Here is a 57671-nt window from a genome sequence, read left to right as displayed (position 1 = left end):
ACTACCAGTGTTGTCTAGTCCGAAAGAAGCAGTAAAAGCGGTAATCGGTGCATTAGAAAGCGAAAAAGTAAATAATTGGTAGTGGTAATTAATGATAAGTTATTCAAAAGTTAGAAATAGTCAACTACTATACGAATTTCGATTAAGAGCCTTGAAATAATTTAAAAACAAAAGGAGTGTTTTTCAATGAAAGTAAGTTATATTGGATTAGGCGTAATGGGCATGGGTATGGCATTAAATCTTGCAAACAGTGAAAAAGAAGGTGAGATTGATTATCTAGTATGTGACGCAAATCCAAATGCATTGGAGCAATTCAATGAAAAAGGGATTAAAACCACAACGAATATTACAGATACAGTAGATAGTGATTTTATATTTCTATGTTTACCAGACTTAGAGATTGTAAAAGAAGTTGTATTTGGCGAGAACGGTCTATTAAAGCATATGAAACCAGGTCAGAAGATTGTTGACTTTAGCACAATTAGTTATTTAGGTGCAATCGAAATTGCAGAAAACTGTAGAGCGAATGGAATTGAGTATCTGGATTGTCCAATTTCTGGTCAACATGCAAAAAGTATGGAAGGAACACTTAGTATCATGTGTGGTGGGAATGAAGAAATATTTAATACAATTAAGCCTATGCTCGATAGAATGGGGACACAGGTACTCTACATGGGAGAGAACGGGGCTGGACAGCTTACGAAGATGATTAATAACTGCGCGTTAAATATTTGTTGTGCAAGCTTTAGTGAACTATTGCCAGTTGGTGTTAAACTTGGTTTAGATCCCGAAAAGCTCAGTGACGTATTAATGACAGCTACAGGGTCCAGTTTTGCTTCAAAAACATTGCTTCCTAAGGTTTTAGAAGGGAATTTTGAACATGGATTTTCACTTGAAAGAGCATATAAAGATATGCAAAGTATGTATGAAGTATTAGTGAAATACCAGATTCCGCTACCAACATTAAACGGGACAATGCAAACCTATCAATTAGCATTAAATAATGGTCAAGGTGATTACTACAAACATGCAATGATTTGCTACTATGAAGATTTGTTAGGTGTAAAGGTTCGTAAAAAAACTTTGTAGAAAGGTCAATCGATTAAATAACACTAAAAATTATTACCGCATAAGAATGAATTATAATTTTCGTATATGTAAATTGTTATTATCTTCTTTTTATATTGAAGATGTAAAGTTGACAAGAGTTTCTTAGATTGTCAGAATGCATCATTATAACATAACAGGGGGTGAATCTAGTGCGCTTTGGTTGTATTGCAGATGATTTTACCGGTGGTAGTGATATCGCTTCTTTTTTTGTGAAAGGTGGACTTAGTACTATTTTATACAATGGAGTACCTAAAGTTGATGAGGCTCCACAGGCAGAGGTATGTGTAATTGCCTTAAAAACCCGTACTCAGGATCCAAAAGACGCTGTCAAAGATTCCCTCGAGGCAATAAGGTGGTTAAAAGAGCAAGGTGCACAACAGTTTTACGTAAAATATTGCTCAACATTTGATTCTACACCTAAGGGTAATATTGGACCAATTTGTGATGCTGTAATGGAAGAGCTAGATGTTCCCTATACTATTCTTTGTCCTGCGCTTCCGGTAAATGGGCGTAGTGTTAAGGAAGGATGTTTATATGTAAATGGAGTTCCATTGCATGAGAGCCCAATGAAGGATCATCCGCTTACACCAATGTGGGATTGTGATCTAGTCCGTTTAATGAATGCACAAAGCAAATTCCCCAGTGTGAAAATTTCAGACTCTTTCTACAAGGAAGAAGTAGATGAATTTATTGAAAGAATAACAATAAAAAGTAAGCATTCACAATTTTATATAGTACCTGACTATGAGAAAGATGTAGATGCGGAAAATTTGGTACAGTTATTTGGAGATCTTAAACTTATTACTGGCGGTAGTGGTCTAGCATACCCATTGGCAAAAATGTATAAGAAAAATGATGAAGCAGATAGATTTGAACGTTCTGAGTCACCTGCGTTAATATTATCAGGAAGTTGCAGTGAAGCGACTCGAAACCAGATTTTAGAATATCAAAAATCTGGTGGTAAAATTTATTTTATGGATCCAATGAAATTGATATCAAGCGAAGAATCGGTAGAGAAGATCTGGAATGTGATTTCTCAAAACAAAGAAGAATCTATACTAGTATATAGCAGTGACACACCCAATAATGTAAAACGAATTCAGGAAAAAGGTAAAGAAGAATTTGCTGAAAAATTAGAAAATGCAACTGCAGATTTAGCAGAACTTGCTGTTCAAGCTGGTTTTCAAAGAATAATTGTTGCTGGCGGAGAAACGAGTGGAGCAGTAGCAAAAAGGCTCGGGTACACTGGATACCATATTGGAAAGAGTATTGTACCTGGAGTACCCATTTTGATACCTACAGAAGATAATCGAATTCGAATGGTGTTTAAAAGTGGAAACTTTGGAAAATCCGATTTTTTTCTTCGCGCTTTATCCTTAACATAATAGAGAGAAGTGGTAAGTATGGATAAAACATTAGATAAAAAGCTTGATAATGCTATTTGGGTTGCCCATAGTCTCTTTCAACGTGGTAAAGCTAGTGGAAGCGTTGCTAATTTAAGCTTTGTACATGAAGGTAAAATTTATATTACTGCTACTGGAGCATGCTTTGGAACTCTGAAACCAGGTGAGTTTGCTGTTATGGACATTGATGGAAATCAATATAATGAATTAAAACCAAGTAAAGAATGGCCGTTACATTTATCAGTATTCAAAGCAAAACCAGATACAGGTGCAGTTCTTCATGTACACAGTACTTATAGTGTGCTTTGGAGTTGTGTACCTGGGCTAAATGAATCAGATTGTATGCCGGATCATACTCCATATCTGAAAATGAAATTGGGAACTGTTGGCTTAATTCCTTATGAAAAACCAGGAAGTCAAGAACTGTTTAACGTATTTGAAAAACGAGTAAAGGCTAATAATGGCTGGCTTTTGAGCCATCATGGCCCGGTTGTACCAGGAAAAGATGTCATGGAAGCATTTTTTGCATTAGAAGAATTAGAGGAAAGTGCGCAGATTGCATGGGAGTTACGAAAAAGACTATAGCTCGTATTATGACTTAAGTTTCGCACCCTGAAATACAGTGGGAATCAAGTATAAAATATACTTGATTCCCCTTGTCCCTATTATGTTTTATGTCATTCCACTTTGATTAATTAAGAAACATTATCCCATCCAAATAGCTGATTTCCTAAAAAAGACGCCTCAAATTCTTTTACACTTCAATATGTGACCCATATGGCAAGAGTAGGAATGCTTGGGTACAGTGGCTTTATGTCTTTAGGTGCTCGGTCTTTGAGATTTTCGTGGAGTAAAAGTTGGTTCAGGACCAAGGACTAGTCTTGAATAAACCCACCATCCCACTTCTTTTCTAGTTCTTGAATGCTTAAATAGAGGACTTTAAACAGGGTATTTTCATTTGGAAATGCTCCTTTTTTGTAACCTTCCGATATCTAGAATGGATACTTTATACTTTGTGGTATACATGACTTTACGAATAGCACTTCCATAATCAAATAGTTGTTCCACATGTCTGAAGTTTCGAACCCATACATCCACAGGTCCTGGATAGAAAGATGAATGAAATTGCAACGAACCTTTCTTTCTTTGTTTTTCTATTAAGCAGTTTAAAAACAAAGAAAAAGTATGTTTATAACGTAAGTAAAACCGAAAAACAAGTATTATTTGATAAGATGGTCAATCTTTAAAATCCAATCCGCAAGATAATAACCAATAATTAAAAAAATAGGCAAAACGTAGAGTTTTGTTGTATCCATTAATTTGCCTGACATTACCATAGAGTAAAAAATACAAACAATCGATAAAATGATTGTACTAATGCTTATATTATTTTTATCCCAAGTAGCTTGCAAGTAGTGGGCAGAAAATATAAAAATAAAAATAAAGATAAAAAGTTTTAAATATTTCATTATATAAGCTCCTTTTATTTTAACCTAACCTTTTTTTTGCAACGTAGGAACCATAAGTATAAGCAGATCTGTAACATGGAGCAGATCGGAAATACTTATTACGACCTCCTTGATAAATCCCAACTGAAAATCTACCCAATAAATACCATCCACCGAAACTTTTTCTTAAAGCAGCAACTCCAGCAATCCTAGTCTGCTTTTTTGCTCTTTTCCCTATTACTTTACTAAGAGCTCGAGAGTTTTTAACGACCTTTCTTCTTCGCTTCTGTTGTACGTTGTGATTTTGCCTTTTTTACATCAAAATAATCTTTAATCATACTATATAAAGTTTGTGCAACAAATACTATGTCTTTTACATCTCCAACAACTGCTTTGCAACAACGTATGCTAGGCCAGTCATTAATGCGTAAAATATTCTATTAGGCTTTAATCCATTCGGATCCACATTCATCACTGGATTATTATTCGCATAAGTATATCCATTCTGTGACAACGGTTCATCATCATCCCAAGGATGTGGATCCAACTGTTGATTTGAAATAAAGTTTAATCAAAAAAGCTCCACAAACCCATATTATATGGTAAATAAGAAGACTCCATTTTGAAAAAAGTTTAATCAAAATGGAGTCTTTTGTTAGAAATCTGCATTTAGTTTTTATAAAAAAGATTGATCAAAACTCATGAACATATCTATTTTAACTGTTTACTTATACCTAACCTATTCTTCAAACCAAAACAGAACTTCAATAGGTACTTTTAAAACCTTCGCAATATCATAAGTAAATTTGAAAGAAGGGTTATATTTTCCATAGAGTAAGTGGTTACTAGAACTATTATTTAACGTCAAAAAACCCTTCTGTTCCTAAGGATTTAATGTCATTTTTCATCTCTATTTTATTTTTATTTTTTCAATGCTTAATATTGATTTTTCTTGTAATGGAAAAATCACTTCTTGTTCTGCTCTGATAGTCGGTGAGTTTAATTCAAAATTTTTAATATCAAGTTTCATAGCTTCTATAAATCCTTTAACACTAATTCCTGGATTATCTTTTGTTGCTTCTGCTGTAATTATTGTATGAGCACACGATGAATCGAACCAATATAAATCTTCTAATTTTTCAGCTGATGTCCATGAAACATAATGATTATTATAATTCACTTCATCAAGGTCTAAATGAACTCTTCTTATTTTCCCTGTATACAGTAGATATTTTGCAAACTCATTTTCTTTTTTATCTTCACTGTTCTCCCAATTACGAATATTTTGTAATACCTTTTTCCAACATTCATCTGTATTGTCTAAATTACTTCTACCACTTCCTTCTTTTGGATGATTTACCCACATTTGAAATAATTCTGATAGATTCATTTTTAACTCCTTATTTTTAATACATACCATTATACTCTCTTGAATAATTTGATGTCTTTTTTATTTTCCTAAAAACTAAAAAGACCACCTATAAAATAGTAAGTGGTCTCGCAATCTTTAAAGAGATAGGAAATTCCGGTTCATCTTTTTTGCAAACGGTTAAACTTTTTTCAAAACGGTGCGACTTTTTTATAAACAGTTCAACTTTATTTCAAAGCCACACTGCTAATGATTGCTGGAGATAATTGTGTTACAAAGCTATATGCCATTAGAAAAAGTACACCTATTGAGTTTTCATTGTCTAAGGCAAATTATAGGGAATTCCGAATATTAAAACAATACATAGTTTTGTAATGGTAGCTATTTGCTTGGGTGTAGCATCTGGAACAACTAATGTATATATATATTTTCCAAGTGATGTCGCAATTGCCATCAACGTGATTAGTCAGGGCAAAATCAGAAAGAATTCATCCATCAATTGTTTGGGCTTGCAGTATAAGATACGATTCCGCTAGGAATATATGTGCTTTATTCTCTTTTATTTTATCTTTGCACTAGAACCATATAATGATAATACATTATTTATAGATTATAATAATATAAATGCATATTTATTATTTCAGTAATTGCGGAAGAAGGGATGAAAATTTATGTCTATAGAAGTCAAGGAAAGTTATGTTCTAGTAGCAGGATTTGCTCAATTGCCGAAGGGTACGCCAGTTTTTGAGTTGCAAAAAACAATAGGATGTATCCTTATGGTTGATACGGAGACTGATACGATCATAAAAGCAACATTTACCTTTTTACAAGAATTAACAAATGAGTTTGTAAGTGAATTACTTCGAGGAAAATCCTTATTTAATACGGATGAAATTATTGTAGATATAGAAAAAAGGTTTATTGTTCCGCCACAGAAGGCTGTTATTCAAGCATTGCTTACAGCTAAGAAAAGTTATCAAGAAAGAAAAAATAATTTCGAGATTAAAGAAAACGCTTGCAAATAACTGAAAATTTATAATATAATAACACTAACAACATAAAGCTAGTGTTTAACTGGATTATCTATTGAGCAAGGACAAGGGCCGAACCTCAATACGTAGATAAAGAGCCAGTAGTAATAAGAATTTTAAATGAAGTATCACTTCGTTTAATTTCTATTACTGCTGGTTTTTTGTTTGTTAAAAAAATTATTGGAGGTTTTTTAGATGGAATTTGGTTTATTTACGGTATTTGACAATTATAAAAATTATAAAGCAACATTTGAACGTACACCAGAGCAACTATTGCATGAAGTATTAGAACAAACGGTTGTAGCGGATGGTTTAGGATATAACGCTGCTTGGTTTGCTGAACATCATTTTAGTGAGTATGGAATTTTAACTACACCTCAAACGTTTCTTGCTATAGCAGCAGAACGGACAGAGAACATCCGACTAGGTACCGCCATTGTGACATTACCGTTTAAGAATCCGATTCAAGTAGCAGAAGATTACGCTTTACTAGATGTATTAAGCAACGGTCGACTAAATTTAGGTTTAGGAAGCGGTTATCTTCCACATGAATTTGCCGGATTTAATGTTGAGGGGAAAGATAAAGCATTAAGATTCAATGATTCCCTTGCTGTAATTGAAAAAGCATGGAAAGGTGAGAAATTCTCACATCATGGAGATTATTATCAATTTACAGATATTAAACTTGAAGTTATCCCTAAACAGAAGGAAGTGCCAATTTGGATTGGTACATTAAGTAATAATGGTGCTAATTTTGTTGGGAAAATGGGCTATAACATTAGTGGAGTTCCTTACGTCGCCTGCAATTCAATTGCTGAATTGAAAGATATCATCGATAGTTACAAAGATACGTATCGAAAAGCAGGTCATAATGAGAAGAAAGTGAAAGTTCCGCTCGCTCTTCATACTTATGTAGCAGAAACAACAGAAGAAGCTATCGCAATTGCTAAACCTCATCTAGATTTATATCTTGACACACGTATGTATGGCAAAAGCGCGAAATATCAGGATTTAAGAGATAGAGAGCAAGTACTAATTGGTTCGCCTGAGGATGTTATTGCCATGCTGAAAAGATATCAGGATGCTGGTTGTGATCATATCATGATGCTTATGAATTTTGGCGGATTACCACATGAAAAAGTCTTAAAATCAATGGAATTGATCGCAAAAGAAGTGATGCCGGCATTTAATAAATCCGCGGAAAAAGAATTGTTAGTTGAAGTCGATCAAGGTGTCTAATAAGAAAGAATTTGTAAAACGTTTTGAGTTATTAACCTCAAGAAAGGAAGGCAGGAACTTATGAAACTCCTTGGGATATCAGGGACAATTTTAGGTATAAAAACCTATGTCTTAGTGCAAAGGATACTGGATGAAGTAAAACAAAAACATCCTGAAATAGAAGTGGAAATGTTAGATTTAAGGGATTATGATCTACAATTTTGCGATGGCAGAAAACTAGATGATTATAACGAAGATACAAGAAAAGTAATAGAGAAAGTGACTCAAGCAGATTTTTATTTGATTGGGTCGCCCATTTTCAATAGTTCAATCCCTGCGCCTTTAAAGAATCTAATTGACTTAATTCCCCCGGACGTATTCCGTCACAAAGTAATGGGCTTTGCGGCTAATGGTGGAACAAACCAGCATTACTTAATGGTTGAAAATCAATTAAAACCGATAGCGGGCTATTTGCGTGCTTATATTGCACCAAGTTACGTGTACGCTCATACAAGTCATTATAATGATAAAAATGAGATTCATGATGAGGAAATTGTGATGCGTATCCGGAATTTGGCTGATGAACTGGTTCATATGCAACATGGCTTAGGTCAAATGTTAATTAGAGAATAAGATATATATTTAAATCCGTTCCCAGTAAGTGTTTTCAAATATCACTTACTGGGAACGGATTACATCAACGTTGCCAAGAGAGAAGCAAATTCGAATATTAAGAGATGTGAAAAATTACGTGTTATAAGAAAGGGATAGAAATGAAAAATAATCCTAATCTCCACGTTTTGTTAGAAAATTTAATTGATTATGCAGGATTATTTCCGCCAGCTAATCTACCATTGGATGCTGCGATTGAAAATTATGCGAATTATATCAATAGTGAAGATGCTTGGATGTTAGGGCCGTTCATTATACCTGTCAAGAAGATTAATGAACTTCAAGCTTATACTGATTTATTTTTAAAGAAAAAACCTTTAAATCTCTCAGTTGTCGGTAGAAAAAGCGAGTCTGAGAATGAATGTATCGTTCAGCTTAAAGAAGACTTAGAGCAAATTCACGCTTTTTCTAATAAATATAATGTTTGGTCCAACGTAGAAGCGTTTGAAATGCCTTTGCCATCTATTGTGCCAACTCAGGATCTGTTAGAAGAAGTTTCATCGGGGGCAAAAAAATTAGGAATGAAAGCATTCTGTGAAATGTCCCTGCTTAACGACGACCATTGGAAAAAGCATTTATGCAGCACGTTGGATGCAATAGAAGCATTCAATTCACTACATAAAGATAGATTAGGAGTTAAGTCGCGAACCGGTGGAATAAAAGCTGAGATGTTTCCAAGCCCTGAAAAAGTTGCTTTTGTAATCGCTTCATGTCGTGACCGAGATTTACCTATAAAGTTCACAGCTGGACTACATCACCCGATTCGAATATATCGGGAAGAAGTTAACACAAAGATGCATGGTTTTCTTAACATCTTCCTGGCAGGTATGCTTGCTTATCATCTTAATCTAGATGAAGAAAGGATTGAGAAAATCATTTCCGATGAAAATACAAATCATTTTACGATCGCTGATGATCGTTTGGCTTGGCAAAGTTTAAGTATTACATCTCAAGAGATGAAAGAGCTTCGAAAAAATTCATTATGTTCATTTGGGAGTTGCAGTTTTGATGAACCAAGAGATGAATTATTGGAATTAAGTAATCGACAGGAGGCCAGCAAGTGAAATCATTTATCGAAGTAAATGCAGATTCTCATTTCCCTATTCAAAATCTGCCATATGGAGTATTTAGCACAAATAATCAACCAAACCCTCGAGTTGGGGTTGCTATTGGAGACTATGTATTAGATTTATCGCTTTTGGAAGAGAAAGGTTTTTTTGAGAACATTATCGACGAAGGAAATACGGTTTTTAACAAGTCCTCGCTTAATCATTTTATGGAATTGGGAAGGGGGATTTGGAGTGGAGTACGAAAAAAGCTCCAACTCTTATTGTCAAAGGATGAACCGCAACTAAGAGATAATGATGATTTTCGTAAACAAGTACTTCTTCCTAGAAAAGGTGTGAAACTTCATCTACCTGTCAAAATTGGCGATTACACAGATTTTTATGCTTCCAAAGAGCATGCGACGAATGTTGGCATTATGTTTCGCGGTAAAGAGAATGCTTTAATGCCTAACTGGACTCATTTGCCTGTAGGTTACCATGGAAGAGCTAGTTCTGTTGTCTTGAGTGGGACGAATGTTCGACGTCCTTTAGGTCAAATAAAGTTACCTGATCGTGCCCCGATTTTTGAGCCATGTAGACAACTAGATTTTGAACTGGAAATGGGATGCTTTATCGGTATTGGGAATGAACGTGGAGAACCGATTCCGATTGAAGAGGCAGAAAAGCATGTTTTTGGAATGGTTTTAGTAAATGATTGGAGTGCTCGTGATATCCAGTCATGGGAATATCAACCTTTAGGTCCATTCCTAGCTAAGAATTTCGCAACTTCCATTTCACCGTGGGTAGTTCCATTAGAAGCGCTAGAGCCTTTTCGTGTAAAAGGACCGATCCAGGATCCGAAACCGCTAGAATATCTCGAACAGCCAGAGCCAGGTTTATTTAATATTCAACTTGAAGTGCATTTACGAAGCGAATGGATGAGTACACCAAAACGAATCTGCTCAGGTAATTATCAATCTTTATATTGGAGTATAGCTCAGCAAGTCGCCCATCATACCATTGGAGGATGCGACCTGAACTCAGGCGATTTACTTGCTTCTGGTACGATTAGCGGATCTGAAAAAGACTCCCGCGGTAGTTTGCTAGAGCTGACATGGAGAGGTACAGAACCAATTCGTTTAAACGAAGAGGAACAGAGAGAGTGGCTGGAAGACGGGGATGAGCTGACGATGACAGGCTGGTGCCAAGGTGAAGGCTATCGAATCGGCTTTGGAGAAGTTGTCGGAGTAATCGAGCCGGCGCTTGACCGTGAACAGGTATTGCGAAAGAAAGATCCAACGTATATTGGTAACTGATTTCAATAAGGTAATTTATTTATAAAGGAGGCTTATTAGCATGACGTGGTATCAACAAATGGGGAAAATACCTCCTAAGAGGCACATCATGTTTCGTAAGGAGGATGACTCTTTATTTAGAGAGCAAGTTATGGGAACAAAAGGATTTTCAGGGATTCAGTCGATTTTATACCATCATAACCCTCCTACCCAGTTTTATAAAACAGATTTAATCGGAGATCGTCATGTGGTATACGAAGAGCAAGGTGCGCTTCGTCCCCGTCATTTTTACACCGACAATGTGAATAAAGAACCAAGTGATGCTGTAATGGGAAGGGAATATGTTCTTGGAAATGAAGACTTGTTAATAGGTGTAGTGAATCCCATCAAAAATATGGATTACTTCTATCGTAATGGAGATGGAGATGAGCTGTTATTTGTCCATCATGGTACGGGGAAAATTGAAACCACTTTTGGAACTCTCCAGTATAAGCCAGGTGATTATATTGTTATTCCGGTAGGGACGATTTATCAAGTTGCGCCAGATAAAGGAGAATCCAAGCTTCTTGTTGTCGAAACAAATAGCTGGATCACGACTCCTAAGCGTTATCGAAATGAATTTGGTCAACTTCTTGAACATAGTCCTTTTTGTGAAAGAGATATAAAAGGACCTGAAAAACTGGAGACCTACACTGAAAAAGGGGAATTCGAAGTGCGAACAAAGTCCAGAGGCTACTTGCATTCCCATTATTTTGCGAATCACCCGCTTGATGTTGTTGGCTGGGATGGTTATTTATATCCTTGGATATTTAATATAAGTGATTTTGAGCCAATAACTGGGCGCATTCACCAGCCACCGCCAGTCCATCAAACGTTTGAAGGACATAATTTTGTTATTTGCTCTTTTGTGCCTCGCTTATATGATTACCATCCAGAAGCCATTCCGGCTCCTTACTTCCATAGTAACGTGGACAGTGACGAAGTCTTGTATTATGTGGAAGGGAATTTTATGAGCCGTAAAGGAGTAATGCAAGAATCTATTACACTCCATCCATCGGGCATTCCGCATGGTCCACATCCTGGAAAAGTTGAAGGAAGTATCGGTAAAAAAGAGACACTGGAATTGGCGGTTATGATTGATACATTTCGTCCTTTAAAAGTCGTTAAGAAGGCGCAGCAGATGGAAGATGTCAACTATCAATATAGCTGGGTTGAGAAAAAATAAGTGCGATAGTTTTTTTAGAAAAGCGATAAAGCGTTTTTTAAATAAGAACATAGTGAAAAAAGTTAGGCTGTTAGCCCGCAAGCTCAATACTTTTAAGATTGTGTGGAGAACAGCCTAAACATGAGTCGAGAAAATCCTTACTAAATAAAAAAAATTTCACACTAACTTATCACTTTTTTTCTTAATTAATAAGTATTAGAGGTTCCTTTTAAGGAAATTAGAAGGAGAGCTTAATAGTGATTGACCCATTAAAAAATTTTATGTGCCTAATTTAAGGAGTGAAATGAGAATGAGTCAAGTTGTTAAAGAAACACCTCAAAATATAAATATAGAAACCTCCTCAAAAGCAAAAGGTGGGGTTCCACGTTCTTTAATGTATCTCATATTGAGCATCTGCTTTTTCTGTATATTTGCAGATGGCTATGATTTGGGCATTTATGGAGCGGTTCTGCCTAGTTTATTAGACTACAAACCTTGGGGATTATCACCTGCTCAAGCAGGTACGATAGGAAGCTATGCGCTATTTGGAATGCTAATTGGAGCTATTTTGATTGGTACAATTACTGATTTTTTCGGAAGAAAATGGACATTAGTGATTGCTGTGACTTTATTTTCACTGACAATGATAGCTTGTGCATTGGCTACTTCACCAGAAATGTTTGGTTTGTTTCGTTTTATTGGAGGGATTGGGCTAGGTGGGGTTATTCCAACTGCTTCTGCTCTTGTCATTGAATATTCACCTTCTCATCGTCGATCACTAAATTATTTACTTATGTTTTCGGGGTATTCCTTTGGTACAGTTTTAGGAGCTATTTTAGCCATTTTCCTTTTAGATTCATTTGGTTGGAGATTGATGTTTTGGATCGGATCGATTCCTTTATTAGTGGTACCGATCATGATTAAGTTTTTACCGGAATCAGTAAGTTTCCTGCTTTCTCGGAATCGAAAAGAAGAAGCAGAAATGATTTGTAAGCGTTATCAAATGGATGTTTCCATATTTATGGACCAAGAAGCAAAAATTGAAAAAGGGGCAGAGAAAGAAAAAAAATCAATTAAAGGTCTTTTCTCGAAGCAGTATCTTAGAGCCACATTGTTTATCTGGTTAACGTATATCATGGGCTTCTTTTTAGTCTATGGACTAAACACGTGGTTGCCGCAAATCATGAGAGAATTGGGCTATTCACTTAATTCCAGCTTGTCATTTTTACTAGTCATGAATCTTACAGCTGGAATAGGAGCTATTTTTGCTAGTACAATTGCTGACCGTTGGGGTTCAAAAAGGGTAATCGGAGTTTCCTATTTCTTTGCCGCGTTAAGTGCTTTCTTTTTAACGATTGGTGCACCACCGATTGCAATTACTTATTTATTAGTAGGGATAGCTGGTTTTGGTGCGGTAGGTGGTACACAAATCATGAATGCTTTCGTAACAAAGTATTATCCTGCTCAATCTAGGGCTACTGCATTAGGCTGGGGCCTTGGGATCGGAAGGATAGGGGCCATTTCAGGACCAGTACTTGTTGGATTCTTGTTAAGTATGAATGTGGACTTAATTTGGAGTTTCTATACATTTGTTATTGCAGGATTAGTTGCGGTAATTGGAATAATATTAATACCGAGCAAGAAAGGTGAAATTGTTTAATTAATCATAATGGCTCATATCCTTTCGGGATGTGAAAGGATACGAGCCATTCTCAACAGAGGAATGTTACAAAGCCAAAAATAAGATGGAAAGCCGGAAGGAGCTGGTTATTTTGAAAACCACTTTTCTTAATCAAATTTCGGAATGTTTACTAACCGAATCAAAACCATGTGTCATGGCTCTTGGCTTTTTCGATGGAATTCATTTAGGGCATAGACAACTGATAGAAAAGGCTAAGCGTATCTCAAGACAAAAGAGATTAAAATTGGCTGTTCTGACATTTTTTCCACATCCAAAAGAAGTATTAAATCAAGTGAAGTTTAATTATTTAATATCATTGGAAAGAAAAATAGAAATATTTGAGCATCTGGGTGTCGAGCAACTATATGTGGTCCGTTTTGATAAAGATTTTGCAAGACTAGAACCAGAATTATTTGTCCAAAAATATCTTATTTCCTTACAAGTAAAAGATGTCGTAGCCGGGTTTGACTTTACATATGGCAGTAAAGGATTAGGTAACATGCAAACTCTTGAAACACATGGAAAAGGGGCATTTCGTGTAAATATGGTGCCAAAGGTAGAATTATACGGAAAAAAAATAAGCTCTACTGTGATTAGGAACTTTTTGAACTCCGGACAGGTCAATCAAATTGCTGATTATCTGGGAGATCATTATCAAACGAAAGGATGTATAACTCAAGTATATCCGCTTCTTCGCTTAAACCCTGTGTCTAAAGTAAGAATGGAAGTATCCTCTTTTAATACGCTACCAAGTCATGGTTTTTATGAAGTAGATGTGTTAATGAAGGAACAAAGATTTCAGAGTGTTTGCTCTATTTATGCAAGAAAAGATGGAGAAGTGGCCGTCGAAATAGAGATTCCTAAACTTATTAAAATAGCCCATCGTGAAGAGGTAACGATAAAGTGGCTTAATGAATGGTCTGCAGAAAATTCCAAAATATTGCAAGGGTCAAATGGTTGAAGAATTATCGTTTTGGAAGGGGAGCTAAAATATTTTAAAATTTTTAAAAACAAGGATGAAGAATATTAGTGACCCTCATCTATGGGTTCTGGTGCAAAAAATTGAAGACTAAAGAAATGAATCGTGTACTTTCTATTGAACCATCTATTAAGGAGTCCCGTTCACAAATAGGAAAATGTACACTAGAAGTTTTTTGCATTTATCCCAATAGGGTAAACTTATTGGGACTTGCATTGTTCGAAAAAGGACACTTTTACGAACGGGATTTTTTGTATGAAATGACCTTGTTTTAATGTTCGTTAAAGTATAAAAATATTTTACGAACGTTCTTGTTTTAACATACACTTATACGAACGTTTTTTGGTGGAATAAGAGAAATAAAACAGAAACTGGACGTTCGTAAATTGGGTACATTTGCGTCAGCAGCAAAGAACAAAACGGGGTAGACATTTACAGGCCATGAAAGAAAAAGGGCTTGATGAAAGGGGATATATTTATGGATAAACAAAGTGGAAAAAATTTTGAACGAGTTCAATATCAATTATTAAAAGTAACATCCGGAAAGGGGATGTTCTTTATATTCATTCATTGAATCGTTTTGGCCGGAACAAAGAAGAGATTCTTTAGGAATGGAATGACATCACCAAAAAAATCCAAGCAGATATTGTTATGATGGATATGACTTTGCTGGATACTACACAATTTAAGGATAGCTTCGGGACTTTCATTGCCGGTTTAGTTTTGCAGATACTTTCCTGGATTGCGAAAGAGGACCGGGAACGAATTAGAAAAAGGCAGTGTGAAGGAATTGATGTGGCATTGCAAAATGGCATCGCTTTTGGCCGACCGAAAGCAACCATTACAGAAGAGTTAAACAAGTCTATAATCGATGGAAATCAAGAGAGATAACAGCTGTGAAGGCCATGGGAGGATTAAATGTTAAAAAGACGACTTTTTATAAGTTGGTTAAAGAATATGAAAGGGCTTTTAAAAGTAGCTCAATATAATAGAGGAAACAAGTCAAAAAAGGAGTATCTGCCGCGTAGCAAATGCTCCTTTTTTGTACTTTTATAATTAAAATTTCTTCTATAAACTATTTTACTCCTATGTATTCGAGTTATGCATTTTCTTCCCAACAAACGTATGTTTTGTAATAGAGGTTATTAAGGAAACATTGGTTTTTCTTAATTCCTACAATACGCGGATAAACTGACTAGGAAATAATAATCCAACCTATCAACAATGTACTTGGTTATATATCGTTTTGTCTTTAAACAACAATAATTTTTATTCAAATAGACCAAATGCTACCACAGAAATTTCTACTCCTGTATAGTCGCGTAGTTAAAAATCATTATAGTTAAATAAAATGTAATTTTATATCATCAATTGCTAGCGCTTACTTCCAAAAAAATATAGTTAACATATTTTTACTGTAGATAAATATATTTGAAATTTTTGTTGGATAAAATTGTTATGAATAGTAGAATTGAACTAGGTTGATTTCTTTTAGATTTAAATAAAGTGTATATTTTTTTTATAAATGAGGGGAGCAAATTAAATGGAAATAAGGACCACAGATATATCAAAGAAAAAACTATATAAAAGCCTTGCAAATAAGCTTTATGAACTTTTTGTTATGAATAAAAAATATTTTGCAGAACAATTACAAGATGGCAATTATAATACTAAAAATAATATTATGGATCCACTAAGGATACACGATATGTTAGTAAATAAAAAAAGCTATCTTACATATCAGCAAGTAAAAACTAAATTAAAGTGGATATGTCTAGATTTTGACATAGATAAAGCGGTAATAAAAAGGAATGATTCAAAACATCCTGATAAATATATGGACTTACTAATTGATGAAGTAAAAAAGGTAAGCAGATTTTTAGATTCACTACGCATTAAATATATTACAGAATTTTCAGGTAACAGAGGAATCCACATTTGGATAGTCTTTACTGAGTCTATTGAAAAGTCACATGCTTACCAGTTAATACAGAAAATAGAAGAAGAGTTTAAAGAAAGTAAAAATAGCAACATTAATGTTGATGTATTTCCTAAAAACGGAAATAACAACAATAACAGGGTAGGATTTGGAGTTAAACTTCCTTTATCATTTCATACTAAATCGCAATGTTATTCTTATCTTATTGAAGATATTTATTCGTTTTCTAATTCCGTGGATAATTGGAGAAGTAATCTTGATGAAAGTTTTCTTAATTCACAATTAAGTATATTGTCAAATTACGAATTACAAAAGTTTAATGATGTAGTAACAAAATTAGATATAGAGTTAATTGAAGAAGATAACAAGCAATTAAATCCTTTTATTTCAACAAGAGGAATCTTAAAGGAAACAAGAGAAAATCTAGATAGTATTTTGGATAAGTTAAGCCAATGTAACATAGTTAAGGAATTACTAAAGAATTATCCAAACAACCTTAATGAAAATGAAAGAGTAATTTTTGTAGGATTATTAAATAGATTGAAAACTTCAGAAAATGATAATTATGGAAAGGAACTATTGTGGGAGTTTTTTTCTAAAATAGATAATTTCAGGCCAGATCTTACTAAGAAAAAACTTGAAAATTTAAATCTCTATCCTCCAACCTGTGTATTCTTAAGAACTAAATTTCCACAGTATAATTGTGACTGTGACAATGATGTGGTGGTAAAAAAACAAGGAATTATTAACTTAAAAGAGTACTCTCCTCTTAGGTATCTAAAAGATACGGAGTTGGTACCATATGATGCTTTTGAAGTAAAAGAATCTGAAATTGATAGGATTAGAAAAGTTCAAAAAAAGTATACAAAGCAAAACGATGAAATACCATTTTTATTTACACACTTAGAATTAGACAACATTAATCTTAAAGATTTTAAAGAGAAGGTTACTAACACTCTAAACGGTAAATATAAAATAAACGATTTCTATAAATTTAATCGATATGAAAAAGATGAAAAAATACGGACTCTTTATGCTCTTCCAGCAGAAGAAAAGATAATATCTACATACCTTATTAAAACTTTGAATTCCTTTTATTATACTGAGTTTTCGGATAACTCGTATGGATATAAATTTGAAAATAGTTTTGCTAATTATAATATCTATAAACCTTGGATGCAGACAATGGTTAATTTATAGAAATAGAATTATGGAAAGACTAAATGAAGATTTACTAGAAGACCATTATGTTTTAAAGCTTGACATTAAAAACTTTTATTCCAGTATTAATTTGGGAAGATTAAGAACGAAACTTATTCACGGCCCATCAAAGATAATTGAAGAAAAAATAAGTTTATTAAGTGAAGAACAGTTGAATAAATATAATAATTTAATAGATTATTTAATGAATCTATGTGAAGCAGAAAAACTAGATGATAAAGGAGTACCTCAAGGCCCTGCCTTTGCGAGATATCTAGCAGAAGTTTATCTAATAGAATTAGATGAATATATAGAAAACTTGATTGAGGTAAACTTCAACTTTTATTACAGATATGTTGATGATATTATATTAATTCTGGAAGATGAGGAAATGGCAAAAATAGTATTAGGGAAAATAAAATCCTATTTAGATTCTTTAGACTTAGAAATTAACTGGGATAAATATCTTCTATTACAAGTTAAAAATTCACGAAATGCATTTGAGAATTACTTCAATAATAATAAGTATTTTGTTGATAATGCTTCGAAAACTCAGGAAATAAATTCCGATTTCACCAATAAAAGAGCGACTAAAATTTTAACTAAAATGGTAAAACCAAATATAGATGAAATTAATGAAGACAACTTAAGCTTTTACTTTACACATTTTAATGATAATAAAAGATTATTGGAAGAAAAGAAAAAACTTGAGACATATCTATTTAGTTTAAAGATAGGTAGAGGATCATTGTTTAGAAATTACTTTAGCTTTTATTTTTCAAATAATAATGCATTTGAAAATTTTGTTGAGAACACTAAGTTATTAGAAGGGTTGGCTAGAGGATCATTCTTAAATGCTTTATTTGAAAGAGTATTTTACAATAATTTTGATGATAAGAATAAAATAATAAGTGTTATTAAAGTGTTAGATAAAACAATGCTGGTAGATTATGAACTAGAATTAATAATTTCTTTAATGTTATTAGATAATGAATATATAGAATCTGATTTTTTAAATGAAGTTAACGATAAAACTTTATTAAAAGTTATAGGTTTTAAATTTAATAAGAGAATTCCGGCTGTCTTAGAAGAAAAGATTTTGAATATCTTATGGAAACAAAGAGATATTAAAAGATTCGTCACTAATAGTTATAATTTAGTGTTTTATAATAGCCTATCATCGAGTCTTCTTCTTAGAGTGTCTGAAATGTTTTTTTACAAAATAAATCAAACAATGGGTACTACTGAACCAGTGGATTTTTCTTCTTCTTATTTAGACAATAGAGAAATTATTAATAAGTATTATAATCTCTGCTGTTTATTATCAGTGAGTGAAAAGAATTATCGGAATATAGAGAGAGTATGGACTAACCTGATAACTTATGTCAATAGGAATTATCCAAATATTGAAATTGATTATAATAATTGGTTAAAAAGAACATCTTCCTTGAATTTTGAGGAAATTGACAAAAACAATTTAAATACTATATTAATTATTAAAATTCATGATAATTTCGTAGATGGGAATGGGGACATAGATCATCTAAAATTGTATGATCATTTTCACACTGGGCTTGTTTTGTTTTTAATGGAGATAAAAGGTGATGAAGAAAATATTACCGATTACTTAAATCAAGAAGGAATAGACATAATAAAAGAAATTCAACTTAAATATAATTTGGAGTTTATTTCGTGGATTTTAGACGAAGAAAATGTTCAAATGTATCCAAATAAATTAATTGGACAAAGAAATATTATTGAAAATGATAGAATCGTTTTGCAAAGGGCAAATCAACTACTAGTTAGAGTTTCAAAACAAGAGGTCTTGACATTAAAATTTGATTATCTAAAAGGGCTTCAATTTAAAGAAGAAAAGTGGTTAAAAGGGGAATATGTATCAATAATTTTTAATTATAATAGAAATGATTATGTGTTTTTGAATCAGTTTATGAAAAATGAAGAGGACTTTTATTCTTATATTGGGAAATTTTTAGATGTCTTAAAGGGGTTAAATATTTTTAAAGAGAAATATTTGAAAAATCCAGAAATTTTCCCTAATATTATGGGTGATAACGATTTAATTCATAAAGATATATATTTTCCTTTAATACCATTTTCAAGCTATGATCAGAAATTAATACTGTCAGAAACTGAGATTATTGATAATGATAAGAAAAATTTCTATAAAGCATTCTTTAAGAGAGTTTATAATGACATTGAATTATATAGAGGTAAACCCTATGTAATAAAAACAAAGGATTTAAATACTCACTTTTTCCCAGATAAATTAAAAGTTGATCCAGACTGGAAAATCAGTTATTTAAAACACCTATATAAAATATTAGATAATGATAAAATTACTGATCCATTTTACTTTGAACTGTGTAAATTTGAATCTATCATTTCCTTTGTTGACGAAAAATCTAATATTCTTGGAAATAACAGAGGGTTTTATAGTTACCTAGAGTTTTATCATTCTATTTATAAAGAAAATGAAGATAAATTAAAGCTATTATTTTACCCTATTCGTGCTAATGATTCGACACTCTATGGAATATTTAAAACTATAGGTGATAGTGTGAAATATACTACGCAATCAGTTGGAAATTACAGCGGAGAAGTTGTTTCAAAAAGTATCGAAAAAGAAATGAATTTTATGAGGTATTTTATAAACGAAAGCTTTTCAGAAGTTGATAAGAAAAGAGAATGTGATGAAATTTTAGAATTATTTAAAAAAGGTGATATTCAATTTGATGATAACTTGAATGAAATAAGTCTAAATGATGAGTATACTAATATTCCAGAAGATGAATGGTCAGAGATATTTCTGTATAACGCTAAAGAAAAAGAACCTTTCGCGAAAAATTTGGAGTTAAGTGATATAAATGTATTAGAAAATACGGAACAGGTTTTTATTTATAAATATGGTTCCAAATATTATATTATAATTTTGCCTGATATTATCGGAAGAACTATAGATTGTATAAGGACTAGAGAAAAGCTGTATAAAAGATATGAAAAAGAAATGGACTTTATTAATCTGGATTGTTTTATAAATAACACAGATGTAGAAAGAAATATTATATACGATGGGAATTTTGATAATGCAGTAAAAATAATACAAGAACAATCTTTTTATATTGAAAGAGAATTAATGCATATAAGATCTGATTTAGTATCGTGGATTAGAAGGTTTGACAAAAAATATCATAAAGCTCTTCTTAATGTTATAGCAAGTCATAAATATATTAAGGATGAAGAGATAGCGAGCTACTTCTCTAAAATTAAAGAATTGCTTGAGGGGAATAACTTGTTTTTCCATATTAAATCTGCTGAAGATGATAACGGTTTTCATAGAATGACAAGTCAATTTCAAAGTAAAAGACAGCTTAAGCTTGATGAGTTTGTATCGAGAGTTCTAAAGGAAAATACCTCTGAATATGAGTTGGTTTTATTATCTGAAATTGGGATTTCAGGTAGCCAAATTATTAATGCTTTAAAACGGTATTATTTATCAGGAAAGTTAAGTGAAGAAACAAGATCAAACAGTATAAATATAGAAAAGTATTACCCTATTAAATCAGAAGAACATGAATTTTTTAAGAGTAAAATTAAGTTGTTTAAGAAAATACACTTAGTTTTTATAAGTTATACTGATAAGTCTAAAGAATATCTTAAAAGAGAAATAAGTGCTCTTTTTGATATGCCAACTGAAAATATTAGTTTTTTTCCTGTTGAAAGTAGTATTAGCTTTAATGAGTCTGTATTAATTTCTAATCCTAATATTGATGTGAAAAATCAAAAACTATTTGAAGAATTAATTAGAGATAGTGATTTTATTGCAAAGCTATACAACTTTGATAAGGAAAAGGAACATCAGTATGATAAATATATTCGTGATCTTTATAAAACAAGAGAAAAATATAACTCGGATTACAACTTAATATTAAGAAAGGGATCCACTCCAAAGAAAAGTCATCGACTATTTACTTTGGAATCTGATAATTTACCTGCTCTTTTTGAAAGAACTAAAGAGCACAAAGAAGATTAATGCTGGGATGAGATGAGGATTGGAAGAGATCTTTTCTTAAGGAAACCACTATTTATATATTCAAGAGTATTTAAAAGTGAAAAGTCTCAAGGCTTTTGACTTTTTTTTATTTTATAATAATGACTTTAATGACTCTTGGTAGATCTGTGAAAAAATATAAGATGTTGTTTTAAGAAAGTATTTCATTAGTTTTTGTTTACATAATACTGATTATTAACATTACAGTTAATATCGCTGATTAAAAAATAAGTTATTTTGATATGAATCGTTGCCAGTCGTAGCTTTATCTTATGCAACTAACGGTCGCGTGTGCGGCCGAGCCTAGGTCGTATCATATAGCGGGTGGGGTTCCCGTCGAGTAAGAACTAGCCATTCGCTCGTAGCGAGTCTTGGAGGGCTAAAGGTAACTTTAGTCTTTAAGCGTGACAGTTAGGTGGCGGGCCGAAAGCCAAATGGTTGAAGGGATTGAGCTCCATAATGTTAGTAAATCGAGAGGGCTGATGCCTTACGCACTGCAGAAAGCTACATTTTATCCTTCGTTAAGGGCAAGATGGATAAAACCTCTCTGGAGTCAGAGACCTTGGCACGTTAAAATCGATATGATACGGCAACTCGGGAGACCCTACCGGTCTTTTCTTGTTAGAAGAGTATGGTGTACAAGCGATAAAAAGCAAGGAAACCAAATGCTGTGCAGGGAGTCGGATAGCAGCGTAGTACCAATGAAGTTGGGTAATGCCGATGGAGGAAAGGCTAGCTACCAGTTATCGCCCTTACTAGGGAAACATTTACTACACTCAGAGGTAGGGATAAATGGAAACAAAACTACTAAGGATAGCAGAATTAGCAAAATCTGAATCTAAGAGATTAGCTACATTTTGTGAATGGTAACTAGGAGGAGCCGTGTGCGTGAATAGCGCAAGCACGGTTCTGTGAGGGGGGAGGAACTTAATCTACCGCAAGGTAGAAAGGTTCCCTTCTACTCGACTAGTTCTATAATAGGTATGGAAAATGATCAATATTTGTTTCAAAGCTACACAAAAAAGAAAAAAATATGTCACCAATTTTCAAGAAACATACTTTTTTTCTTCAACAAACTGGGTGTACTAGTTAAGCAAGAAATACCATTTGATTAAGCCTTTTTATAAAAGAATGATTAAATTGAATATATTAAGAGCCCGTTTTGATTAATCTTTTTTTCAAATCAGGCTCTTTCTTTTTGTTCGTTTATCAAGGTTATTAGTATTTATTTGATCAAGCTTCTTTTCAAAGCTACAGTAGTTGACAAAAAATAAAAGTAAGGACACTCTTCCATAGTCTAATTGTTGTAAATTTTGGATATGAATGAATTAAGAAGCTGTGTTTTTTTGGAGTGGTTTAAATGAAGAAAAGTCTAGCAAGTGTATATCCAGAATTGGCCAATGAATGGGACTATGAAATAAACGGAGATATAAAGCCTAGTGATGTTCCTCCAAAAGGTAGACAGCATGTATGGTGGAAATGCAAAGAAGGGCATCCAAGTTATAAGGCTAAATTAGCATCTAGAACTAATGGAACAGGGTGTCCATATTGCAAAGGGTTAGAAGTATGTTTTGAACGCTCATTATTAGGAAAAAGACCAGACCTAGTAGCTATGTGGGACAATGAGAGAAATAATCCATCTACTCCAGAGGGTGTGCTTGCAGGCTCCAATCAAAAATATTATTGGATTTGTGAAAAGGGTCATTCGTTTGAAATGCCAATTAAACAAATGACTAGAAAAAGAAGTAGTAATGGATGTCCATATTGTCGTGGGTTAAGAGTTAATGAAACAAACAGTTTAGCTAAGCTCTATCCGCATATAGCAAATGAATGGGTTGAATGTATCGAGAATATAAATAAGACTGCAGAAGATGTCCCACCTGGTGCATCGGTTAAGGTTCTATGGAGATGTAAGAAGGGCCATGAGTGGAAAACAACTCCAAAGCATCGAACAAGTGGCGGAACAGGGTGTCCAAGGTGTAATAAAACGAAGAAAGTGTCGAAACAATCATACGCACTCTTTTATTATTTAAAAAAACATTTTGATGATGTGGAGATGGAAACACCACTTTTAGGTACACGTATGGTTTTGGATATTTACATTTCGTCGATTAAGTTAGTAATTGAGTATGACGGAGGTCTATATCATAAGGATTGTAAGCGTGATATAAAAAAAGACATTGCGTTACTAGAAAAAATGCCATATACAAAGCTCATTAGAATTCGAGAACCGGAATGCCCTACATATAAATCACCGAATCCAAATACATTTTTTTATGATCTTAAAAATCATTCTATGAAAGCATTTCAAACGTGTCTTGAAAAGATATTTATTGATCATATTCAACAAATTCCTGATATAAATATTGAAAGAGATAATGTGTCAATTTTAGATTTAATGGATCGTATGGAATATGAAAATTCATTAGCCACTATTAGACCCACACTTTTAAATGAATGGGATTACCATAAGAATGGGGATTTAAAACCAGAAAATTTTCAAGTTGCAAGTCATGAAAAAGTAAATTGGGTTTGTATTTATGGGCATCAATGGTCCGCTACAATTGCAAGTAGAACACATGGGGGTAACAATTGTCCTGATTGTGGAAATAGAAGAATAAATAAACTTAATAATTTAGCTGATGTAAATCCTACACTGGCGAATGAATGGCATCCAACTAAAAATGAAAAAGGCCCGCAAGATTACTTTGCAAACTCGCATTTTAAAGTTTGGTGGTTATGTAAAAAGTGCAGTCACGAATGGTGGGCACGAATATACAATAGAAATGGTAATCATAGTGGATGTCCGAATTGTTATGAGAAAAATCTTAAAAATAAGCGATGTTAAATAGTAGAAACTCGTTAAATTAAGGCTTTTGACATTGAATACGAAAGCGCTAATGTCTAACGAAAAATAAAAGAGGCGCACGTCGTGCACCTCTGTTGTCAAACGTTAATTCTAATACCTTTTCAAAGGCTCTCAACCATTTTGGTTGGCGGTCTTTTTATATCAGAAAATTGGTTTTGACCAAAATTCATAGCTCAAATACTTTTGGGATTTCTCCGCTGTCTGCTCCTTTAAGTAGTCTGTTACGTGTGTAAAGATATTTAACAAAAAGTATCCAATTCCAAATGTGATATACGCTCCTTTGGTCAAAATGTTTGTAGCCCTCGACTTTTACATTCTATTTTTATTTTGAATTTAACCAAAAAATACCTTCAAGAAAAAAGGAGAAAATGGATCTTCATTTATTCTTCCGTTAATTCAACTAATAAATTTTCAAAACGATTAATCGTACTTGTTGCTTCCTTCATTATTTGAAAGTTCATTTTTATTATACTTTCTAAACGGAATTCATTTTCATTTATTTCTGGTTCATATGCTACCTTTTCTACAATTGATTTAAGGAATTCTTGCCTTGATATTGATTTTCTTTTTGCCATTTCATCAATTTTTTTCATTGCTACTGGGTCTATATTTCTTAAAAAAATATCCATTGTTTAACTCTCCTTTTTGGTAAAACTCAAAATATGGATTTAAAGGCTATAGAGTGAGAAAGAGCATAAGGAAAAACTGAAATCACCATGGGTGATATCCTAGGCAAAGCCTAGTGTTTAATATGATATCGTTAATTTCTTTCAGGTGGGCTGACGTGGGGCTCCTGATTGATATAGGTGGGCTGACATGGGTCTTACATTATTATTAAAAAAGCTGGTATTTAGTGATATCATTAAATGTTAATCAATGTCCCCTTTACGTCCCCTTATTTTCGACCAATGTCCCCTTCGTGTCTCCCTTTTGTTGGTTGCTTTTTAAAAAAAGAGAAGGAAACCTTCTCTTTAATTTTACTTTTTTATTGGTTTTTCCGACGATACTTAGCGATGTTGTTTCTTACACTTTCTCCTGTATTTTGACCAATTTGATAGGTCCGTTTAACCGTTTTTATTGATTGACTGTTTTGCACATTATCAGCAATTAGGCTTCCAACATGACGAGTTTCTCGGTCAGTTCCTTTTTCTTGTAGTGGTGTTTCATTATTAGGTTCTGCTTCCATTTCAGATGAAATCGAAGGATAATTTGATTGTGAAAAGGAAGGGGATGAAGGACTGAGACTGTCGTAGTCACCTGACATTTTCTCGTTTTTTTTTATATCGCCATTGTTCATTTGGCTTGGCGATTCAGATGAACTGGAGTGTGAACTATTTACAGCTGCATTCCGTTTTCCGTTACTGGAGACACCATTCAGAGCCATTTGACCATGCAACCCTATTACTTTCCCTTTTCCTGTTTGTCCTTCTTCTTGTTGTTGATGTGCCATTTCTTGTTCAATTGAGTAAGCAACTTCTTGCGTTCCAGCATCAATTTCTCTGGAGCCTTCCGAACCTTTTGGACTTTGTTTTTCTTGAATTTGATCTTGTGCCTTTAAATCTGCAGAATGACCACTTTCAGAAACATTCGAAGTCTGTTCTGTGGATTGGTCACGTCCTTTTGCTCTAAGGCCTTGTGCCATTCCTGCAACTCCTGCAATACCACTTAGACCTTTCAATGTGGCCGATTTACCTTCACTTGATAATCCTTTCAAAGTATTTGCAGTACCCTTTGTTGCACCGGTTACGCCTTTTGCAACAGCATAACCACCGGCTACGGCACCCCAGCTAGATTTCAGTCCTGCATCAATACCAAATAACCGTTCAACGATATTAGGACCATCAATTACAGCAAGAGAGAAAGCAAATAATGCAATTAAATAGGCGACACCATCCAATTTATCGGTAATAAACTCTGTACCAATCAGATAGATTTTCATTGAAAGGAAAATCATAATTGTCACAAGAAAAGTATTTAGGATGCTTTGAAGTATTTGCTTTGTCTTTTGCCCTGAATGAATATCAGCAGGGGCTATAATGATTGCTAATACATAGTTGAATGTTAACTCAAAGAACAGTTTTGCTAGTTTTATAGCGATTGTCAGCATTGTAAAAGCCGTTATACCTAAAGTGATTGCAATTGTCCAAAAGTTCCAGTCCCAACGGTAATATTTTTCTTTAAAGGCAGTAAAGAAACCATTATCTAATTTAACTTTCTTGGCATTACCAAGATCGTCATACTCCAAACGATGAGAGTAAACCTCACGCCCTGTATCTGTCATTTTTCCCCCTGTAAGTTCAAAATCTTTATCAATAGATTGTGTGATATTAATTTTTAAAATTCGATCTTTTGGAATTCGGTTAGGATGTTTAAGTTCAGTAGTATTCCAACCCGTTACGTCAAATTGAGCAAGGTCAGTCATATTGTCTTTAATAACTTTTTGACTAATTGAACCTTCTTCAACAACATCAAGAGCATCAATAGCTTTATCTGTGAATTGATTTGCCTTTTCCATACCTTCTTGTATCAAAGCGAAAAAAAACATTATCATAAAAACATTCAATATAATAGCTTCACGATCCAACTTTTTTTGAAAAATGAGCTGATATCCTGTGTAGAGAAGCGAAAACCCCATCAATATCACAGAGAGGGGAATAAGAAATTCTACAAAACTTGTAATTTCAACACTGTCGTAAAACATTTTTAATCCCAGGATTGAATCTGTTATGTTTGATAGGGAATCAACAAGCCATGCAAGCCCTTTTATAATGACCCATCCTATCCAACGAAGCATATAACTGATCGGATTGGTTACTTCGAGAAAATCAGAGAATTTTTCAAGTATCCTTGCTACTTCTTCATCCATGCAATCTCCCCCTAGTTAACCTATTTCAAATATTCCTGCTGCACACTTTGAACAAATGTTGCTACTTCAAAATGAATATCATCATCTGAGAGATCGATAAAATCTAGTTTCTTTTTTACTTCACCATCTTGATAAAAAGCAAATGTTAACGAATTTTGTTTTCGTCCAAGTTTTGAAGTATCTTCTTTAGCATGATAAATATTTAAATCAATGTTTTTTGCATTAGCTACACGTTCAATTTCCTTGATTTTAAAATCTTCTTCTTCTTTTCTACTCTCAAATGGTGACCTTACATATAAAAAGCCTGTTTCAAACTGCTCAGCTTCCTCCAGACTCAATTCAGTTGTTTTACCATTTCCTTTTACACCCTCACTCCCACAAGCTGAAACATTCAATACAAGGAATAAAATAAGACACCCATTAAGAATCTTTTGAAAGTTCATTTATAAAATCTCCTCTCAATGTTTTATAATAATATTGCACCTTTCACAGTTTTGCAGGGAGATTCAAATTTATAGACATAGAAAATCATATCTTCTGTTCCTTCTAAAATGAAAGCCTCAGTTAAAATGCCATCTTTTTCTTCAAACTCATTTATGTGTTTCTTTAATAATGCAGACTTGAATTCGATTTAAGGATTTTTTCATTTTCATGATAATTTTTCTCCTTCCGGTATAATATAGGATTAGGTTTATTTAAAAATATGCTTCCTCTTGTAATAGGGGGTCTTTTTCAGGTTCTTCATATCAGTTAAAATATAATTGAAAATGCTCACCTATTTGCTCACCTGACATTGAAATATCATGACACTAAGTGAAGTTATTTTAGGTGGCTTTTACCAAAAGTGTTGATATTATTAACTTGTTACTTCCTATAAAATTATTAATTGAATGGGCAGCATGATGTAATAAGGGGTTAAAAACCTTGTTATATCAACGTCTAAAATGATAATATGCTATTCTTGTCCTCGGATTTGTCCTCGTTTTTTTAAAAACACGGCAACCTGTGACAAAAAAGCTAACTATATGAGAAGGTCTTTCATCAGTTTGCTAAAATGTTGGGAGGCCTTTTCTTCCATATTGGCGGTCATGTGAGCATAGATATTCATTGTAGTATTAATATCTGTATGTCCCAGTTCCTGTTGAATTTCTTTAATGCCAACTCCAGCTTCAATCAATAATGAAGTGTGCGTATGTCTAAATGAGTGTGGAGTAATGTTCTTTTCTATTTCTGCTTTTTTTAGAAGCCTTTTTAGCCGGGTCTCAATAACTTTTCTTAATTGTGGATGCCCATACTCTCGAGCGAAAATAAATCCGTTCATATAATTTTGGCTGTATTTTTCGTTTTATTCCAGAATTCTTTCTTCATACATTTTCTTAGTAATGCGGCTGATTGGATAAGGACCCCAAACAGAGGTTAAAATGCTTCATTTCCTTTTCTCGGGCTTTTACGCTACTAATCTTGACGCCAAGAGTGGCAAGATAGAGTTAAAAGGCATGAAGAAATGGAAAGCCTTTCTCCCGCTATCGAAGAAGGAGATTTGCAAGCTTGCATTCGCTATTGCCAGCTGTGTGAGGAGAGTGTTGTTGACAGGACATTTTCTTACCGGGATGTTTATATTAAGGTTGCAGCAATGAACCAAGGATATGAACCGAGATATGAGGGTGAAACAGGGATCGATGTTTGATATCACAATCTAAAGGCGACATATAGATATCTGGAAGAAAAGGGGAAGGTTACGAATACGAAGGAGCCTGTTTTGAAAATTTGGAAACTATAGTTTTTCTATATAATTACAGTTGAAAAGTGCGATAATTTGTACTAGGGTTATCGCCTTTAATCCTATTAAGCTATGTGACAACGGGTTTGGAATAGCAGAAGCATTTGCTAGAGGTTTGTTGATTTTATGGCCACCTATTAAAGAGGCTGAAATATAAAAAGAAGGCCCAATATAATAGAAAGTCTATCAGTTCAAAGGTACCAATGAAAAAGGAGTTGACCCCGTAAGGCCAACCCCTTGCAAACCGTTATTTTATTGTAAGCGTTACAGAATTATAGTTTTTCCCATTACCAAGTGGATTGTAGTTTTTCTCAATGTTTCCTGCGGCGTCCACAGTGAAATAATTGATGGTTGTTGTCTTTTCAATTTTTAATGTTTCTGCAAATTCACGGGTGCCGCTTAATTTAATTTTAGCTGATTGGAAGGTAGGGCGGCTGCCGTCAAGCGTATAATAAATGGTGGCTGGCTCACTTGTTTCAATCTTAACATCAACTGGACCTGTGTATTTACCGTTTCCAGGTGTAGCTTTTGAGGAAGGCGGCTGATGGTCTTTTGCACTGTTGTAGGCTACTTTAATTAAGCCAATCAACCCATTGGCAAATTCCATTGCTTCTTCATGACCTTCTACAAAGGCTGGCTGGAATCCAGCTGCCTGCCATCTTTTTGTATCCTTATTCCATAAATCTGCCCCTACTTCGAAGTTCCAGGCATAAATCCCCTTTTCATACCATAGGTAGTCCGCAGAGTTACCTGCAGCAGAGTATAGTACGTCAGGAATTGGACCTGTACGGCTAGGTAGAATGACCGTTCCGCGGTGGTCCTGAATATCATTTAAGATGTTATCAGAAGCTGCCCAGTAAAACGCTTCTTCACCAGCTGATGGGCGTGGCAGTGTTGTACGTTTTGAATCGTAAGCACCAGGGGACCACATGAAGTAGCCGCCATAACTATGAATATTCATTGCAAACTTAATATTTGGGTTTTTGTCAGCAAGCCAGACAAGGTTTCTTCCTTCAGGCTCAGAGTTTTCAGCTGGTCCAGCGTAAGTTTCTCCCGTACAACTTGTACCTCCGCCAATATAGCCATCAAAAACGGAACCAACAGAATGGTTGCGGTTAAGGTCAACTCCCCAATTATTACGGTACCCAGGGTCAGAGGCAGTGGGACCACAGTGATTGGTCATATTCTTACGCTGCATATTGTAATCATTGAAGCTGTAATTGGCACCATCAGGGTTTACTGAAGGTACAAGGAATATATCAAGATTATCGACAAGCTTTCTTGTCTCACTATCTTGACTATAGTTTCGCAGTAGTCTTTCCGCCGTTTCGATTGTTACGAGTGGGGTCACCCATTCACGGGCATGCTCCTGAGCATATCCAAGAACACCTGGTTTAGAACCGTCACGATGCTTGCCGATTCGGATCGCTTTTACTGTAAAAGGATCACTGGAAACGTCTGCCCCTGCTTTCAAGCCGTCAGTTAATATCGCAGCATTTGTAGTTGGTGCGACAACACCAGCACCAGTATTACCGCGGTATGTAGTCGCAGTGACAAGTTGGCTAGCATTCTCATTCAGTGCTTTAACCACTTGTGCGGCAGTACTTGTTGCCTTTCCTGACGAATCAGTAGCTAAATCTACTAAAATCTTGGTACCATCCACAGTCACTTTTAGTGGTGCATTATTGGTTCCCGGATTCTTGAATTCTACCGAGACATCATTCCCGCCTTCATGCCCCCATGCTTTTGAGGAAACAACAACTGCGAGATTGGTCGTGCCGCCGATAGTTGCTTGGGCAAGACGTCTGTAACCATTTGTTTTATTTGGCATATCAATGATTTCTACCAAGTTCGGGAATTCTTTTGCAAGTTTTTCGGCACGTTCATATAATTCATTTGGTGCCATATAGTGGTCAACAAAATCCGTAACATAATCTGTTTTTGGATGTTTCGGCTCTTTCCCTAACCATTCAGTAATGGTGCTCGTAGCTGTTCCTCCAAGATTACTTTCAATTTTAACAGATGAAGGAATGGCGCTAACTGGTAGAAGCAAATAGTGATATAAATATTCACCGTAATCTACCAATCTAGAAAGTGTAGCAGATTTTTCCTCACCGTTCTCGGTCCAAGTTGCTTTAAGTGCTGTGCTAGCAGTCGCACCGGCGCTTGATTTCACTTCGAGATATAGGAAGGTTCCTGATTGATTGGTAAAATGGTTTGCCCTAAGGACTTTAAGTGTATCCTCGGAAGCTGCCAGACTGGCTTGCAGCTGGACAGTAGATTGCCGCTCTGCCACGCGTGTGTTCCATTGATTTTCGGTGATCAGGGTCTCTTTTACATTGATGCCAAAGGTCTTTAACATGGCAATTTCTGTTGGTGTGACAACGGCATCCACTTCATAGACTCCGTCGTGTGCTTCGATTCTGTGGGTAAGGTCAATTCCAAGCTCAAGAAGCTTGTCCTTTGCCTTATCATTTGGTACTACAAGTTGAACAATTGAGACCGATTCCTCCTTAGGAATCGGCTGGTCAGGCTGTTCGACCGCTGCAACCGGAATACTTAGGCCTGGATAAAATGTAGAGAACCCTAGTCCGGTTATGGCAGTCATCACCACTAAATTCCTTTTCCATTTCTGTTTTTTCTGTTTTGTCAAAAACTGTCCCCCCAAAATGCTAGAAATTTTAATACAAGTTTATTGTAAATTGAATGTACTTAATATCTTGTCGTAAAATCAGGGGCAGTTAAAAATCCGCTCTACAAAAATTTTATTGAGAAAATATAATACTTTATTTTAGAAGATTAAATTTTAGGTTGTTTTTCCTATTTAAAAAGTACTGTGCTACTCGAAAATTCTAGTAATTTTAGGAGCGCAAAATTACTAGATTTTATCCCATTATAATTTCTATAAACTGCATATTGATAATCAACTGTTTTTATTGTTTAATATTGTTGCTTTTTGTTTAATTTTGTAAAAGGAAATTTGTAATATATTTCATGTGAATTGCGGCTCTATTGTTAAAAACCATTAAATGCCTATCAACCTTTGTGCCAGTCCAACATTTAATAAAGAAACAAGAATTATTATGAATAGGAATGATGGGGAATGGCAAAAAGAAACCGAGGAAAAACAATCAGCTACTTGCCTTCAAATGGCAGAGGGACATGCCCACTGTGTGAAAGAACAGGAGTAAAGCTTCTCTACCCGCACAAAACTGAAACAAACCAAACCATCAAAGTCTGCAAAAACTGCCGCCATAAATAAAAATCTCATAGTATAAAAAATCACATTCAGATGACTGTCCACACCGCGTGGACAGTGTATTTTTGTGGTGCCTGTCACCATTGATACTACTATAGTATTGCAGGTTCTTTCGTTCGTTGCTGAAAAAGAAAGAGAGGATATTAATAGGAGGCAACGAGAAGGAATTCAATCGGCCAAAGCAAAAGGCAAACATCTAGGCAGACCGAAAATAAGCCTAGTAGCATTAAATGAGAAACAGAAAGCAATTTTAATAACTAAATATGAATCATGGAAAGGATTAAAAGGGGATAAAATTTAATATGGAGAGAAATTCAATGAACAATATTTCAACATACTTTGGATCAAACTTATTTCAAACCGACAATCATATCTAATAATTTGTTAAAGGAGTAGCCGCAACAAAGATTTTGGCTTAGGATGTTAAGGAATGTTTAAACTAAGACATAGATTAAAAAATAGAAAAGTATCGAGACATTGTATCATGATACTTTTCCATTGTCATTTGTTACCAAAATTCAAATTAGATTTGGTTAAAATGAAAAACTTGTATTAATGTTTTCTCCGAGTTCAGTATTATTGATTTTATTACACTTTAACCAATATTTTGATTCATTTATCATTTTGGAGGATATAGTGTTCTCCTCATTGTAAAATGTGTAATTAAGATTAGGATAACAATTTTCAATAATAAAGGCGAAAAATCTATATAGACAAAGCGAGTATTTGTGAGAAAATCGTATTAAACTGAGGGAGCCAATAAGAAAATGGTAAGATACTATTCAGTGATGTTGAATCAATTGGACTTCCCTTTTACGTTATAAGGGAATAGAATATAAATAAAAAGGTGATTACAATTAAAAAAGTAAAAAGTATCCTATTTTTGCTTCTTGGATTCATATCACTTGTGATCGGTGTTGCAGGGACTGTGTTACCTGTTCTGCCGGGCGGTCCGTTTTACTTATTCGCTGCTTTTTGCTTTGCGAAAAGTTCCAAGTCGATTGAAAACTGGTTCAAAAGCACCTCATTATATGAAAAATACGTTGAAGCATTCCTGCAAAAAAAGGTATGACCCGAAAAGAGAAAATCAGAATCAATTTAGTTGCTGATTTCTTCATCATAATTTCTGTATTTTTTGTGGACATCCTTTTAGTGAAAATCCTGTTGGTAGTGCTCGCCCTCTACAAACATTATTATTTCATTAAAAAAATTAAAACAATTGACCGAAACAGTACGAAACAAAGAGATTGTTGAAAATTTTCTTCAAATAACGGGTGCTTTACTTCAATTAGGGAGTTGCTTCGGCGACTCTTTTTCTTATGGAGCTAAATGAGCAGGTTTTGTTGAAGAAGGTGTCTCAGTAAAAATAGAGAAATATTATATGAAGCTACCTATGCCATGGTAATACTGAAATGAGGGGTACCTATTCTTTTTTTCAAGAAGATTAATTGGACAAATTGACCATTTAAGTCGTGTTTGTCTAAAATGATTTACTTGACCTTTGCAAATCCAAAATTTCCGGTTTAGATACGAATTAAATTTCTAATACTAAAGATATCTTTTATTCAGTTAGTACGTTTGATAGAAGTTGAGAATTTTTATAAGAGGTGATGCAAAATTGGAAACATTTTACCGTACATTCTTGATTTTTGTTGTAGGATATTTATTTTTAAGGTTGAGTGGAAAAAAAGCAGTAGCTCAAATGCACACTTTCGATTTATTGTATATTCTTGTCCTTACCAATATCATCAGTTCCCCAGTAGAGGATAATAATTTGGGAAAGGCTATTACCTATGCTGGAATTACAGTAATTTTATATAAAATTTTTATACGTATATCCTTACATAATAAATTAAGATGGGTCTTATATGAAAGTCCAACGGTATTAATTCAAAACGGGGATATTGATATAAAGGGGTTGAAAAAGGTACGTATGCCAATAAATGAATTATTGTCACATTTAAGAGTAAAAGGGTATACCGATACTCAAAACATTGCCATTGCAGTGATGGAGGAAACAGGAAGTATTAGTGTTATTCCCAAGTCAGAATACCGACCAGTTCAACCTAATGATATAAATTTAAGTGTCAAGAGAGAATATCTTCCTATCCCACTCATACTGGACAGTCAAATTGTTTACCATAATTTAAAATATCTACAATTAAACCAAAGCTGGCTAATTAACGAGCTCGAAAAAATGGGTGAAAAAATAGAGAATATTACATTAGCAACTTTTTTAGAAGATGGAAAGTTATTTATAGATAATAATGAAATTAAGGAACATAAAAGCGATCCTTATTACTACAAGCCAGGGAGAGATAATTAATTACAGAGAAGCCTTAATAAAAAAGAAAAGGTGTTTGGAACAGTTGAATTACTTTACTTGTTTCCTGGAGCTGGCTGGCCAACGCTCTTCAGCCGATGGCGATGTCCATTGGCTTCTGTTGTATTAAAATCATAGTAATGAACATGCATACCATTTCCTACAGGAAAAGCAGGGCCGGAGTATGCCTGGTAATAGTGAGTATGGCCATCTTCATAGACAACAAATCCTTCCGTGTAATGCACATGGTTATCATCTTTACTCATAACAGGAGGAGAAGTTACATCTAAACACTGATGAACATGGCCAGCATCAACAGATGTATAGTAAACGGATCTATGATTGTGGTTTGGCACAAATCCTTGAATAAAAACATTCTTTCCTACCATTAATCCACTCCCAATCATCTCACTTTTTCAATATATATAGATTTCGGTTTTTTTTAACTGTTCACTCATATTCATACGTTTTTCCAATACCTTAATCATGTAAAAGCCATGTTCACTTAATACCTCATCATGAATCTGGCATGTTTGAATTAACACTAATGTTTGGTCTTGATATAGTGTTTTTCCCATCTTTTTCCCTCCCTAACATAAATATAATCATATAATTGATTCCAATTGTGAAAATATAGAAAAAATACAATATACCAATATAATTTTTATCATTCTAAGAAGGGAAGGACAACCAAAAGGGTTGACTTCTTATATATAACGCTTTATGACTAGTATCCCAATTAGCAAAATTGACATCTCTTAAAACTTACCGCTTGAGTGTGTAAGCATCTTTCATGTGAGCTGTATTTTGTACATGCCTGACTGAGGTAAACTTATTTCATACAGTTGGAAATAGGGAGTGCATATCTCTATAAAAAACGAACATATCGTTATAAAGAACACCCATTTGAGAAAGTGACCTCTATTTAATCTCTAGGTGTCATTTTTTCTTTTTTGTTTAAGGAGTTTGTCATTTTTTCTTGGTTTTTTTATGAATGTCTTCTCAATTTTTTATCAAGCCTCAAAAAGTTTAGGATTCAGTACTATTGATTTACAGATGCAAGAATTATGCCGAAGTTTGAATGCACGAAATATTTAGATATTATATATCAACTTATATAATAATGATGTTGAATTGTCACCGACCTGGTAATAAAATGACTACAAAAGGAGAGTGGATAATGGCGAAAATAATTGAACCTGATAAAGAAATTGAAGCAAAACAAAGAATTAATACTTCACAAATTGTTTATAGAAGTCAGGAAATGCAAAATTAAATGGAAAAGGCAAAAAAAGGAGGGAAGGCTGGTCTTTTTGAAAAAGCTAATACAGGCACCATACTCTTAGATGAAATTGGTGAACTACCATTGTTGATGCAAGCTAAATTGCTTCGTGTTCTTCAAGATCAAGCAATTACTCGAATAGGTGATTCGAAGCTAATTCCTCTTACGTTTCGGTTAGTTTGTTCCACCAGTAAAGACCTCAGGGATCTTGTTAATAAAAAACAATTCAGAGAAGACTTGTGGTACCGAATTAATGTGATTCATTTGAATATTCCACCGTTATACAAGCGGAAATCCGACATTTTACCTCTTATTGATGTTTACCTTACAATGCTTTGTGAGCAGTACGGATAAAAAAAACAAATCATGCCTGAATCTTTAAAGATTATGGAAAGCTATCAATGGCCTGGTAATGTTCGTGAATTAAAAAATATTATAGAGTTTTTAGTAGTATCAACCTCAGTACCATTCATAACCCCTAGAGACTTGCTAGAACATATAAGAGATAAATGGAATTTAGAAATTCCCCAAGAAATATTCCGCGATTAAAAGTCAGATATTAATCTATTATCCACAAATAATCTTAATCTAAAGGAAGCCATGGCTCAATTTGAATCTCAGATGATCTTAAATGCCCATCAATCTTCACAAAGCCTTAGAAAAGTCGCCATTAAGCTCGACATTGACCATGCAAATCTGATAAGGAGAATGAAACGTCTCGGAATCCAATTTTCATACAAAAGATAAGATTCATAATTTTAGCAATAATATTCTTCAATTGAGTATTCACTCAAAATGGGTTTGGTTTGCTTTAATATACTCCTAACCGTTCTCGAGCCTATTGGATTGTTCAGGAAGAAATGATGCTGACTGCCACTTGATAATTCTACGATCTTTTAATTTGTCTGCCAATATTATTACTACTTTTGATAATGAATGAATCAGGTTCTGAGAGTAGGACTATTTCAAAATAAGATTCCTTTTAACTTAATAGGAGGCTTAATACAATTATTGTCAGATTGCATGAATATTACGGTGATAAGGAGGGAAGAGAGCTTCTAGCAAGGAATTCATTCTACTTATATCAAAAAGCAGTGGCGGTAAAGACTAAATGTAACTTGAACGAATCTTGAATATTTGAACTTACAAATGAATGTTGTTCATATAGTTCAAGTATAAATATATATATCGAAGGAGGAGAAAGCTCTACTGGCTAATTTTTAGACTTTTTCTTAAATTGTAATAGGAAGGTGACAAAATTAATGAAGGACTTAATTAAAATTATTGTGGGAAATATTTCAATGACCTTTGCCTATGCTTATTTGATCGTACCAAATGAAATTATTAATGGTGGTGTGACGAGTTCCGCGTTACTATTAAATGCCTTATCTGGCTATAACATAGCCATGCTTGCCAATTTTGTTACAGGACTATTATTAATTATATGTTTAGTTTTTCTAGGGAAAGAATACTTTTTCAAATCAATAGTAAGTTCCCTTAGTTATATGCTTTTTTTTAACTTATTTTATTCACTTAATATAAGCATTGATGTAAACATCATTGTAGTAATTATCATTTCTTCGATTTTGATAGCACTAGGATACTATTTATGTATAACAGCAAATGCATCCACTGTGGGGTTTGATGTTATAGCTTTAATTTTACATCACAAAAATAAAAAAATAGATATAGCGACGACAATCAGGATAATTAATCTTATCGTACTATTATTGGGTCTGCTTGTTTATGGTTATACTTCGATCATTAAGGGTGTTGCGTTTACGCTGATCTTTTCGTCACTTTTAAAGAAAATGCTTAATAGAAATCAGAAGGCAGTATTGATAGATACCGAAGGGCAATTGGACAAAACAGCTAAAACGGAAAAATAGAATTACGAGATCAGGAGTCAGTCTGGTGTTTTGTAAACATTAAAATTATGTTCTTATAATGATTCTTGAACGGTTGTCCAAATATTCTGATTTTTAAATTGACTTTAAAAAAGTCAGAGTGTATTATACACATAGAAAGTGGTACTAACATCATGACGTAGTGATGTTAGTTCCGTTTCGATTGTCATAATAAACTATATGGAGGAGGAAATAGGATAACAGAAAATCTAGAGCTTCGTCTCTTTGGTTGCGTGAATAATATTAAGCAATAAGCTGAAAAGACCTATTCTTATGTGTCTACACACATAAGAATAACGCTAGTGTTTGTTTCGGAAATGTCTATTTATTGGTAAATCTGCACCGTTTTATGGTTATGTATGATTTTTTTCACTATTTTGTGAGTATGTAAGGGAAAGGTAGTTTATGTAGTTGTTTTAGAGTAGCCTGGCTTTTTAAGTAGATGTAAGCGTTATCAATAGGTGGTTCCCCAAATTACTGAAAGTTGGTGGAGGTTATGAAACATCAACAAGAAGAATTGAAACCTGGTCTTAAACAAAGACATTTAACAATGATATCTTTGAGTGGTGTAATAGGAGCTGGTTTATTCGTAGGAAGCGGTATTATTATTGGTCAAACAGGCCCCGGAGCGATTTTATCATACGTATTAGCAGGCTTAATCGTTGTTTTAGTCATGAGAATGCTCGGAGAAATGGCTACAGTAAACCCTAATACAGGATCTTTTGCTGTTTATGCAAGAGAAGGGATTGGTGAGTGGGCCGGTTTTACTACAGGTTGGTTATATTGGTTTTTTTGGGTTATTGTAATTGCACTAGAAGCAACAGCAGGGGCAGCGATAATACATGAGTGGCTTCCTTCAGTTCCAGTGTGGTTAATAAGTCTCTCATTAATAATTCTATTAAAACTAACAAATATATTTTCTGTTAAATCATTTGGCGAATTTGAATATTGGTTTTCTATTATTAAAATAGTCAGTATTATTCTATTCTTATGTCTAGGAGTAGCGGTGATTCTGGGTTTAATACCAACGATAAAGCCACCTGGCGCTTCTAATCTTTTGAACTTTGGTGGTTTTATTCCTAACGGGATTAGTTCAGTTCTTGTTGGTGTAGCGATTGTTTTTCACGCTTTCGTTGGAGTTGAGATTCCCGCCATTGCAGCTGGAGAGACTAGTGATCCAGTAAAGTCTGTAAGAAGTGCGTTAAATAGCGTGGTATGGCGAATACTTATTTTTTATATCGGCTCAATAGCTATACTAGTGACACTTTTGCCTTGGAATTCAGCATCCTTGCTTAAAAGTCCTTTTGTTGCTGTTCTTGAAATGATGGGAATTCCTTCAGCTGCTTTAATTATGAATATCGTAGTTCTAACCGCTTTGCTGTCCTGTTTGAATTCAGGACTTTATACGAGCTCTCGGATGTTATTTTCTCTTGCACAAAAGGGTGATGCCCCAAAATTATTTTCAAAAGTGAGCAAGAATGGGGTCCCAGTTTTGGCGGTAATTGCAAGTACACTGTTTGCCTTTATTAGCACAATTTTTAGTTATATTTCTCCTGACAAAATATTTTTCTTTTTAGTAAATTCTTCTGGTGGAATTGGAATTCTTGTTTATCTAGCCATTGCGATTTCTCATCTCCGTTTAAGGAAAAGAATGGAAAAAGAGAATCCTGGGATTTTCAAGATTAAAATGTGGTTATTTCCATATTTAACTTATGCAACCATCATTTCTATGATTTCCGTTTTAATATTAATGGCATTTATAGATTCACAGCGTCCACAGTTTATTTTTACGATGCTATTCAGTTTTATAGTTATATGTTCTTTCTTTTTATTTCGACGAAAAAAAGCGAAGTATATGGAGAATGAATTAAATATTGTTCCTAGCCCCCTAATTCTGAGAAATTCTAAATATAATTAATCTAAACTACTACGCAATCAATAGACATTGGTAAAATGACAATTGCAAAGCTATACGGATTCAACTTAACCAATTAAAATCAGTATATTTATTGCTACGTTTGCTTCTATGGATTTCCTCAGATGAACATTCTTCAAATATCAGCATTATTTAGCTAGACTATATGATTTCCTTAATATTTATCTGTAAAAAGTACTTAATAGAATTCAGTTTCAGGTAAATCATATTGTTTTACTCTTTAATAAATGAGACATTCCTTCATTGTCAGTCCACAATTACCGCAAAGTCTCAAGAGGACTTTACGTGCTTTTTTAGAATAAGCCCCTTTTTGTGAGGGATCAATAAATTGGGAGGGGGAAACAGCTTGGAAAGTACAAATGAACTGAATGGGAAGGTTCAGGCAGTTATATTTGATTGGGCTGGCACAACGGTTGATTATGGTTGTTTTGCACCGGTCCAAGTGTTTGTAGAAGTATTTAGTATAAGGTGGATTGATATTACCCATGAGGAAGCAAGAAAACCAATGGGCTTATTAAAAATTGACCACATAAGGGAACTCCTGAAAATGACTAGGATCTCGAATTTATGGGTTACAGCATTTGGGAAAGAACCAAATGAAAAAGATGTAAATGCTCTATATAGGGACTTTGAGGATTTGTTATTCAAGGTTCTCCAAAATTACGCCAAGCCTGTACCTGGTTTAATTGAACTCGTTAGCGGTTTAAGACAACGAGGAATAAAAATCGGTTCAACAACTGGCTATACTCGTGAAATGATAGATGTTGTATCAGGAGAGGCAAAAAAGTGGGGCTATCAACCAGACTCTATTGTCGCGTCTTCAGAAGTGCCTACAGGACGTCCTGCTCCTTGGATGTGTTTTCAAACAGCTATTAACCTACAAGTATATCCACTAAGTAAGATTGTAAAGGTTGGTGATACAATCAGTGACATCAAAGAGGGGATTCATGCTGGAATGTGGACTGTTGGTGTATTAAAAGGCGGCAGCGAAATAGGCCTTTCTGAACAAGAAATCAACGAAATGGATCCGTATGAGCTCAAAAAGCGAATGAAGAATGCTGAAAATCGTTTTCTAAATGCAGGTGCCGACTTCGTTATTGATGAAATAGGAGATTTATTAGAAATAATTGATAGAATTAATTACAGATTGACAGAAAAAAAGAAACTTTTATCGGGAGCTAAAACAGATATATTAATAAAAAAATGTGATATTACCACTCTTATCTGTATGTGCAAGGATATTAATTTTAAATAAATTCAAAATATTCAATTTATTCATTGACTGTTCAATAGAATGGTAGTATTATACATCTTATAACTGGTACGGACGTTGCAACGTCATTATCAGAAATACATTAAAGTTAAGGAGAATGTGCAATGGTCGAAACAAAAATGTTAAGAGGAACGAAAGTAAAAATGACACCAAGTGAAGCTATTGTTGAGACATTAGTGGCAGAGGGAGTCAAACATATATCGGGAATTCTAGGTTCTGCTTTTATGGATATGCTTGATTTATTGCCAACAGCAGGCATTCGATTTATTGGAGTTCGACATGAACAAAGTGCTGCTCATATGGAAGATGCTTATTGTCGTGTCTCAGGTGTTGCTGGGGTTGTTATCGGTCAAAACGGACCTGGAATGACCAATATGGTAACCTCTGTAGCAGCGGCCAATCAAGCTCATACTCCTATGGTAGTAATATCTCCTTCAGCAGGTACACCAACTGTTGGATGGGATGGTTTTCAGGAATGTGATCAGGTTTCCATTTTCAAGGCCATCACAAAAGAAACGGTGAGAGTGACCCACCCAGGTCGAGTCGCTGATTGTCTACGGACAGCATTTCGAATTGCTTATGCTGAAAGAGGACCTGTATTATTTGATATCCCTCGTGATTATTTCTATGGTGAAGTGGAGGATCAAATTCTTCAACCACATCAATATCGCGTAGATTCACGAGGATGCGGGTCATCTGAATCCTTGGATAGAGCAGCTGAAATTTTAGCTGAGGCTGAGTATCCAGTTATTATTTCAGGTAGAGGGACAGTTGATTCAGATGGTATTGAGGAAATTAAAAATATAGCAGAACACTTGACAGCTCCGGTAGCTGTATCCTATATGCATAATGATGCATTTCCTGCAAATCATCCGTTAGCTGTTGGCCCAATAGGGTATATGGGATCAAAAGCTGCTATGAATACACTAAAGAAAGCAGATGTTATTTTAGCGGTTGGTACAAGGTTATCCGTATTTGGTACATTACCATGTTATGACATTGAATATTTCCCTAAAGAGGCAAAAATAATTCAAATAGATATTAATCCAAGGCAAATCGCTAGAACCCACCCAGTTGAAGTTGGTATTATCGGTGATGCTCGTGAAGCTAGTCGAGAAATTATGAAACGGTTAAAGGAAATTAAACCTAGCCTAAAACAAGAAAAAGCGCGGATGGTAGAAGTAACAAATGAAAAACAAAAATGGGAAGAAGAACTAGTAGAACTTGCGATGATAGATGGGACACCAATTAACCCGCGTCGCGCCCTCTTAGAATTAACAAAAGTGTTACCTGAGAATGCTATTGTTTCAACAGATATTGGTAATGTATCATCAACTGCAAACGCTTACTTGAAATTTAACCAGAGCCGTAGACACATCGCTGCCCTAACATTCGGAAACACCGGTTTTGCTTATCCATCTTCACTTGGTGCCAAATTAGCTGAGCCGAATACACCTGTTTTAGCAATCGTTGGAGATGGAGCATGGGGAATGAGCTTACATGAAGTAAGTACAGCAGTTGAAGAAAACATTCCAGTCATCGCGTGCGTCTTTAATAATAATGCATGGTGTGCAGAGAAAAAGAACCAAGTCGATTTTTATAATAATCGTTTCGTTGGGGCAGATATCCAAAATCCAGATTTTGCAGAAGTTGCTCGTTCGATGGGGGCAGTTGGAATTAGAGTGGAAAAACCTGAAGAATTAGGACCTGTCATAGAAGCGGCAATAAAATCAAACAAACCAACCGTCATTGATATTCAGGTGGATGGAACCCAATTAGCGCCTCCATTTAGAAAAGACGCTTTAAAAATGCCTACTAGATTATTAGAAAAGTACGCTCATTTAGATCATAAAAACTGGGATAAATAATTTCTAAAAAAGAATGTTATAACGGACGCGATACTTAATGGATGTATTTTGAGTTATCGCGTCTATTTACTACTTAACATCAATATTTTCATACTCTTGTTTTCTATTTTGAGTTGGATCGGTATAGGTAACTTAACTAAAATTCATTTCAATAAATAAAAAGGGGGTTTTAATATTGAAATTAGAAACTGAAACGAAAGACCTTGTTCAAATGGATAAAGATCATTTATGGCATGCGATGCATCGTTATAACGAAAAGGAAAGTCCCATGATTGCAACGGAAGGAAGCGGCTCATGGTTTACCGATACAAAAGGGGATAAATATTTAGATGGGGTTTCTGGATTATGGTGCTTGAATTTAGGACATGGACGAAAAGAAATTGCTCAAGCAGCGTATGAGCAAATGGTGAATTTATCTTACTTCCCATTAACTTTAAGCCATAAGCCAGCTATTGAACTATCTTCTAAAATAAGTGAACATTTAAAAGGTTCATATACAACTTTTTTCACTAACAGTGGATCTGAAGCGAATGAGACCGCTTTTAAAATTGCTCGTCAATATCATTCTCAAAATGGGAACCCGGGGAAATACAAATTCATCTCTAGGTATCGAGCCTATCATGGTAATACTTTCGGTGCTTTAAGTGCAACAGCTCAGGCGAATCGGAGAGTGAAATATGACCCAGCGGTTCCGGGTTTTCTGCATGTGCCACCACCATATAGTTATCGAAGCCCATTTGGAGAAAGCGCAGAGAACTCTGACCTCCTTGCAGCAGAATATCTTGATCAGGTTATTAACTTTGAAGGATCAGAGACTGTAGCTGGCGTTATACTTGAACCATTCATATCAGGCGGCGGGGTCCTTATCCCTTCAAAAGAGTACTTAACAAAAGTTTCGGAAATTTGTAAGAAGCATGATGTTCTTTTAATTGTGGATGAAGTGGTTTCAGGTTTTGGCAGAACAGGAAAAATGTTTGGATTTATGCACTCTGATGGGGTTCAACCTGATATTGTAACAATGGCAAAGGGATTGACCAGCGGTTATCTTCCACTAGGAGCAACAGCTGTGAACTCTAGGATTTATGAAAAATTTAAAGAGAACGGAAATTTAAATCATTTTAGACATGTGTCAACCTACGGAGGTCACCCTGCATCTTGCGCAGTAGCCCTCAAGAACATTGAAATTATCGAAAATGAAAATATTGTTCAACGAGTATCTGAACTCAGTGAATCAACACTAAGTGAACTCTTTGAATTGACTGCTCTAGAAAAAGTTGGAGAAGTGCGTGGAATTGGATTTTTATATGGAATTGAACTAGTAGAAGATAAAAAATCAAAAACACCTGTATCTGAAGAGCTAATGGGAAAGGTAATTGGGGCTTGTAAGAAAAAAGGCCTGATTATTGGCAGAAACGGAGATACAGTTCCTGGATACGGGAATGTATTAATTATTGCACCGCCTTTATCCTCAACTGTTGAAGATTTACACTTTGTCATAGAAACTGTTAAATCTGTTTTGTATGAATTGTGTTAACCCTTAATGTAGATAAAAGCTTCAGATAACTTTATTGGTCACGATTAAAGATGGGCATGATATGTCTAACTGTTTTGACATCCATGTCCGTTTTTTTTATATAAACGCTGATAGACTAATACAAAAGCGGAGGTATTATGGTATCTCAAAAAAAGTTATTGGTAATACTTGCGCATCCTGATGATGAGTCATTTCTTTGTGGAGGAACGATCGCCAAAATTTCTAAACTTGGTGTACAGGTAACCTTACTTTGTGCAACAAAAGGTGAGATGGGCAGGCGTATGGGCAATCCCATTCTTACAACGAGAGAATCATTGCCGAAATTACGAGAACTAGAGTTAAAAAACGCATGCGAAGAATTAGGGATTAACGACCTGCGGTATTTAAATTTAAGGGATAAAACAATTGAGTTTGAAGATATAGATTTATTAGTAGAGCGAATTGTAAAAGTGATTCGAGAAATTAAACCTCAAGTAATAGTAACGTTTAATGAGAAATATGGGGGACATCCAGACCATTGTGCAATTGGTCGTGCAGCGACATTAGCATTTTCAAAATCAGGTGATTCAGATTTTTATCCAGATTCTGTTTTCTCTGCCTTTAAGGCTCAGAGCCTGTACTTTGTCCTTTGGCATACATATTATGAAAAATGGATAAAAGAGAGCATGCTGAAAAGTGTGACTAAAGTAAATATCTCAGAAACTCTGCAAAAAAAGATTCGGGCTTTAAGGTCTCATCGTTCCCAAACTTTAGCCGTTCCTGAATTATGGGATAATCAAAAACCTACTTTACCTTTTTTAACAGAATACGAGTACTTTATTAAAGGAAATCCTCCCTATATTATAGAAGAAACTGATCTTTTTCAAACAATAGAAATGTAGCGATGATACATGATTTTTAAAGCAAACCGGGTTACAAGTGGTCTTAATTTATCTGGAAAGGGGGAAGGAATGAATGCAATTAGAAAAATATAAGCCCCTAGAGGAAACAAGTGAGGGACAACAAAATTCAAAATTACCTCTACAAGAAAAGAAATCAAGCTTACTATTGTGGATTGGTGGTATTGCTTTTACATTTTTTATCGCACTTTTAGGTTTGGGGCTGTCTAAAATTACAGGATTTGATCGAATTGGACCGCTTGCTTGCTCAATTATTATTGCGGTCATTTATCGCCAAATCGCAGGCTATCCAGAAAAATTCCGTAAGGGCATTGAATTTTCCGCTAAAAAACTTCTCCGTTTTGCAATTATTTTATATGGTTTGAAATTAAATATTGATGTGATTTTTAATCAGGGTTTGCCATTATTGGTTCGTGACATAGGAACCGTAGCTTTTGCGATAATCGTAATGGTTCTGATTGCAAAGTGGTTAAAAGCTGACCCTTCAATTTCGCTACTTCTCGCGGTAGGAACGGGTGTGTGCGGTGCAGCAGCTATCGCAGCAATTTCTCCTATCGTAAAAGCAAAAGAAGAAGATACGGCCATAGGTGTAGGGATAATCGCTTTAATGGGGACACTTTTTTCCATAATTTATACCCTAATACGTCCTATCCTTCCAATATCAGCGTTGGATTATGGTATATGGTCTGGAATCAGTCTTCATGAAATAGCCCATGTTGCATTGGCAGGAGCCCCAGCAGGTGAAGATGCGCTAGCTATTGCGCTATTGGCTAAATTAGGTCGTGTCTTTTTACTCATCCCATTATGCTTCATTTTTATGTATTGGATGAAAAAACGTTCATCGGAAAAAACGGGTCAAGATGCAAAAATAGATTTTCCATGGTTCCTCGTTGGTTTTATAATTATGAGTTTAATTGGAAGTTATGTGTTTGGAACATATATCTCAGTTTCTCCAATCGTAATGGAGGGTATTTCTAAAACTACTACATTTATTTTGACAATGGCCATGATTGGTCTCGGACTAAATGTCAGCTTGCAGGCGCTTCGTACAAAAGCCATGCGTCCACTTTTGGCAATGACCATTACCTCGTTGCTTCTTTCTATAATCTCGTATTTTATAGTCTAAAGGTAGAGGATCTTATATTTTTTGGTGGAGCCTTCCAGTGTTGTCTATAAAATCACTAAGGAATTATTTAATACAGATAACATAATCCAGATGTAAGGGTATTTTTTAAACGTAAACATCTCCCACTTTGAACTGTATCCTGAATAGTTGTCACTATTCAGGGTTTTCTATATCCATGGATACTCGTTTAATTCATGCGAAGAGTATGAACATAGTAAATTATTTTTAATAATCATTGGAACCGTTTAGAGAGCAATCACTGTACAAAACTTTTCTGATTGTTCGAAAGTGAGAGTTTAATAGAAAACAAGACAGGGAACATCTCACATTTATTTCTAAACTAGACGAATCAATTGATACCGATTTATTTGAATATTATTACAATTTGGTTTACAATATAATCACTGATACGAACATCACAATGTCTTTTTCTGTTTGGAGGAAATTTTATGGAGCTAGACTTTAACAATCCAATCCCATTACATGTTCAATTAAAAATAATATTAGAAGACCAAATTTTACAAGGTTATTATAAGGACAAGATCCCAAGTGAAAGAGAACTCATGGATATGTATTCTGTTAGTAGAAGCACTGTAAGAGAAGCTGTATCTATTTTAGTTCGTGATGGGATATTAGAAAAAAGGCATGGTAAAGGGACCTTTGTATCTCTTAAACCAGTTCAAGAATGGCTTAAGATGATTAGTTTTACTGAGACGACTAAAAATATGGGGATTAAATTACTAAATCATGGTCGTGTATTGACTCCTGAAAATATAGCCGATGCAAATGGGTTTGAGGATGAATCATACCATATTAAGAGGCTACGGTTACAGGGGGATTTACCAATCGCAATTGAATTGCATTACTATTCTTTAGAACTTGGACAAAAATTAACGAAATTTGATTTAAGTACTACTGTTTTGTATGATGCACTCGAAGGTGATCTAAATATTAACTTTTGTGAAGCAGAACAAATTATAACATGCGGCTTTCCAACAAAAGAAGATGCTGAACATTTAGGTATAACAGAAGCTATGTGCTTGCTAATTACAGAACGAATGATTTTTGATTCTGATGGTAATTTAGTAGAATATTATAAAGGTTTATTCCGATCAGATATGTATTCATTTGCTATGAAAATGTCCCGAAAGAACAACTAATTTTGTAAATGTACTAATAAGTATTACCGACTGGATAAAATACCCTAAGCCTTTCTAAGAAAGTAGAGAGGCTTAGGGTATTTTTGGTTCTCTAATCGTTAATGTAGATTCTGATGGTTTTGAACAGATAAAAACGCCAGTCAAGTTATTCCTATAAAGGGCTTGATTGACCAACCTGAGGTGCTTATTATACATTTGAATTTCCACCCAAGCATTTAAGTTTGTTTCTAGGGTTTTAATTGTTAGTATAGAATTGAAACTTCATCAAGAAAGGACAAATTTTAAATGTCAAATATACAAATACCTGTATCGGTCTTAAATTTGGCCCCTATTCGCAAAGGGCAGGGGGCAAAAGAAGCCATTGATGCAATGGTTGATTTGGCGCAAGCCACTGAGAAAATGGGTTATAAACGATATTGGGTTGCAGAGCATCATAATACGCCAACACTAGTGAGCTCAGCTACTTCGATTTTAATTAAACATATCTTGGAACATACAGAACACATACGAGTTGGGTCTGGCGGAATTATGCTACCTAACCATTCTCCTTTGGTAGTAGCCGAACAATTTGGAACTATGGCAACTATCTATCCTAATCGATTGGACTTGGGTCTTGGCCGGGCTCCTGGTACAGATATGATGACCGCAAGTGCATTGAGACGTTCTCAAAATGATTCAGTCTACACATTTCCAAAAGATGTAAAGGATTTGCTTGCTTATTTTGGGCCCGAAGAGCTTCAAGGTTATATAAAAGCTTATCCAGGTGTTGGCACGAATGTTCCGATTTATATCCTCGGTTCATCAACGGATTCAGCGGTTTTAGCAGCTAAATTAGGTTTGCCGTATGTATTTGCTTCCCACTTTGCACCAAGGTATATGGATGAAGCCATTGCAATTTATCGTAATCAATTCCAGCCATCAGAATATCTGGACTCTCCATATATGATAGTATGTCTTAATGTGATTGCAGCAGAAAGTGATGAAGAGGCCAAATTTGAATCGACAACGATGCAGCAATTTTTCTTGAATGTTGTGCGAGGCTCACGAACGCTGTTAAGTCCTCCAATTGAAAACATGGATCACATTTGGAGTCAGCCAGAGAAAGAAATGGCTACATCGATGTCCAGTGTGACTTTGTTAGGAAGTAAACTTTCGATACGAGAACAGTTAACGAGTTTTCAAGAGAAGTATAACGTGGACGAAATCATGGCTGTATCTTATATTTATAATCCTGACAAACAAAAACGTTCTTATGAACTTTTAAAAGAAGTGGTTGATGGCAATTAACGAATGAAAGTAAAAAGTAAACCCTGTCTAAGCGATAGGGTTTGCTTTTTATTAGAAGGACCATATCGTAGATTGGACTGTAATTCAACAATCGGGGCGCTATAGTTGAAGATTATTGTATAAGCTAACTTCCTATGCGAAATACCTTTTGTTTACATAGAACAGAATATTGGCAATTAAAAAGTTTTTATACTCAAAATAAATAGTTTGAGAATCAACTTCTGTTAATTAAAGCTATTTTAGTTTTTCTTGAGGATTAGCATTCAACTATCATTATAATTTTATATTACTTTATTGATATTCTTAAGCAGCTGCCATAAATGACTCCTGGAGAGTCGATGAAACGTATATCAAGTAAAAGGTCAATGAATGTATCTGTATCGTGCAGTGGATTCCAAAGGAAACACGATTGATTTTTATCTCAGTAAAACAAGAGACAAAAAGGCTGCAAACACTTCTTCAAGAAAGCTTAACGGTCTTTTCATGTTTCTAAACCTCGCGTCATTACGTAAAATGGGGTTTAGGTGGATAAATTCAAGGTTATACATACTCTATACTTTCGGATTCAATAGTATTTTGCTTGAGCACCAAAACAGATGGTGAGTATAAGGTTAAGGCGAATGAATATCACTGATTTACTTATTTTTTCTGTGGTTTTAGGTTGTCTTTAAGGCAGCTTTTTCATTATTAAACTGAGGGAGTTCAAGAGTGCATTTTGATCTTTGTTCATGCCAGATTTGTGGACTAAAGATTATTGTGCAAACTAAAGGATAATTCTTTGCAAATAAAAACCATTCTATATCGAATGGTTTTTATCTTTATCTCTATTTGCTGTTGGATTAGGGTTATTTAATAAACTACCAATTAATGGGATGAAATAATTGAGAATTGGCCCTCCTAAACAAACGGTTAATAGAGTTCCGATACCAATTGGTCCATTGAATATGATTGCCATTACTAAGAAAACAAGATAAATTAATGTTTTTGAAAACAGTATATTCATTCCAGTTAAATCTTGAATGATGAACATCAAACGGTCTACAGGAATTGGAGCAAAATTTGCATGTAAGTAGATAGCTGTTCCTAGTCCTATAACAACTAATCCAACCCCTAAACAAACAAGTTTAATGAGTATTTGTTCTGGCTGAACCAAGTTATGTAATAAAAAAAGCCATATATCAATTCCAAGACCTGTTATAAAAGCTGTTAGTAAACCAAAAAATTCTGGTCTTTGTCTTTTTAAAAGTGAATTACAAAATATCATGATAAATGCTATTATAAATTCCCAGCTTCCAACCGTTAGTCCGACTTGTATAGAAAGGCCGACCAAAAGGGCATCAAATGGTGATGTTCCAAGGTCTGATTGTATGGTTAAAGAACAACCAAGGGCTAATAGTATGATTCCTAACACATAGAGGATAAATTTCGTGTTACTCACATTTAACACATTTATTCATTAGCTAATTCTTTTATCATTAAAATATGTGGACTACCATCTTCCATAAAAACATTTGATGAAGTTTGATAGCCGAGTTTTTTATAAAAACCCTCTGCTTGTGTTTGCCCATGTAATTTAACCTGGGATATTTCCTTTTCTTTTGCGATTTCTTCTAATGTTTTAATAATTATTTTTCCAAGACCAAATTTACGGTAAGGCTCTAAGATACAAATTCTCTCCAATTTACCTAAACCATCAACAACTCTTAACCTTCCAGTTCCGACAGGTTTTTCATTATAATAGACTAAAATATGTTCTGATAGTCCATTAAGTGTATCAAATTCATCAAATTCATCTTCTAATGAGAAACCTTGTTCCTCAACAAATACTTCTTTTCTGATATGAAAAGCATTTTTTAAATCGCTATCTACTGTTATTCTCTTTGAATCCAATGATCTTCCTCCCTTTTCTAGATTTATTTAATTATACAAGTCATAATAACTTTATGACCTTTTATTAGTATAAATGAAATTATTTTTGTTGTAAATACAACAAAAAAGTTAGGGGTTTTTTTAATGATGGAAATACTTCGTGAAATTGGAATGATAGCAAGAGCATTGGACTCTATAAGTAATATAGAATTTAAAGAATTTGACCTTACAAAAGGGCAGTATTTGTATCTTGTTCGAATATGTGAAAATCCTGGAATCATTCAAGAAAAGGTAGCAGAAATGATAAAGGTTGACCGCACGACAGCGACTCGTGCAATTAAAAAACTGGAGATTCAAGGTTTTATTGAAAAGAAAAATGATGATAACAACAAAAAAATTAAAAAGTTATATCCAACTGATAAGGGCGAAAATGTTTATCCCTTTTTAAAGAAAGAAGGAGAGTATACCGACAAGGTTGCATTATCTGGATTTTCTTTGGAAGAAACAGAAACAATATTTCATCTTCTTCAAAAGGTCAGAAAAAATATTGAGGTAGATTGGGAATTCGTAAAAAAAGGAAATAAAAGGGGGTATTGATATAGGCTTATATATTATCCCTGCTTCATAGATGACTAAACGGGGCATTAGTTGAGGCAACATAAGCTAATTTGCATCTGTACTTCTTAAATGAGAAAGATATGTAAAGTGAATAATGTAAAAACCTCTAACACCCATAACCCGTTCTAGAAATTAATTTGGATAATCTTTGTGTTGTAAGGATTGATGGAGTTGTTCAAAATTTTATATAGTTGTGGATATGAATTTAATAGAAAGAGGCTCGAATTTCTATTTGAAATTGAGCCTCTTTCTTATTATCCAGCTACATTTTCAGTGAACTGACTATTGTAAAGATCTGCATAGAAACCATTTACCTCTAAAAGTTCTGAATGTGTTCCTTGCTCAATCACCTTTCCTTGATCCATAACAAGAATCAAATCTGCATCCTTAATCGTTGAGAGACGATGGGCAATTACAAAGCTAGTACGTCCTTCCATCAGTCGCTTCATCGCCTTTTGGATAAAGACCTCGGTCCTAGTGTCCACACTCGACGTCGCTTCATCCAATATCATGATTGGTGGATCTGCAAGGACAGCTCGTGCGATTGTCAAAAGCTGCTTTTGACCTTGTGAGATGTTCGAGGCTTCTTCGTTTAAGACTGTCTCATAACCATCTGGTAGTGTCCGAATGAAATGATCGGCATGTGCCGTACGAGCAGCTGCGAAAATTTCATCATCTGTTGCTCCATTTTTTCCATAAGCGATATTGTCTTTAATCGTACCATTAAAGAGCCAGGTGTCTTGAAGCACCATCCCAAAGTTCTTTCGAAGGTCATTCCGAGACATATTCCGTGTATCTAGACCATCAATCTTAATCTTTCCGCCATTGAGTTCATAAAATCTCATCAAGAGATTTATCATTGTCGTTTTTCCAGCACCAGTCGGTCCAACAATTGCGACCGTCTGTCCAGACAAGACATCAATGTTCATATCTTTAATTAACAAGTCTTCACCGTATCCAAAATCTACATGTTCAAAAGTTACATCGCCATTTGCTCTCATTATACTAGCTGTCGTTTTTTCTTTCATTTCCTCTTCTTCATCGAGTAGTTCAAAGACACGCTCAGCTGCAGCAACCGTCGACTGAATAATGTTTGCAATGTTAGCTGTTTGTGTGATCGGCTGGGTGAACTGCTTTGAATATGTGATAAATGCTTGAATATCACCAATTGAGATCGAACGTTGCGTTACCAATATCCCGCCGACAACGCTGATAAGGACATAACTCAAATTTCCGATAAAGAACATCATAGGCATGATGATACCAGATATAAACTGTGCTTTACTTCCCGCTTTATACAATTCTTCATTAACCAAAACAAACTGGGCGCTTGCCTTTTTTTCATGTCCGAATGCTTTAACGACTTGATGGCCAGTATACATTTCTTCAATGTGCCCATTTAATTGTCCGAGTGTGCGCTGTTGATCGGCAAAATGTTTTTGGGATCTTTTTAAAATGGGCCGGATTGCAAATATTGACAAAGGTAAGCTGACAATCGAGATTAATGTCAATAACGGGCTTATCGAAAGCATCATAATGATAATCCCCAAAATTGTAACAATTGATGTGATGAACTGCGTTAAGCTTTGTTGAAGGGTGCTCCCGATTGTATCAATGTCATTTGTCATTCGGCTTAGTGTTTCTCCGTTAGGACGTCCTTCAAAATATTTGAGAGGAAGTTTCTCAAGCTTTCTATTAACATCTTCTCGAAGATCATATACTGTATCTTGTGCAACACTAGACATAATGTATTGTTGTACATAGTTGAAAAGACTGCTTAAGGCATACAGTCCAGCAAGTAGTAGAAGAATCTGTCCAATTTTATCAAAGTTAATAGTTGCTCCTGGTATTCCTTGGAATTTCCCGTAAGCTCCTTCGAATAATTCTGTAATCGCCGTTCCCATGATTTTGGGCCCTACAATCATAAAAATTGTACTCATGATTGCAGCGAAGAACACGGCAATCAATTTGTTGCGTCGGGGTTTTAAATAAGCCAAGAGACGTCTTAGTGTTCCTTTAAAATCTTTTGCTTTTTGACCCATCATCATCATGTTACCGCCACCAGGGCCATGCCCCATTTGCCCGCCGCTTTGAGGTTTTTTTTGATTACTCATGCAATTTCCTCCTCTGAGAGCTGTGATAAGGCGATTTCACGGTATACGTCGTTTGTACTAAGCAACTCTTGGTGTGTACCCATGCCTACAATGTGTCCTTCATCTAACACGATGATTCGGTCAGCGTCTACAACCGTACTAACACGCTGTGCAACAAGTAATACCGTCGCATTTTTTGTTTCATCTTTCAGGGCTGCACGAAGGTTGGCATCTGTCTTGAAATCAAGTGCAGAAAAGCTATCATCGAATATATAAATATCTGGTTTTCGAATGAGTGCTCTTGCAATCGAGAGTCGTTGTTTTTGTCCACCTGATAGGTTTGAGCCGCCTTGTTCGATTTCTGCATTATAGCCGTCTTTCATTTTGCTTATAAAATCTTCTGCTTGCGCAATACGAGCCGCATGCTCAATTTCCTCCTGTGTGGCTGTTTGTTTTCCAAAGCGAATGTTGTCAGCAATAGTACCCGTAAAGAGGATGGCTTTTTGTGGCACAAAGCCAATTTTTGAACGGATTTCATCTTGTGATGCCATACGAATATCAACACCATTAACGCGAATAGATCCACTTGAAATATCATAAAAGCGAGGGATCAAATTGACGAGCGTTGATTTTCCTGAACCTGTTCCACCGATGATTGCGGTGATCTCACCAGGTCTTGCAGAAAAACTAATATCCGATAATGCAGGTTCTTCTGCTCCTGGGTAACTGAACGATACATGTTCAAATTCAAGTGTACCGTGTTCACGATCTGCCTTATCTGTTCCCTCATCTAGGAATGAAGGTTTCATGTCAAGGACTTCGTTTATCCGAGTTGCCGACACAGCCGCACGAGGAACCATAACGAACATCATGGATGCCATAACAAGTGCGAACATAATTTGCATCACATATTGGATAAAGGCCATTAAGTCCCCAATTTGCATACCGCCGTTATCAATTCGAACTCCACCAAACCAAATGATACCAACAACCGTCAAGTTCATGACAAGCATCATTATAGGCATCATAAAGGCCATAACTTTATTTACTTTAATCGAGACATCTGTCAATTCTTTATTAGCTTTCTTAAGGCGTTCCTTCTCTTGGGTTTCACGATTAAAGGCACGAATGACGCGAATCCCAGTTAAATTTTCTCGTAATACAAGGTTCAACCGGTCTAATCGTTTTTGCACCGTTTGAAAAAGAGGCACACCTTTATATAGAATAAGCAGGATCGAACCAATCAACACAGGCATTGCGACGACAATAACAAGGGATAATTTGGCATCCTTCGAAACGGCCATAATCACTCCGCCGACTAGCATAATAGGTGCACTGATAACCATACGAAGCATCATAATAACCACTTGCTGGACTTGTGTTATATCATTGGTCGTCCGTGTAATTAGTGACGCGGTACCGACTTCGTCAAATTCTTGTAACGAAAATTTTTCAACATGATTAAAGACTTTCAGGCGGACATCGCGTCCCATTCCCATTGCTGCTTTTGACGAATAGTAGCTTGCGATAATGGAAGCACAAGCGCCAAGAGCTGAAACTAACAACATCAAACCACCAATTTTCCAAATGTAGGAGGTGTCTCCAGGAACGACACCTTTGTCAATAATATCGGCCATTAGTGTAGGCAAAAAGAGGTCCGACATTGATTGAACAAAGACTAGACCGAAAACTGCTAAAATAATCCACTTATAAACGGATAAATTTTTCAGTATTTTTATCATTTTGTACACTCTCCTTGTTCTGTTGCTTGTGCTTCCAAATAGTTTGTAATTTGAAGATGCGTTTCAAGTAACTCTTCAAACTGTTCTTCAGTAAGTAATTCAATGACCGTTTGAAAGATTTGGTGAATACTGCCTTCATGCATATGAATCGTTTTTAACAAATTTCTTCCCTTTTCGGTGATGGACAACTGGATTTCACGCCGGTTGCCCTCCACATGCTCACGATGGAGCATGCCAGCTCGAACGAGACCATCGACCGCTTGGCTCAGTGTGCTTTTTGGAAGAAATGTTTTCTCCCCAACGTTTTTTTGAGTCATATCCTCGTGAAGAATAATGGCCATCAAAATAGAATATTGGGGAACTGTTAATCCATTTTCTACTGCTGTTTTTTGAACGAATCGCATGATATTTTTCTGCACGTTCGAAAATGAACGTAATAGTTGTACTGAACGCATTAATTCTTGATTTTCACTCTCCACTCAACTTCACCATTCTTCCTATTTTGAACTGTTCCATAACGAACAGTTCATTTTATGAATTATTTAAATTTACATCTATTTTTCCGCTTAGTCAAGCAAAAAACAATTGCATCATTTCAGTGTGTATCTTGCCCTTAGTGCTAACCTAAAAAACAAGTTTTAAACTTCAGTCAAGTACTAAACTTATTCAACAAAGGAGGTAAGGGGTTTATCTATGCGGCTCGATTATTCGGTTAGGTATATGGACAACTAATTCAATAATTGAGTTCTGGAATACAAACTAAAAAAATTGATTAATTAATAAGGAAATCTTCGAATTTGATAGAGCTTGGGTGCTTTACTGTTTTACAATATTAAACTGCGTAGAGTGATTTTTTTATAGTATATAGAGTTCTCTTTTGACTAAAATCCGTTTGCTACCCTAGAAAGCGTTATGAGAGTGGAAGGAAGAATAGTGATAAAGCAGTGCTCTTAACGATGCCTTGTGGATTGTTTGATTTGCTCTTAATTCAAAAGACAAGAAAATAATCTGATTACCAAAGTGGAATTAGTTGAAAATGTGAGATAGAAAGTGTTAGGATAATATTACTAAAGTTAGTACCAGGTAATAACACTAGATGATAACGTAAATGAGAATGGTGTTAAATAGAAAGCATGTATTACATAATAGGAACTTTTCATCCCTGGTGGATACATAACCAAATTTAATTTTGTCAAAATCAGTTAAAGAGAAAGTATTGTGTTTCAGGTTACAGCGTTCCGTTTTGTATTTAAGGGTGCGAGTATGAAGACTAACATTCGGTTTTAAAAGAAAAATGTACTAATTATTAGGAGGGATGATGACGTATGGTTGAAAACCGTCATCTACAGGCAGGTCTCAGTGATGAAAAAGTGCTTGAGATGTATAAAGTGATGTTATTAGCAAGACGTATAGATGAGCGGATGTGGTTATTAAACCGATCAGGGAAAATTCCATTTGTTGTTTCTTGTCAAGGACAAGAAGCCGCTCAAGTAGGGGCTGCGTTTGCATTAAATCGTGAAAAGGATTATGTACTTCCCTATTATCGAGATCTTGGAGTAGTGCTTGCGTTTGGGATGACCGCTAAAGATCTAATGTTATCCAGTTTTGCAAAAGCAGAAGATCCGAATTCAGGGGGGCGTCAAATGCCTGGCCATTTCGGGCAAAAAAAGAATCGCATCGTGACGGGTTCATCGCCTGTTACAACTCAAGTACCACATGCGGTTGGAATTGCACTAGCTGCAAAAATGGAAGGGAAAGATATCGTTTCATTTGTTACTTTTGGAGAAGGTTCATCTAATCAAGGTGACTTCCATGAAGGAGCAAATTTTGCTGGCGTTCATAAACTCCCGGTTATCTTGATGTGCGAGAATAATCAATATGCCATTTCCGTTCCAATTGAAAAACAGTTAGCGTGTACAAAAGTATCGGATCGGGCCATTGGTTATGGAATGCCAGGTGTAACGGTTGACGGAAATGATCCGATTGAAGTATACCAGGTGGTAAAAGAAGCCGCCGAAAGAGGCAGACGAGGCGATGGGCCAAGTTTAATAGAAACTGTTTCATATAGGTTAACACCCCACTCAAGCGATGATGATGACAGTATGTATCGCTCACCTGATGAAGTGGCAGAAGCAAAAAAAATAGATTCGATTATTACATTTGGTGCCTATTTAAAAGCAACAGGGGTCCTAGATGATCAACTTGAGAAACAAATTAATGACGAGATAATGGACGTTGTGAACGAAGCGACTGATTATGCAGAAAAAGCTCCATATGCAAATGAAGAAACGCTCTCGAAATACGTTTATGCAGATA

48 protein-coding genes and 5 pseudogenes (2 of these 53 cut by a window edge) are annotated in these 57671 nt (G+C 34.9%); 35 read left to right on the top strand and 18 right to left on the bottom strand.

The features are described 5' to 3' along the window. The 4 genes from JFU50_RS26125 to JFU50_RS26110 form a co-directional block, all read left to right on the top strand. A protein-coding gene (locus tag JFU50_RS26125) for an aspartate/glutamate racemase family protein (RefSeq protein ID WP_201224784.1) crosses the window boundary here: on the top strand, nucleotides 1–82 show its final stretch. It extends 590 nt beyond the left edge of the window; the window shows 82 of its 672 coding nt (coding positions 591–672); its start codon lies beyond the left edge, outside the window; it ends in the stop codon at nucleotides 80–82. A gap of 104 nt (nucleotides 83–186) precedes the next feature. Further along, nucleotides 187–1089 (top strand): NAD(P)-dependent oxidoreductase, encoded by a 903-nt coding sequence (locus tag JFU50_RS26120; RefSeq protein ID WP_201224783.1) that lies wholly within the window; start codon nucleotides 187–189, stop codon nucleotides 1087–1089. A 170-nt stretch (nucleotides 1090–1259) separates the two neighbouring features. Next, on the top strand, nucleotides 1260–2495 hold the full coding sequence (otnK, locus tag JFU50_RS31840) for a 3-oxo-tetronate kinase (RefSeq protein ID WP_201224782.1): 1236 nt from the start codon (nucleotides 1260–1262) through the stop codon (nucleotides 2493–2495). An 18-nt stretch (nucleotides 2496–2513) separates the two neighbouring features. Next, nucleotides 2514–3098 (top strand): class II aldolase/adducin family protein, encoded by a 585-nt coding sequence (locus tag JFU50_RS26110; protein WP_201224781.1) that lies wholly within the window; start codon nucleotides 2514–2516, stop codon nucleotides 3096–3098. Between the two features lie 293 nt (nucleotides 3099–3391). On the opposite strand, the pseudogene JFU50_RS31130 reads toward JFU50_RS26110, so the two are convergent. The 6 genes and pseudogenes from JFU50_RS31130 to JFU50_RS31630 form a co-directional block, all read right to left on the bottom strand. Beyond that, nucleotides 3392–3629: pseudogene (locus JFU50_RS31130) on the bottom strand (transposase); the annotation flags it as partial. A 104-nt stretch (nucleotides 3630–3733) separates the two neighbouring features. Further along, a complete protein-coding gene (locus JFU50_RS26105) occupies nucleotides 3734–3982 on the bottom strand; it encodes a hypothetical protein (protein WP_201224780.1) in 249 nt (82 codons plus the stop codon). A gap of 352 nt (nucleotides 3983–4334) precedes the next feature. Then, entirely contained in the window at nucleotides 4335–4508 is a 174-nt protein-coding gene (locus JFU50_RS26100; RefSeq protein ID WP_201224779.1) for a hypothetical protein, read from the bottom strand. A gap of 192 nt (nucleotides 4509–4700) precedes the next feature. Continuing rightward, nucleotides 4701–4790, bottom strand: a pseudogene (locus JFU50_RS31125) (helix-turn-helix transcriptional regulator); the annotation flags it as partial. Between the two features lie 81 nt (nucleotides 4791–4871). After that, complete coding sequence (locus tag JFU50_RS26095) at nucleotides 4872–5351, bottom strand: hypothetical protein (RefSeq protein ID WP_201224778.1); 480 nt, start codon at nucleotides 5349–5351, stop codon at nucleotides 4872–4874. Between the two features lie 301 nt (nucleotides 5352–5652). Further along, nucleotides 5653–5784, bottom strand: coding sequence for a hypothetical protein (locus tag JFU50_RS31630; protein WP_274608369.1), 132 nt, complete (start codon nucleotides 5782–5784; stop codon nucleotides 5653–5655). A 217-nt stretch (nucleotides 5785–6001) separates the two neighbouring features. Between JFU50_RS31630 and JFU50_RS26090 the strand changes: the two genes are divergently transcribed. The 12 genes and pseudogenes from JFU50_RS26090 (at nucleotide 6002) to JFU50_RS26040 (ending at nucleotide 24512) form a co-directional block, all read left to right on the top strand. Then, on the top strand, nucleotides 6002–6355 hold the full coding sequence (locus JFU50_RS26090; RefSeq protein ID WP_201224777.1) for a DUF3870 domain-containing protein: 354 nt from the start codon (nucleotides 6002–6004) through the stop codon (nucleotides 6353–6355). Between the two features lie 201 nt (nucleotides 6356–6556). Continuing rightward, nucleotides 6557–7600 carry an LLM class flavin-dependent oxidoreductase gene (locus JFU50_RS26085; protein ID WP_201224776.1) on the top strand — a complete coding sequence of 348 codons (1044 nt, stop codon included), beginning with the start codon at nucleotides 6557–6559 and terminating at the stop codon, nucleotides 7598–7600. A 60-nt stretch (nucleotides 7601–7660) separates the two neighbouring features. After that, complete coding sequence (locus JFU50_RS26080) at nucleotides 7661–8212, top strand: NADPH-dependent FMN reductase (protein WP_201224775.1); 552 nt, start codon at nucleotides 7661–7663, stop codon at nucleotides 8210–8212. 140 nt (nucleotides 8213–8352) lie between these two features. After that, a complete protein-coding gene (locus tag JFU50_RS26075; protein ID WP_201224774.1) occupies nucleotides 8353–9315 on the top strand; it encodes a hypothetical protein in 963 nt (320 codons plus the stop codon). Further along, nucleotides 9312–10613, top strand: a complete 1302-nt coding sequence (gene fahA, locus JFU50_RS26070; RefSeq protein ID WP_201224773.1) for a fumarylacetoacetase — start codon at nucleotides 9312–9314, stop codon at nucleotides 10611–10613. The genes JFU50_RS26075 and fahA overlap by 4 nt, the downstream gene beginning before the upstream one ends. Nucleotides 10614–10653: 40 nt before the next feature. Beyond that, entirely contained in the window at nucleotides 10654–11817 is a 1164-nt protein-coding gene (locus tag JFU50_RS26065; RefSeq protein WP_201224772.1) for a homogentisate 1,2-dioxygenase, read from the top strand. 373 nt (nucleotides 11818–12190) lie between these two features. Next, entirely contained in the window at nucleotides 12191–13456 is a 1266-nt protein-coding gene (locus JFU50_RS26060; RefSeq protein WP_242489156.1) for an MFS transporter, read from the top strand. Nucleotides 13457–13487: 31 nt separating this feature from the next. Continuing rightward, complete coding sequence (locus JFU50_RS26055) at nucleotides 13488–14438, top strand: FAD synthetase family protein (protein ID WP_207198833.1); 951 nt, start codon at nucleotides 13488–13490, stop codon at nucleotides 14436–14438. 403 nt (nucleotides 14439–14841) lie between these two features. Further along, nucleotides 14842–15445, top strand: a pseudogene (locus JFU50_RS26050) (recombinase family protein). Between the two features lie 554 nt (nucleotides 15446–15999). Beyond that, nucleotides 16000–17595, top strand: coding sequence for a TOTE conflict system archaeo-eukaryotic primase domain-containing protein (locus JFU50_RS31120; protein WP_242489105.1), 1596 nt, complete (start codon nucleotides 16000–16002; stop codon nucleotides 17593–17595). Further along, nucleotides 17519–21646, top strand: a complete 4128-nt coding sequence (locus tag JFU50_RS26045) for an RNA-directed DNA polymerase (protein WP_242489104.1) — start codon at nucleotides 17519–17521, stop codon at nucleotides 21644–21646. The genes JFU50_RS31120 and JFU50_RS26045 overlap by 77 nt, the downstream gene beginning before the upstream one ends. A 1378-nt stretch (nucleotides 21647–23024) precedes the next feature. Then, complete coding sequence (locus JFU50_RS26040) at nucleotides 23025–24512, top strand: zinc-ribbon domain-containing protein (RefSeq protein ID WP_201224769.1); 1488 nt, start codon at nucleotides 23025–23027, stop codon at nucleotides 24510–24512. Nucleotides 24513–24913: 401 nt separating this feature from the next. Here JFU50_RS26040 and JFU50_RS26035 read toward each other — a convergent pair whose 3' ends face one another. From JFU50_RS26035 to JFU50_RS26015, 5 genes and pseudogenes are all read right to left on the bottom strand, one after another. Then, nucleotides 24914–25162 (bottom strand): hypothetical protein, encoded by a 249-nt coding sequence (locus tag JFU50_RS26035; RefSeq protein WP_201224768.1) that lies wholly within the window; start codon nucleotides 25160–25162, stop codon nucleotides 24914–24916. Between the two features lie 356 nt (nucleotides 25163–25518). Then, on the bottom strand, nucleotides 25519–27399 hold the full coding sequence (locus JFU50_RS26030) for a pLS20_p028 family conjugation system transmembrane protein (RefSeq protein ID WP_201224767.1): 1881 nt from the start codon (nucleotides 27397–27399) through the stop codon (nucleotides 25519–25521). Nucleotides 27400–27419: 20 nt separating this feature from the next. Next, nucleotides 27420–27842 carry a hypothetical protein gene (locus JFU50_RS26025; RefSeq protein WP_201224766.1) on the bottom strand — a complete coding sequence of 141 codons (423 nt, stop codon included), beginning with the start codon at nucleotides 27840–27842 and terminating at the stop codon, nucleotides 27420–27422. A 578-nt stretch (nucleotides 27843–28420) separates the two neighbouring features. Further along, nucleotides 28421–28717, bottom strand: a pseudogene (locus JFU50_RS26020) (tyrosine-type recombinase/integrase); the annotation flags it as partial. 709 nt (nucleotides 28718–29426) lie between these two features. Then, nucleotides 29427–31832 carry a M14 family metallopeptidase gene (locus tag JFU50_RS26015; protein WP_201224764.1) on the bottom strand — a complete coding sequence of 802 codons (2406 nt, stop codon included), beginning with the start codon at nucleotides 31830–31832 and terminating at the stop codon, nucleotides 29427–29429. A 376-nt stretch (nucleotides 31833–32208) separates the two neighbouring features. Here JFU50_RS26015 and JFU50_RS26010 point away from each other — a divergent pair, with 376 nt between their 5' ends. The 4 genes from JFU50_RS26010 to JFU50_RS25995 all read left to right on the top strand — a co-directional run bounded on the left by JFU50_RS26010 (nucleotide 32209) and on the right by JFU50_RS25995 (nucleotide 34764). Then, nucleotides 32209–32370, top strand: coding sequence for a hypothetical protein (locus tag JFU50_RS26010; protein WP_157444376.1), 162 nt, complete (start codon nucleotides 32209–32211; stop codon nucleotides 32368–32370). A 168-nt stretch (nucleotides 32371–32538) separates the two neighbouring features. After that, the gene (locus tag JFU50_RS26005; RefSeq protein WP_242486193.1) at nucleotides 32539–32739 is read left to right on the top strand and encodes a recombinase family protein; all 201 of its coding nucleotides are present in this window, start codon (nucleotides 32539–32541) and stop codon (nucleotides 32737–32739) included. A gap of 546 nt (nucleotides 32740–33285) precedes the next feature. Then, entirely contained in the window at nucleotides 33286–33510 is a 225-nt protein-coding gene (locus tag JFU50_RS31115; protein ID WP_342366323.1) for a YbaN family protein, read from the top strand. Between the two features lie 546 nt (nucleotides 33511–34056). Continuing rightward, nucleotides 34057–34764, top strand: a complete 708-nt coding sequence (locus tag JFU50_RS25995; RefSeq protein WP_242485275.1) for a DUF421 domain-containing protein — start codon at nucleotides 34057–34059, stop codon at nucleotides 34762–34764. Nucleotides 34765–34817: 53 nt separating this feature from the next. On the opposite strand, the gene JFU50_RS25990 is transcribed toward JFU50_RS25995, so the two are convergent. Next, the gene (locus tag JFU50_RS25990) at nucleotides 34818–35150 is read right to left on the bottom strand and encodes a YmaF family protein (protein WP_201224763.1); all 333 of its coding nucleotides are present in this window, start codon (nucleotides 35148–35150) and stop codon (nucleotides 34818–34820) included. A gap of 27 nt (nucleotides 35151–35177) precedes the next feature. Further along, on the bottom strand, nucleotides 35178–35339 hold the full coding sequence (locus JFU50_RS25985) for a hypothetical protein (RefSeq protein ID WP_201224762.1): 162 nt from the start codon (nucleotides 35337–35339) through the stop codon (nucleotides 35178–35180). Nucleotides 35340–36037: 698 nt separating this feature from the next. On the opposite strand from JFU50_RS25985, the gene JFU50_RS25980 reads away from it, so the two are divergent. The 13 genes and pseudogenes from JFU50_RS25980 to JFU50_RS25920 form a co-directional block, all read left to right on the top strand. Beyond that, nucleotides 36038–36397, top strand: a complete 360-nt coding sequence (locus tag JFU50_RS25980) for a sigma 54-interacting transcriptional regulator (RefSeq protein WP_201224761.1) — start codon at nucleotides 36038–36040, stop codon at nucleotides 36395–36397. 12 nt (nucleotides 36398–36409) lie between these two features. Continuing rightward, nucleotides 36410–36592 carry a hypothetical protein gene (locus JFU50_RS25975; protein WP_201224760.1) on the top strand — a complete coding sequence of 61 codons (183 nt, stop codon included), beginning with the start codon at nucleotides 36410–36412 and terminating at the stop codon, nucleotides 36590–36592. 9 nt (nucleotides 36593–36601) lie between these two features. Then, entirely contained in the window at nucleotides 36602–36790 is a 189-nt protein-coding gene (locus tag JFU50_RS32060) for a hypothetical protein (RefSeq protein WP_446728191.1), read from the top strand. A 515-nt stretch (nucleotides 36791–37305) separates the two neighbouring features. Beyond that, nucleotides 37306–37932, top strand: coding sequence for a YitT family protein (locus JFU50_RS25965; RefSeq protein WP_201224758.1), 627 nt, complete (start codon nucleotides 37306–37308; stop codon nucleotides 37930–37932). Nucleotides 37933–38446: 514 nt separating this feature from the next. After that, a complete protein-coding gene (locus JFU50_RS25960) occupies nucleotides 38447–39868 on the top strand; it encodes an amino acid permease (protein ID WP_201224757.1) in 1422 nt (473 codons plus the stop codon). Between the two features lie 364 nt (nucleotides 39869–40232). Further along, complete coding sequence (gene phnX / locus JFU50_RS25955) at nucleotides 40233–41141, top strand: phosphonoacetaldehyde hydrolase (RefSeq protein ID WP_274608368.1); 909 nt, start codon at nucleotides 40233–40235, stop codon at nucleotides 41139–41141. A gap of 122 nt (nucleotides 41142–41263) precedes the next feature. After that, nucleotides 41264–43027 (top strand): sulfoacetaldehyde acetyltransferase, encoded by a 1764-nt coding sequence (gene xsc, locus JFU50_RS25950; RefSeq protein WP_201224756.1) that lies wholly within the window; start codon nucleotides 41264–41266, stop codon nucleotides 43025–43027. 175 nt (nucleotides 43028–43202) lie between these two features. Further along, nucleotides 43203–44561: an aminotransferase gene (locus tag JFU50_RS25945; protein ID WP_201224755.1), complete on the top strand. Its 1359-nt coding sequence runs from the start codon at nucleotides 43203–43205 to the stop codon at nucleotides 44559–44561. Nucleotides 44562–44698: 137 nt separating this feature from the next. Further along, nucleotides 44699–45442, top strand: coding sequence for a PIG-L family deacetylase (locus JFU50_RS25940; RefSeq protein ID WP_201224754.1), 744 nt, complete (start codon nucleotides 44699–44701; stop codon nucleotides 45440–45442). 73 nt (nucleotides 45443–45515) lie between these two features. Then, entirely contained in the window at nucleotides 45516–46586 is a 1071-nt protein-coding gene (locus JFU50_RS25935; protein WP_201224753.1) for a YeiH family protein, read from the top strand. 449 nt (nucleotides 46587–47035) lie between these two features. Beyond that, nucleotides 47036–47746, top strand: a complete 711-nt coding sequence (locus tag JFU50_RS25930) for a GntR family transcriptional regulator (RefSeq protein WP_201180891.1) — start codon at nucleotides 47036–47038, stop codon at nucleotides 47744–47746. A gap of 285 nt (nucleotides 47747–48031) precedes the next feature. Next, nucleotides 48032–49033, top strand: coding sequence for an LLM class flavin-dependent oxidoreductase (locus JFU50_RS25925; RefSeq protein ID WP_201224752.1), 1002 nt, complete (start codon nucleotides 48032–48034; stop codon nucleotides 49031–49033). Nucleotides 49034–49352: 319 nt separating this feature from the next. Beyond that, nucleotides 49353–49503: pseudogene (locus JFU50_RS25920) on the top strand (DDE-type integrase/transposase/recombinase); the annotation flags it as partial. Nucleotides 49504–49829: 326 nt separating this feature from the next. Here the strand turns inward: JFU50_RS25920 and JFU50_RS25915 are convergent. Beyond that, nucleotides 49830–50444, bottom strand: a complete 615-nt coding sequence (locus JFU50_RS25915) for a YczE/YyaS/YitT family protein (protein ID WP_342366321.1) — start codon at nucleotides 50442–50444, stop codon at nucleotides 49830–49832. A 38-nt stretch (nucleotides 50445–50482) separates the two neighbouring features. Next, the gene (locus JFU50_RS25910; protein ID WP_057215098.1) at nucleotides 50483–50923 is read right to left on the bottom strand and encodes a GNAT family N-acetyltransferase; all 441 of its coding nucleotides are present in this window, start codon (nucleotides 50921–50923) and stop codon (nucleotides 50483–50485) included. A 123-nt stretch (nucleotides 50924–51046) separates the two neighbouring features. On the opposite strand from JFU50_RS25910, the gene JFU50_RS25905 reads away from it, so the two are divergent. Further along, nucleotides 51047–51499, top strand: a complete 453-nt coding sequence (locus JFU50_RS25905) for a MarR family winged helix-turn-helix transcriptional regulator (RefSeq protein ID WP_201224751.1) — start codon at nucleotides 51047–51049, stop codon at nucleotides 51497–51499. A 275-nt stretch (nucleotides 51500–51774) separates the two neighbouring features. On the opposite strand, the gene JFU50_RS25900 is transcribed toward JFU50_RS25905, so the two are convergent. From JFU50_RS25900 to JFU50_RS25890, 3 genes are read right to left on the bottom strand one after another with little or no spacing between them, the layout of a single operon-like run. After that, on the bottom strand, nucleotides 51775–53634 hold the full coding sequence (locus JFU50_RS25900; RefSeq protein ID WP_201224750.1) for an ABC transporter ATP-binding protein: 1860 nt from the start codon (nucleotides 53632–53634) through the stop codon (nucleotides 51775–51777). Next, a complete protein-coding gene (locus JFU50_RS25895; RefSeq protein ID WP_057215106.1) occupies nucleotides 53631–55355 on the bottom strand; it encodes an ABC transporter ATP-binding protein in 1725 nt (574 codons plus the stop codon). Before JFU50_RS25895 ends, JFU50_RS25900 begins: the two co-directional genes overlap by 4 nt. Continuing rightward, on the bottom strand, nucleotides 55352–55834 hold the full coding sequence (locus tag JFU50_RS25890; protein ID WP_201180887.1) for a MarR family winged helix-turn-helix transcriptional regulator: 483 nt from the start codon (nucleotides 55832–55834) through the stop codon (nucleotides 55352–55354). The genes JFU50_RS25895 and JFU50_RS25890 overlap by 4 nt, the downstream gene beginning before the upstream one ends. A gap of 846 nt (nucleotides 55835–56680) precedes the next feature. Between JFU50_RS25890 and JFU50_RS25885 the strand changes: the two genes are divergently transcribed. Next, nucleotides 56681–57671 carry the 5' portion of a thiamine pyrophosphate-dependent dehydrogenase E1 component subunit alpha gene (locus JFU50_RS25885; protein ID WP_201224749.1) on the top strand. It continues 5 nt past the right edge of the window, so only the first 991 of its 996 coding nucleotides appear in the window; its start codon is at nucleotides 56681–56683; the stop codon falls past the right edge of the window.

Source organism: Peribacillus sp. TH14 (genome assembly GCF_016651145.1).
Taxonomy (GTDB): Bacteria; Bacillota; Bacilli; order Bacillales; family DSM-1321; genus Peribacillus; species Peribacillus butanolivorans.
This window is presented reverse-complemented; position numbering and strand designations above follow the sequence as displayed.

Bases quoted from the DNA above. Each gene is read 5' to 3' on its own strand.
- JFU50_RS25925 (WP_201224752.1), top strand. From the start codon at position 48,032: ATGTCAAATATACAAATACCTGTATCGGTCTTAAATTTGGCCCCTATT.
- JFU50_RS26095 (WP_201224778.1), bottom strand. From the start codon at position 5,351: ATGAATCTATCAGAATTATTTCAAATGTGGGTAAATCATCCAAAAGAA.
- JFU50_RS25940 (WP_201224754.1), top strand. From the start codon at position 44,699: ATGGTATCTCAAAAAAAGTTATTGGTAATACTTGCGCATCCTGATGAT.
- JFU50_RS25990 (WP_201224763.1), bottom strand. From the start codon at position 35,150: ATGGTAGGAAAGAATGTTTTTATTCAAGGATTTGTGCCAAACCACAAT.
- JFU50_RS26085 (WP_201224776.1), top strand. From the start codon at position 6,557: ATGGAATTTGGTTTATTTACGGTATTTGACAATTATAAAAATTATAAA.
- JFU50_RS26060 (WP_242489156.1), top strand. From the start codon at position 12,191: ATGTATCTCATATTGAGCATCTGCTTTTTCTGTATATTTGCAGATGGC.
- xsc (WP_201224756.1), top strand. From the start codon at position 41,264: ATGGTCGAAACAAAAATGTTAAGAGGAACGAAAGTAAAAATGACACCA.
- JFU50_RS25935 (WP_201224753.1), top strand. From the start codon at position 45,516: ATGCAATTAGAAAAATATAAGCCCCTAGAGGAAACAAGTGAGGGACAA.
- JFU50_RS25930 (WP_201180891.1), top strand. From the start codon at position 47,036: ATGGAGCTAGACTTTAACAATCCAATCCCATTACATGTTCAATTAAAA.
- JFU50_RS25985 (WP_201224762.1), bottom strand. From the start codon at position 35,339: ATGGGAAAAACACTATATCAAGACCAAACATTAGTGTTAATTCAAACA.
- JFU50_RS25975 (WP_201224760.1), top strand. From the start codon at position 36,410: ATGCCTGAATCTTTAAAGATTATGGAAAGCTATCAATGGCCTGGTAAT.
- JFU50_RS26045 (WP_242489104.1), top strand. From the start codon at position 17,519: ATGGATATAAATTTGAAAATAGTTTTGCTAATTATAATATCTATAAAC.
- JFU50_RS25905 (WP_201224751.1), top strand. From the start codon at position 51,047: ATGATGGAAATACTTCGTGAAATTGGAATGATAGCAAGAGCATTGGAC.
- JFU50_RS26075 (WP_201224774.1), top strand. From the start codon at position 8,353: ATGAAAAATAATCCTAATCTCCACGTTTTGTTAGAAAATTTAATTGAT.
- JFU50_RS26040 (WP_201224769.1), top strand. From the start codon at position 23,025: ATGAAGAAAAGTCTAGCAAGTGTATATCCAGAATTGGCCAATGAATGG.
- JFU50_RS26010 (WP_157444376.1), top strand. From the start codon at position 32,209: ATGCCTATCAACCTTTGTGCCAGTCCAACATTTAATAAAGAAACAAGA.
- JFU50_RS25895 (WP_057215106.1), bottom strand. From the start codon at position 55,355: ATGATAAAAATACTGAAAAATTTATCCGTTTATAAGTGGATTATTTTA.
- JFU50_RS26030 (WP_201224767.1), bottom strand. From the start codon at position 27,399: ATGGATGAAGAAGTAGCAAGGATACTTGAAAAATTCTCTGATTTTCTC.
- JFU50_RS25965 (WP_201224758.1), top strand. From the start codon at position 37,306: ATGAAGGACTTAATTAAAATTATTGTGGGAAATATTTCAATGACCTTT.
- JFU50_RS26065 (WP_201224772.1), top strand. From the start codon at position 10,654: ATGACGTGGTATCAACAAATGGGGAAAATACCTCCTAAGAGGCACATC.
- JFU50_RS26025 (WP_201224766.1), bottom strand. From the start codon at position 27,842: ATGAACTTTCAAAAGATTCTTAATGGGTGTCTTATTTTATTCCTTGTA.
- JFU50_RS26035 (WP_201224768.1), bottom strand. From the start codon at position 25,162: ATGGATATTTTTTTAAGAAATATAGACCCAGTAGCAATGAAAAAAATT.
- JFU50_RS31120 (WP_242489105.1), top strand. From the start codon at position 16,000: ATGGAAATAAGGACCACAGATATATCAAAGAAAAAACTATATAAAAGC.
- JFU50_RS25980 (WP_201224761.1), top strand. From the start codon at position 36,038: ATGGAAAAGGCAAAAAAAGGAGGGAAGGCTGGTCTTTTTGAAAAAGCT.
- JFU50_RS26110 (WP_201224781.1), top strand. From the start codon at position 2,514: ATGGATAAAACATTAGATAAAAAGCTTGATAATGCTATTTGGGTTGCC.
- JFU50_RS25900 (WP_201224750.1), bottom strand. From the start codon at position 53,634: ATGAGTAATCAAAAAAAACCTCAAAGCGGCGGGCAAATGGGGCATGGC.
- JFU50_RS25960 (WP_201224757.1), top strand. From the start codon at position 38,447: ATGAAACATCAACAAGAAGAATTGAAACCTGGTCTTAAACAAAGACAT.
- JFU50_RS26105 (WP_201224780.1), bottom strand. From the start codon at position 3,982: ATGAAATATTTAAAACTTTTTATCTTTATTTTTATTTTTATATTTTCT.
- JFU50_RS26090 (WP_201224777.1), top strand. From the start codon at position 6,002: ATGTCTATAGAAGTCAAGGAAAGTTATGTTCTAGTAGCAGGATTTGCT.
- JFU50_RS26080 (WP_201224775.1), top strand. From the start codon at position 7,661: ATGAAACTCCTTGGGATATCAGGGACAATTTTAGGTATAAAAACCTAT.
- JFU50_RS31630 (WP_274608369.1), bottom strand. From the start codon at position 5,784: ATGGCAATTGCGACATCACTTGGAAAATATATATATACATTAGTTGTT.
- JFU50_RS26120 (WP_201224783.1), top strand. From the start codon at position 187: ATGAAAGTAAGTTATATTGGATTAGGCGTAATGGGCATGGGTATGGCA.